The sequence below is a fragment of the Nocardia jinanensis genome (assembly GCF_014645735.1).
Classification (GTDB): Bacteria; Actinomycetota; Actinomycetes; order Mycobacteriales; family Mycobacteriaceae; genus Nocardia; species Nocardia jinanensis.
Genome location: NZ_BMMH01000008.1, coordinates 57,672 through 115,342 on the forward strand (window position 1 = coordinate 57,672; position 57,671 = coordinate 115,342).

The 57,671-nt window shown below is 68.0% G+C and carries 50 protein-coding genes, 4 tRNA genes and 1 pseudogene (2 of these 55 cut by a window edge); 24 read left to right on the forward strand and 31 right to left on the reverse strand.

The genetic code is table 11. From position 1 onward, the window contains the following. The 5 genes from IEY68_RS19625 to IEY68_RS19645 all read right to left on the reverse strand — a co-directional run. A protein-coding gene (locus IEY68_RS19625) for a carboxyl transferase domain-containing protein (RefSeq protein WP_058853844.1) crosses the window boundary here: on the reverse strand, nucleotides 1-177 show its start. The gene continues 1,374 nt to the left of window position 1, outside the view; only the first 177 of its 1,551 coding nucleotides appear in the window; the start codon lies at nucleotides 175-177; its stop codon lies off the left edge, out of view. Between the two features lie 73 nt (nucleotides 178-250). Next, complete coding sequence (locus IEY68_RS19630; RefSeq protein WP_189094391.1) at nucleotides 251-853, reverse strand: GTP-binding protein; 603 nt, start codon at nucleotides 851-853, stop codon at nucleotides 251-253. Continuing rightward, nucleotides 834-1,208: a DUF742 domain-containing protein gene (locus IEY68_RS19635; RefSeq protein WP_058853843.1), complete on the reverse strand. Its 375-nt coding sequence runs from the start codon at nucleotides 1,206-1,208 to the stop codon at nucleotides 834-836. Before IEY68_RS19635 ends, IEY68_RS19630 begins: the two co-directional genes overlap by 20 nt. Nucleotides 1,209-1,215: 7 nt before the next feature. Further along, nucleotides 1,216-1,629 carry a roadblock/LC7 domain-containing protein gene (locus IEY68_RS19640; protein WP_030522784.1) on the reverse strand — a complete coding sequence of 138 codons (414 nt, stop codon included), beginning with the start codon at nucleotides 1,627-1,629 and terminating at the stop codon, nucleotides 1,216-1,218. Continuing rightward, nucleotides 1,626-5,477, reverse strand: a complete 3,852-nt coding sequence (locus tag IEY68_RS19645; RefSeq protein ID WP_229718877.1) for an ATP-binding protein — start codon at nucleotides 5,475-5,477, stop codon at nucleotides 1,626-1,628. The genes IEY68_RS19640 and IEY68_RS19645 overlap by 4 nt, the downstream gene beginning before the upstream one ends. 390 nt (nucleotides 5,478-5,867) lie before the next feature. Between IEY68_RS19645 and IEY68_RS19650 the strand changes: the two genes are divergently transcribed. The 4 genes from IEY68_RS19650 to IEY68_RS19665 all read left to right on the forward strand — a co-directional run bounded on the left by IEY68_RS19650 (nucleotide 5,868) and on the right by IEY68_RS19665 (nucleotide 10,840). Then, entirely contained in the window at nucleotides 5,868-7,808 is a 1,941-nt protein-coding gene (locus IEY68_RS19650; protein WP_058853842.1) for an AMP-binding protein, read from the forward strand. 94 nt (nucleotides 7,809-7,902) lie between these two features. Then, nucleotides 7,903-8,301, forward strand: a complete 399-nt coding sequence (locus tag IEY68_RS19655) for a hemophore-related protein (RefSeq protein WP_058853841.1) — start codon at nucleotides 7,903-7,905, stop codon at nucleotides 8,299-8,301. A gap of 434 nt (nucleotides 8,302-8,735) precedes the next feature. Continuing rightward, a complete protein-coding gene (locus IEY68_RS19660) occupies nucleotides 8,736-9,446 on the forward strand; it encodes a response regulator transcription factor (protein ID WP_058853840.1) in 711 nt (236 codons plus the stop codon). Then, entirely contained in the window at nucleotides 9,443-10,840 is a 1,398-nt protein-coding gene (locus IEY68_RS19665) for a sensor histidine kinase (protein WP_189094393.1), read from the forward strand. Before IEY68_RS19660 ends, IEY68_RS19665 begins: the two co-directional genes overlap by 4 nt. Before the next feature lie 151 nt (nucleotides 10,841-10,991). Here IEY68_RS19665 and IEY68_RS19670 read toward each other — a convergent pair whose 3' ends face one another. From IEY68_RS19670 to pdxH, 3 genes are all read right to left on the reverse strand, one after another. Then, on the reverse strand, nucleotides 10,992-11,351 hold the full coding sequence (locus tag IEY68_RS19670; protein ID WP_058853839.1) for an FKBP-type peptidyl-prolyl cis-trans isomerase: 360 nt from the start codon (nucleotides 11,349-11,351) through the stop codon (nucleotides 10,992-10,994). 29 nt (nucleotides 11,352-11,380) lie between these two features. Further along, nucleotides 11,381-12,679 carry a citrate synthase gene (locus tag IEY68_RS19675; protein WP_082681185.1) on the reverse strand — a complete coding sequence of 433 codons (1,299 nt, stop codon included), beginning with the start codon at nucleotides 12,677-12,679 and terminating at the stop codon, nucleotides 11,381-11,383. 380 nt (nucleotides 12,680-13,059) lie between these two features. Beyond that, on the reverse strand, nucleotides 13,060-13,779 hold the full coding sequence (gene pdxH, locus IEY68_RS19680) for a pyridoxamine 5'-phosphate oxidase (protein ID WP_058853838.1): 720 nt from the start codon (nucleotides 13,777-13,779) through the stop codon (nucleotides 13,060-13,062). Between the two features lie 60 nt (nucleotides 13,780-13,839). Here pdxH and IEY68_RS19685 point away from each other — a divergent pair, with 60 nt between their 5' ends. Further along, nucleotides 13,840-14,985 (forward strand): citrate synthase 2, encoded by a 1,146-nt coding sequence (locus tag IEY68_RS19685; RefSeq protein WP_058853837.1) that lies wholly within the window; start codon nucleotides 13,840-13,842, stop codon nucleotides 14,983-14,985. 59 nt (nucleotides 14,986-15,044) lie between these two features. Here the strand turns inward: IEY68_RS19685 and IEY68_RS19690 are convergent, their stop codons facing one another. Further along, the gene (locus tag IEY68_RS19690) at nucleotides 15,045-15,656 is read right to left on the reverse strand and encodes a hypothetical protein (RefSeq protein ID WP_058853836.1); all 612 of its coding nucleotides are present in this window, start codon (nucleotides 15,654-15,656) and stop codon (nucleotides 15,045-15,047) included. Nucleotides 15,657-15,821: 165 nt separating this feature from the next. Between IEY68_RS19690 and serC the strand changes: the two genes are divergently transcribed. The 3 genes from serC (at nucleotide 15,822) to IEY68_RS19705 (ending at nucleotide 19,649) form a co-directional block, all read left to right on the forward strand. Then, nucleotides 15,822-16,946, forward strand: a complete 1,125-nt coding sequence (gene serC, locus IEY68_RS19695; protein ID WP_058853835.1) for a phosphoserine transaminase — start codon at nucleotides 15,822-15,824, stop codon at nucleotides 16,944-16,946. A 223-nt stretch (nucleotides 16,947-17,169) separates the two neighbouring features. Beyond that, the gene (gene sepH, locus IEY68_RS36820; RefSeq protein ID WP_267886558.1) at nucleotides 17,170-18,687 is read left to right on the forward strand and encodes a septation protein SepH; all 1,518 of its coding nucleotides are present in this window, start codon (nucleotides 17,170-17,172) and stop codon (nucleotides 18,685-18,687) included. Nucleotides 18,688-18,860: 173 nt separating this feature from the next. Further along, complete coding sequence (locus tag IEY68_RS19705) at nucleotides 18,861-19,649, forward strand: DUF6928 family protein (protein ID WP_058853833.1); 789 nt, start codon at nucleotides 18,861-18,863, stop codon at nucleotides 19,647-19,649. A gap of 20 nt (nucleotides 19,650-19,669) precedes the next feature. Here the strand turns inward: IEY68_RS19705 and IEY68_RS19710 are convergent, their stop codons facing one another. Both IEY68_RS19710 and IEY68_RS19715 read right to left on the reverse strand, forming a co-directional pair. Then, nucleotides 19,670-19,978 carry a DUF2537 domain-containing protein gene (locus tag IEY68_RS19710; RefSeq protein WP_058853832.1) on the reverse strand — a complete coding sequence of 103 codons (309 nt, stop codon included), beginning with the start codon at nucleotides 19,976-19,978 and terminating at the stop codon, nucleotides 19,670-19,672. After that, nucleotides 19,975-20,778 (reverse strand): TrmH family RNA methyltransferase, encoded by an 804-nt coding sequence (locus IEY68_RS19715; RefSeq protein WP_156426072.1) that lies wholly within the window; start codon nucleotides 20,776-20,778, stop codon nucleotides 19,975-19,977. Before IEY68_RS19715 ends, IEY68_RS19710 begins: the two co-directional genes overlap by 4 nt. A gap of 77 nt (nucleotides 20,779-20,855) precedes the next feature. Here IEY68_RS19715 and IEY68_RS19720 point away from each other — a divergent pair, with 77 nt between their 5' ends. Beyond that, nucleotides 20,856-21,257, forward strand: a complete 402-nt coding sequence (locus IEY68_RS19720; RefSeq protein ID WP_058853830.1) for a YccF domain-containing protein — start codon at nucleotides 20,856-20,858, stop codon at nucleotides 21,255-21,257. A 24-nt stretch (nucleotides 21,258-21,281) separates the two neighbouring features. Here IEY68_RS19720 and IEY68_RS19725 read toward each other — a convergent pair whose 3' ends face one another. Beyond that, a complete protein-coding gene (locus IEY68_RS19725) occupies nucleotides 21,282-21,731 on the reverse strand; it encodes a MarR family winged helix-turn-helix transcriptional regulator (RefSeq protein WP_058853829.1) in 450 nt (149 codons plus the stop codon). Between the two features lie 48 nt (nucleotides 21,732-21,779). Here IEY68_RS19725 and IEY68_RS19730 point away from each other — a divergent pair, with 48 nt between their 5' ends. After that, complete coding sequence (locus tag IEY68_RS19730) at nucleotides 21,780-22,019, forward strand: DUF2530 domain-containing protein (protein WP_058853828.1); 240 nt, start codon at nucleotides 21,780-21,782, stop codon at nucleotides 22,017-22,019. A gap of 136 nt (nucleotides 22,020-22,155) precedes the next feature. Beyond that, nucleotides 22,156-22,782: a TetR/AcrR family transcriptional regulator gene (locus IEY68_RS19735; protein ID WP_063916298.1), complete on the forward strand. Its 627-nt coding sequence runs from the start codon at nucleotides 22,156-22,158 to the stop codon at nucleotides 22,780-22,782. A 16-nt stretch (nucleotides 22,783-22,798) separates the two neighbouring features. On the opposite strand, the gene IEY68_RS19740 is transcribed toward IEY68_RS19735, so the two are convergent. Both IEY68_RS19740 and IEY68_RS19745 read right to left on the reverse strand, forming a co-directional pair. Continuing rightward, nucleotides 22,799-25,576, reverse strand: coding sequence for a sacsin N-terminal ATP-binding-like domain-containing protein (locus IEY68_RS19740; protein WP_082681190.1), 2,778 nt, complete (start codon nucleotides 25,574-25,576; stop codon nucleotides 22,799-22,801). Nucleotides 25,577-26,030: 454 nt separating this feature from the next. After that, a complete protein-coding gene (locus IEY68_RS19745; RefSeq protein ID WP_082681184.1) occupies nucleotides 26,031-27,101 on the reverse strand; it encodes a DUF3027 domain-containing protein in 1,071 nt (356 codons plus the stop codon). Nucleotides 27,102-27,118: 17 nt separating this feature from the next. On the opposite strand from IEY68_RS19745, the gene IEY68_RS19750 reads away from it, so the two are divergent. From IEY68_RS19750 to IEY68_RS19760, 3 genes and pseudogenes are all read left to right on the forward strand, one after another. Beyond that, nucleotides 27,119-27,892 (forward strand): glutaminyl-peptide cyclotransferase, encoded by a 774-nt coding sequence (locus IEY68_RS19750; RefSeq protein WP_058853827.1) that lies wholly within the window; start codon nucleotides 27,119-27,121, stop codon nucleotides 27,890-27,892. A 998-nt stretch (nucleotides 27,893-28,890) separates the two neighbouring features. Beyond that, nucleotides 28,891-30,315, forward strand: a pseudogene (locus IEY68_RS19755) (MFS transporter); the annotation flags it as partial. Next, a complete protein-coding gene (locus tag IEY68_RS19760; RefSeq protein WP_063916296.1) occupies nucleotides 30,312-30,818 on the forward strand; it encodes a DUF2771 domain-containing protein in 507 nt (168 codons plus the stop codon). The pseudogene IEY68_RS19755 and the gene IEY68_RS19760, both read left to right, overlap by 4 nt. Nucleotides 30,819-30,876: 58 nt before the next feature. Here IEY68_RS19760 and IEY68_RS19765 read toward each other — a convergent pair whose 3' ends face one another. Next, a complete protein-coding gene (locus IEY68_RS19765) occupies nucleotides 30,877-31,296 on the reverse strand; it encodes a cold-shock protein (protein ID WP_058853826.1) in 420 nt (139 codons plus the stop codon). A gap of 187 nt (nucleotides 31,297-31,483) precedes the next feature. On the opposite strand from IEY68_RS19765, the gene IEY68_RS19770 reads away from it, so the two are divergent. Beyond that, nucleotides 31,484-31,729, forward strand: coding sequence for a hypothetical protein (locus IEY68_RS19770; protein WP_058853825.1), 246 nt, complete (start codon nucleotides 31,484-31,486; stop codon nucleotides 31,727-31,729). A 379-nt stretch (nucleotides 31,730-32,108) separates the two neighbouring features. Next, complete coding sequence (locus IEY68_RS19775) at nucleotides 32,109-32,768, forward strand: transglycosylase family protein (protein ID WP_058853824.1); 660 nt, start codon at nucleotides 32,109-32,111, stop codon at nucleotides 32,766-32,768. Between the two features lie 69 nt (nucleotides 32,769-32,837). On the opposite strand, the gene IEY68_RS19780 is transcribed toward IEY68_RS19775, so the two are convergent. After that, entirely contained in the window at nucleotides 32,838-33,026 is a 189-nt protein-coding gene (locus IEY68_RS19780; protein WP_058853823.1) for a hypothetical protein, read from the reverse strand. Nucleotides 33,027-33,178: 152 nt separating this feature from the next. On the opposite strand from IEY68_RS19780, the gene IEY68_RS19785 reads away from it, so the two are divergent. After that, nucleotides 33,179-35,452, forward strand: coding sequence for a helicase-associated domain-containing protein (locus IEY68_RS19785; RefSeq protein ID WP_058853822.1), 2,274 nt, complete (start codon nucleotides 33,179-33,181; stop codon nucleotides 35,450-35,452). A gap of 23 nt (nucleotides 35,453-35,475) precedes the next feature. Here the strand turns inward: IEY68_RS19785 and IEY68_RS19790 are convergent, their stop codons facing one another. The 3 genes from IEY68_RS19790 to IEY68_RS19800 all read right to left on the reverse strand — a co-directional run bounded on the left by IEY68_RS19790 (nucleotide 35,476) and on the right by IEY68_RS19800 (nucleotide 39,417). Then, nucleotides 35,476-36,879 carry a M1 family metallopeptidase gene (locus IEY68_RS19790; RefSeq protein ID WP_058853821.1) on the reverse strand — a complete coding sequence of 468 codons (1,404 nt, stop codon included), beginning with the start codon at nucleotides 36,877-36,879 and terminating at the stop codon, nucleotides 35,476-35,478. A gap of 158 nt (nucleotides 36,880-37,037) precedes the next feature. Continuing rightward, nucleotides 37,038-37,706 carry a DUF3239 domain-containing protein gene (locus IEY68_RS19795; RefSeq protein ID WP_058853820.1) on the reverse strand — a complete coding sequence of 223 codons (669 nt, stop codon included), beginning with the start codon at nucleotides 37,704-37,706 and terminating at the stop codon, nucleotides 37,038-37,040. 40 nt (nucleotides 37,707-37,746) lie between these two features. Continuing rightward, nucleotides 37,747-39,417, reverse strand: a complete 1,671-nt coding sequence (locus IEY68_RS19800) for a DNA repair helicase XPB (RefSeq protein ID WP_058853819.1) — start codon at nucleotides 39,415-39,417, stop codon at nucleotides 37,747-37,749. A 244-nt stretch (nucleotides 39,418-39,661) separates the two neighbouring features. Between IEY68_RS19800 and IEY68_RS19805 the strand changes: the two genes are divergently transcribed. Further along, a complete protein-coding gene (locus IEY68_RS19805) occupies nucleotides 39,662-40,306 on the forward strand; it encodes a LysE family translocator (protein WP_058853870.1) in 645 nt (214 codons plus the stop codon). Between the two features lie 9 nt (nucleotides 40,307-40,315). Here IEY68_RS19805 and sigJ read toward each other — a convergent pair whose 3' ends face one another. After that, nucleotides 40,316-41,245, reverse strand: coding sequence for an RNA polymerase sigma factor SigJ (gene sigJ / locus IEY68_RS19810; RefSeq protein WP_058853818.1), 930 nt, complete (start codon nucleotides 41,243-41,245; stop codon nucleotides 40,316-40,318). 119 nt (nucleotides 41,246-41,364) lie between these two features. Here sigJ and IEY68_RS19815 point away from each other — a divergent pair, with 119 nt between their 5' ends. Next, nucleotides 41,365-41,925 carry a GNAT family N-acetyltransferase gene (locus tag IEY68_RS19815; RefSeq protein WP_308434983.1) on the forward strand — a complete coding sequence of 187 codons (561 nt, stop codon included), beginning with the start codon at nucleotides 41,365-41,367 and terminating at the stop codon, nucleotides 41,923-41,925. 109 nt (nucleotides 41,926-42,034) lie between these two features. On the opposite strand, the gene IEY68_RS19820 is transcribed toward IEY68_RS19815, so the two are convergent. The 3 genes from IEY68_RS19820 to IEY68_RS19830 form a co-directional block, all read right to left on the reverse strand. Continuing rightward, nucleotides 42,035-43,126 (reverse strand): 3-deoxy-7-phosphoheptulonate synthase, encoded by a 1,092-nt coding sequence (locus tag IEY68_RS19820; protein WP_058853816.1) that lies wholly within the window; start codon nucleotides 43,124-43,126, stop codon nucleotides 42,035-42,037. A gap of 257 nt (nucleotides 43,127-43,383) precedes the next feature. After that, nucleotides 43,384-43,851: a carboxymuconolactone decarboxylase family protein gene (locus tag IEY68_RS19825; RefSeq protein ID WP_058853815.1), complete on the reverse strand. Its 468-nt coding sequence runs from the start codon at nucleotides 43,849-43,851 to the stop codon at nucleotides 43,384-43,386. A gap of 99 nt (nucleotides 43,852-43,950) precedes the next feature. Continuing rightward, nucleotides 43,951-44,829 (reverse strand): oxidoreductase, encoded by an 879-nt coding sequence (locus tag IEY68_RS19830; protein ID WP_058853814.1) that lies wholly within the window; start codon nucleotides 44,827-44,829, stop codon nucleotides 43,951-43,953. A 191-nt stretch (nucleotides 44,830-45,020) separates the two neighbouring features. Between IEY68_RS19830 and IEY68_RS19835 the strand changes: the two genes are divergently transcribed. After that, complete coding sequence (locus tag IEY68_RS19835; RefSeq protein ID WP_058853813.1) at nucleotides 45,021-46,643, forward strand: (2,3-dihydroxybenzoyl)adenylate synthase; 1,623 nt, start codon at nucleotides 45,021-45,023, stop codon at nucleotides 46,641-46,643. A 46-nt stretch (nucleotides 46,644-46,689) separates the two neighbouring features. On the opposite strand, the gene IEY68_RS19840 is transcribed toward IEY68_RS19835, so the two are convergent. Further along, complete coding sequence (locus IEY68_RS19840) at nucleotides 46,690-48,003, reverse strand: salicylate synthase (protein WP_058853812.1); 1,314 nt, start codon at nucleotides 48,001-48,003, stop codon at nucleotides 46,690-46,692. Nucleotides 48,004-48,240: 237 nt separating this feature from the next. Here IEY68_RS19840 and IEY68_RS19845 point away from each other — a divergent pair, with 237 nt between their 5' ends. Beyond that, nucleotides 48,241-50,730, forward strand: a complete 2,490-nt coding sequence (locus IEY68_RS19845; protein WP_058853811.1) for a glycerol-3-phosphate 1-O-acyltransferase — start codon at nucleotides 48,241-48,243, stop codon at nucleotides 50,728-50,730. Further along, on the forward strand, nucleotides 50,727-52,175 hold the full coding sequence (locus tag IEY68_RS19850) for a 1-acylglycerol-3-phosphate O-acyltransferase (protein ID WP_063916297.1): 1,449 nt from the start codon (nucleotides 50,727-50,729) through the stop codon (nucleotides 52,173-52,175). The genes IEY68_RS19845 and IEY68_RS19850 overlap by 4 nt, the downstream gene beginning before the upstream one ends. Nucleotides 52,176-52,203: 28 nt before the next feature. Here IEY68_RS19850 and IEY68_RS19855 read toward each other — a convergent pair whose 3' ends face one another. The 6 genes from IEY68_RS19855 to IEY68_RS19880 all read right to left on the reverse strand — a co-directional run bounded on the left by IEY68_RS19855 (nucleotide 52,204) and on the right by IEY68_RS19880 (nucleotide 54,413). Then, nucleotides 52,204-52,923, reverse strand: coding sequence for a polyprenol monophosphomannose synthase (locus IEY68_RS19855; RefSeq protein WP_267886557.1), 720 nt, complete (start codon nucleotides 52,921-52,923; stop codon nucleotides 52,204-52,206). Between the two features lie 164 nt (nucleotides 52,924-53,087). Next, nucleotides 53,088-53,270 (reverse strand): hypothetical protein, encoded by a 183-nt coding sequence (locus tag IEY68_RS19860; protein WP_058853809.1) that lies wholly within the window; start codon nucleotides 53,268-53,270, stop codon nucleotides 53,088-53,090. A 77-nt stretch (nucleotides 53,271-53,347) separates the two neighbouring features. Beyond that, nucleotides 53,348-53,421: transfer RNA gene (locus tag IEY68_RS19865), tRNA-Phe, on the reverse strand. A 55-nt stretch (nucleotides 53,422-53,476) separates the two neighbouring features. After that, nucleotides 53,477-53,553 (reverse strand) — tRNA-Asp (locus tag IEY68_RS19870). A 27-nt stretch (nucleotides 53,554-53,580) separates the two neighbouring features. After that, nucleotides 53,581-53,656 (reverse strand) — tRNA-Glu (locus tag IEY68_RS19875). 94 nt (nucleotides 53,657-53,750) lie between these two features. Next, nucleotides 53,751-54,413, reverse strand: coding sequence for a TetR family transcriptional regulator (locus IEY68_RS19880; RefSeq protein WP_058853808.1), 663 nt, complete (start codon nucleotides 54,411-54,413; stop codon nucleotides 53,751-53,753). An 874-nt stretch (nucleotides 54,414-55,287) separates the two neighbouring features. Between IEY68_RS19880 and IEY68_RS19885 the strand changes: the two genes are divergently transcribed. Beyond that, a tRNA-Lys gene (locus tag IEY68_RS19885) sits at nucleotides 55,288-55,360 on the forward strand. Nucleotides 55,361-55,828: 468 nt separating this feature from the next. Then, nucleotides 55,829-56,797, forward strand: coding sequence for an acyl-ACP desaturase (locus IEY68_RS19890; RefSeq protein ID WP_058853807.1), 969 nt, complete (start codon nucleotides 55,829-55,831; stop codon nucleotides 56,795-56,797). A gap of 378 nt (nucleotides 56,798-57,175) precedes the next feature. Here IEY68_RS19890 and IEY68_RS19895 read toward each other — a convergent pair whose 3' ends face one another. After that, nucleotides 57,176-57,671, reverse strand: partial view of a hypothetical protein gene (locus IEY68_RS19895; protein ID WP_058853806.1) — the 3' portion only. 134 nt of this gene lie beyond the right edge of the window; 496 of the gene's 630 nt are visible here — the last part of the coding sequence; its start codon lies off the right edge, out of view; its stop codon occupies nucleotides 57,176-57,178.

Sequence of the window (57,671 nt, forward strand, 5' to 3'; positions counted from 1 at the left end):
ACCTTCACCGGTGAGCACCGATTCGTCGGTTCCCGCCGCCGCGCTCGCGCGGGTGAGCGCGGACCGATAGATACCGGTCCGCGCCACATCCAGGGGTGGGGAATCCCAGCTCACGAAGGAGCCCGGATCCAGTAGCGTCTCGAGCAGTTGCCGGGAGCCGATCCGCGGCGGCGTCATCGGAGCCGCCCCGGGGCACCCGGCACCGCGTCTGTCCACACCGGCACGCCGACCAGTATGACGGGCAGCCGGATCAGTAGCCCCGGGTGACCTTCTGCAGCGCGTACTCGGTCAGCCGCACCAGCGCTTCCTTGGCCGGTTCCCGGCGTCGCGCGTCGATCGGCATGATCGGCACATCGGCGGGAACGGCCAGCGCCTGGCGGATGTCCTCGATCGGGTACATCGGGGCGTCGTCGAACTGGTTGAGCGCTACGAGGAACGGTAGGTTGCGCGCCTCGAAGTAGTCGACCGCCGCGAAACTGTCCTCGAGCCGCCGGGTGTCGATCAGCACGACCGCGCCGATCGCGCCGCGGATGAGGTCGTCCCACATGAACCAGAAGCGGTACTGGCCGGGGGTGCCGAACAGATACAGCACCAGATCCTCGGCCAGGCTGATCCGGCCGAAGTCCATGGCCACTGTGGTGGTGGATTTGCTCTCGATACCCGCGAGACTGTCGATCCCGGCACTGGCGTTGGTCACCAGAGCCTCGGTTCTCAACGGGACGATTTCCGAAACTGCCCCCACCAGCGTCGTTTTGCCCACGCCGAACCCACCTGCGACCACGATCTTCGCCGAAGTCGGCTTGGTCTGGCGGGTATCGACCTGTGCCGTCGAATCATATACGCCGGAGTCCACTGAGAACCCTTTCGATCAGCTCGCGACGTTCATCGTCGCTGGAATCGTCTTTCAATGTCGCCGAAACGCGGACATGCCCGGCTTCGATCAGGTCCGCTACAAGTACACGCGCCACCCCGATCGGTATACCCAGTCGAGCCGCTAGTTCGGCGACCGATTGCGACTCCCTGCACAATTCGACTATCGAGTTTTCGATATTGCTCAGTTCGTACTGGCGTTCGAGCGAGATGGGATGGGACGCGACGAGAGCCTCGAGCGCCAACTCCACCTTCGGTCGGGTACGACCGGCGGTCAGCGAGTACGGGCGCACGAGACTGGGCTCGGAGCCTCCCACGCGGTGATCCTCTATGTCCATCCCACCATCAGGAACCCATCGTGACGCGTGGAGTGGCCTGAACTGTCTGGCCCACGCGTTCGACCAACAAAGCCATCTCGTAGCCGACCTGTCCGATATCACAGGACGTATTGGTCAGAACCGCGAGATATGACCCGTCGCCCACCGCCATCAGCAGCAGGTAGCCGTGCTCCATTTCGACGACGGACTGCAGTACTGTGCCGCCTTCGAACAGATTGGACACACCCACCGAGAGACTCGCCAGTCCGGCCGTGACCGCCGAGAGCTGCTCGGCCCGATCGACCGGTAGTTGAGCACTCGCCGCCATCAGCAGGCCGTCGGCCGAGACCAGAACAGCATGGGCTACGCCAGGAACCTCGCCTGCGAAGTTCGAAACCAGCCAATCCAACTGACGGTTCGTACCACCTAGTTCGGGGTTCATCGGTCTCCTTTGTCTCCGGTTAGGTTCATTGCTCTCATTGCACGGCCATCCCGAACACCTTGCTGGTGCCGACTCAAACTAGACCGGATCGTGTCGGGATTGCGACTCGGCGTACGCTCCTGGGCCCCGTTGACGGCGCCGGGTACCAACCGGTTACCCGGATTACGCTGCGGCAGACCGGCCGCGGTACGGGTCTCGGGCTCGACTTCACTGGCCCGCCGGGCCGCTGTCCAGCCCTCGTCGCCCGGTGATTCGAAGGACGCGACGGCCTGGGAGCGATCGGTATCGGAATCCGACAGCCACGCCGACATCATCTCCGCGAAGATGGGCGTCCCGCCCAGCACGCTGTCGGTCTCCTCGGCCGGCTGCAACCGGGTCTGGAAGAACGACGCTGTTTTGGCCGGGTTGGATTTGTAGCTGTGCCGACCGGGTTCTCGTGCGGCCGCGGAGCCTTCGGCGGGTTCGGGTTCCCGCGGCAGCGCGACACCGGGCGGGTTGTCGAACCGTTCGGCGGTGTAGCCGCCGGGTTCCCGCCGCGGCAGTGCACCGGGCTCACCGGTCTGCGGGTGTCGGTTCGGCGCCGCGGCGCCCCGCTGCGGCAGGGGGTTCGAACTCTCCCGTCCCGGGCGGCCGTTCTCGGTCGGGGCACCACGCTGCGGCAGACCGCCGCCGGAGGCCGGACGCTGCGGCAGACCGGTACCAGAACGCTGCGGCAGACCATTACCGGACGCCGGACGCTGCGGCAGACCGCTACCCGGCGCTTCCCGCCGCGACGGCAGCCCGCCGGGTGCGGCCGGGCGCTGGCTGGGCAGTTCGCCGGAGGTGTCGCGCTGTGGCAATCCTCCGCCGGTCGCCGGACCCCGCTGGCTGGGCAGTTCGCCGGAGGTGTCCCGCTGCGGCAATCCTCCGCCGGTCGCCGGACCCCGCTGGCTGGGCAGTTCGCCGGAGGTATCGCGCTGCGGTAGACCCGTGGAACCCGGCTCCCGCCGGGTGGGCAGCCCACCGGACGCCGATTCGGTGGCGGGACGCGGTTCCTGTTCACGCCGGACCGGACCACCCGCGGCCGGACCGCGCTGCGGCAAACCGGAGGCTCCGCCGTCGCGAGTCGGAGCCCCGTTGGCACCCGGATCCCGTTGCGGCAGACCGCCCGACCGCTGCTGACGAGTAGGCAGCGATCCGAGGCCGCGCGGCGGCGCGGCGGTCTCGGACGCGGCTTCGGTCGAAGTTTCTTCCGGGCGAGCCGGGGCGGCCTCTCGGCGACTTCCCGGGGCCCCGTTGACGCCGGGCTGACGCTGCGGCAATCCGCCCGTACCCGGCTGCGGCAATCCGCCCGTACCCGGCTGCGGCAATCCGCCCGTACCCGGCTGCGGCAATCCGCCCGTACCCGGCTGCGGCAATCCGCCCGTACCCGGCTGCGGCAATCCGCCCGTACCCGGCTGCGGTGAGCCGGCGGTACCCGGCTGCCGCTGCGGCAGCCCACCCGGACCGATCTTGGTCTCCCGTGGCGGCGGGCCACCCGCGGCCGATCCGCCCGGAGTACGCGGCGGCAAGGTGGGCGTGGCACCTTCGCCGGTCCCACGCGGCGGCAGGGTCGGCGTGGCACCGCCGCCACCCGAACCCAGATTGCGTTTGGGCAAACTGGCCGCGGCCAGTTTGCCGCGCTGCGCGGTACTGCCCGCGCTGGCCTCCCGGAGGCTGGTGGTCCCCTGCTCACCCTCGCGCAGGCCACCGGCCATGGCGTTGCCCGGCTGCCGCTGCGGCAGCCCACCGGCGCCCAGCGGCGCCGGGGTGGCCGGACGCTCCGGCGGCTTGGGCCGTTCGACGGCCGGCAGCGGACCGCTCATACCGGGATCGACGGTGACCATCATGTTGCCGGCCGCCGTGCGGCTGATGCCGCGGGTCTGCATGGAGGGTCCGCCCGGCCCGCCGCGCAGCGCGGCCGCGGCAGCCTCGTCCGGGGATTCCTCGGGCTTCTTCTTCCCGGTGTCGTTCGCGACGAGGGGCTGCGGCCCGGAGCCGGTCGCCAGCGGGAGGATCTGGGTCTCCCCGGCGACGATCAGGCTCATCGGCACGTGCACGGTGACGGTCACACCCGGATCGCGGGCCGTATCGAAGGTCGGGCGCAGCCGCACGTTGAGACCGTGCCGTTCCGCGAGCCGGCCCACGACGAACAGACCCATGTGCCGCGCGGTATCCGGACCGGGTTCGGCGGTGTTCTCCAGTCGGCGGTTGATCTCGGCCATCTCGCTCGGCGGCATACCGATACCGCGGTCGGCGACCTCGATGAGCAGACCCTGATCGTGTGCCTGGGCGAAGGTGAACTTCACATCCGTCTCCGGCGGCGAAGCGCGCAGAGCGTTGTCCAAGAGTTCGGCGAACAGGTGCGCCATATCGGAGGCGGCCGGTTCGATCAGCGCACCGCGCGGGGTGGCACCGAGTTTGACGCGCTCGTAATCCTCGACCTCGGAGATCGCGGCGCGCAGGACGTCGGCGATCTCGACGGGCGCGGACTTGGCGCGACGCTGTTTGGTACCGGCGAGAATCAGCAGGTTGTCGCCGTTACGGCGCATACGCGCGGCGAGATGGTCCAGCCGGAAGAGGTTCTCCAGCAGGCGCGGGTCCTTCTCGTCGTACTCCATCGCCTCGATGAGGCTGAGCTGATGGTCGACGAGGGACTTACTGCGCCGGGCCAGGGTCTCGAACATATCGTTGACCTGGGAACGCATCTGCGCCTGATCACTGGCCAGGCGCAGCGCCTGCCCGTGGATATCGTCGATCGCGCGCGCGAGCTGGCCGATCTCCTCCTCGGACCGGATGGGCATCGGTTCGAGCGGCACTTCTTCCGGCGAGGCACCGGTACGGAGCTGGGCGACCTCGTCGGGCAGATCGCTCTCGGCCACTCGCAGGGCGGCCAGGCGCAGCCGGTGCAGCGGCACGATCATCGACCGGGCCACGAACACCGCGAGCAGCAGCGCCGCCAGAATCGTCAGCAGCACGACGATCGAGTAGACGACCGCGTCGGAGAGGGCCTTGTCGGCCATCGTCCGCACACCGTCGTCGATCGAGGAGGTGGCTTCGGCGATCAGTTTGTCGGTGGTCCCGGTGCTGTCCAGCAGGGACTGCCGGGCCTCGCCCAGCGGCAGCCGACCGGCCTGCGCCTCGGGGGTCTCGAGCATTCCGGCACGATTGTCGATGCCCTGGCGCAGGATCGCGATATCGGGATCCTCGGCGTTGTAGCGCTGGCTCAGAATGTTCAGCAGTGCGCGTTCGGTATTGGTCGCGGTGCGGTAGGCCTGCTCACCGGATTCCTGGTTGCGCAGCAGTTCGGCCGCGGCGGTGATCTCACCGACCATGGTGGAACGCAGGTTCAGCGCGTCGACGAGCCGGAGTTTCGCCGGGTCGATCGATGCGTCACCGACCTCTCCGAGGATGGCCTCCACGGCCCGGACACCGGCGTTACGCGCTTTGTCGAGAACCTGCACGGCCTGAGCCGGGGGCAGATTCGACGGCGCCATGCCGGCGGCACGAACTCCCTTGGCCTGATCGATCATCTCGGTGAGCGCCTGCCGGGCCACCGGTAGATCGTCGAGTTCGCCGAGCGCGGATTCGGCCGCGGCGATCGCTTCGTCCAGGGTGGTCAGGTTTTCCTCGGTGACCATCGAGCGGCCCGGCGCGATGGCGATCACCTGAGAGCCCGCCGTCGCGGACGTGGCCGTACTGAGATCGAGGACGGAAGGAACGATGCTGACGTTCTCCGAAGCGGAACCCAGCCGGTTCGCGTTGCTCCATTCCGCCGAGATCCTGGACACGCCGAGCCCGACCGCGACCGCCAATGGCACAGCCAGCACGGCCGTAACCTTCCAGCGAAGGTCCCAGTTACTCAGCGCCCAGCGCTTCGTGCCGGACCTAGCGGCGTCACGCATTCCCACTCACTTTCCAACCTGGCCCCAGCCATGCACCATCAGCGGAACTCCACACTCGCAATAGTGGCTCGACGGGTGGAGCTGCCCGTGGGTCGCGGCTGGCCGAGAAATTGCGTCTACGACGGACCGAATTTGTGTCATCAGATTCTAACGGATCAATAACTTCTTGGTGTACTCAGCCCGGGTTCACGCACATTGACCAGCCGGTTACAGGCATAAGCCATGGTCGCGACACCCGACGGGGGGTCGCGTGAAGTCTGCCACAATCGTGCTGATCTATCGAGGCGAGGATCGCTGCGAGGCTAGGGAGCACGGGTGAACGCGAGGAACGAGTATCGACCGGTCTATCAGACCAGCTTGGTCGATCCGGCCGAGTTCTGGACCCGCGCAGCCTCGGCTGTCGATTGGGATCTGCCCCCTGAACAGGCTCTCGACACCGACAGACGAACCTCGCGATGGTTCCCGGGCGCCCGTCTCAACACCTGCTACAACGCCCTCGACCGGCATATCGCCGCCGGCCGCGCCGAGCAGGCGGCACTGATCTACGACTCGGCGATGACCGGTGCGAAACGGGTCTTCAGCTACGGCGAACTCCGCGACGAGGTCGCCCTTTTCGCCGGAGCCATGCGCGACCTGGGCGTAACCGCCGGTGACCGGGTCGTTATCTACCTGCCGATGATTCCCGAGGCAGTGATCGCGATGCTGGCCTGTGCCCGCATCGGAGCAGTGCATTCGGTGGTTTTCGGCGGATTCGCCGCTCCCGAGCTCGCCGCCCGTTTCGACGATGCCGAGCCCGTCCTCATCGTGACAGCGTCAGGGGGGCTGGAACCGAACCGCGCCATCGCCTATCCGCCCATCGTGGCCGAAGCGCTCGAACTGGCCGGAACCACCGCCCCGCGAACCGTCCTGGTGAAACGGCGCGCGGACTTCCCCGGCCACGACGGGAACCCCACCGCTGACGGAGCTGTGCGGTGGCGGGACTGGGACGCCGCGGTCCGCGACGCCGAACCGGCCGAACCCGTATCCGTCGCGGCTACCGATCCGCTGTACGTGCTGTACACCTCGGGTACGACCGGTAAGCCGAAGGGCGTGGTCCGTGACAACGGCGGGCATGCCGTCGCCCTGACCTGGTCGATGCGCAATATCTACGACGTCGGCCCGGGACAGGTCATCTGGGCCGCCTCCGACGTGGGCTGGGTCGTCGGCCACTCCTACATCGTCTACGCGCCCCTGCTGGCCGGAGCCACCACGCTGCTCTACGAGGGCAAACCGGTGGGCACACCGGATGCCGGCGCATTCTGGCGTGTGGTGGCCGAACACCGGGTGCATACGCTGTTCACGGCCCCCACCGCATTACGCGCCATCCGCCGCGCCGACCCTGCCGCCGCATTCGCCCGCGAATACGACCTCAGCTCGCTGCGTTCGCTGTTCTGCGCAGGTGAACGGCTCGATCCGGCCACCTACCGATGGGCCGCGGACACCCTGCTGAAGGATTGCGAAGACTGCCCGGTGGTCGATCACTGGTGGCAGACCGAAACCGGCTGGCCCATCTGCGCCAATCCGCTCGGTCTACAACAGCTGCCGATCAAACCGGGCTCGGCGTCGGTACCTGTACCCGGCTATCGGTTGCGGGTACTGGATTCCTCCGGCAACCCCGTGGCCGCCGGCGCCGAGGGCAATATCGTCATCGGCCTGCCGCTGCCGCCCGGCGCGCTCATCAGCCTGTGGCGCGACGAAGAGCGTTACCGGCGGTCCTACCTGTCGGCCTATCCCGGACATTTCCTCACCGGCGACTCGGGCTATTTCGACGAGGACGGTTACCTGTTCGTCCTCGGCCGCAGCGACGATGTGATCAATATGGCCGGGCACCGGCTTTCCGCGGGAAGTATCGAAGCCGCCGTCGCGGGACACGAAGCCGTCGCGGAATGCGCGGTCATCGGGCTGCCCGATGAACTCAAAGGGCAACGCCCCATTGCTTATGTGGTTCTCAAAGCCGACGCCGTCGTAGACCCGGAAAGCCTGCGCGACGAATTGAGCGAACGTGTCCGGAAACAGATCGGGCCGGTCGCCGGGCTCTACGATGCCGTCGTGGTACCGGCCCTGCCCAAAACCCGCTCCGGCAAGATCCTGCGCAAGACACTGCGCCTGATGTCAGCGGGCGAGAGCTACGAAATACCTTCCACCATCGAGGATCCCACGGTCCTGGACGAACTCGCCCGAATCGTGCGGCCCCCGCAAAACTCAAACTTCTCTTAGAAAAACCTCAGAGGCCGGCCATAACCGAGCAATACGGTCTGAAGCAGTCCACGAGCCCCGGCTCGACACGACACGGTAGGAGGCAGTAAACCCCATGGCACACTCCACGACACGGTTCCGCGGCAAGCTCGGCGCGACCACCCTCGCCCTGGGCGCGGCAGCAGCGGTCACCGCGTTCCTGAGCCCCGCGGTCGCCTCCGCGGCACCGGCGGATTTCGCCGAACCACTGATCACCAGTGACTGCTCCTTCGCTCAGGTCGACGCCGCACTCCACGACCAGGCCCCCGAACTGGCGGCGATGCTGGACAACAACCCGGAGATGAAGGCGCAGCTGCAGAGCAAGTTCGACCAGCCGGTCGAACAGCGCCGTGCCGAACTGCAGCAGTACATCGACCAGAACCCCGAACAGGCACAGCAGGCCGAGAACGACCCGCGCACACAGCAACTCCGGGCGACCCTCCAAGGCGTAGCGGACACCTGCCAGAACTACTGAGCTGTGTTTTCGGCGCCGCCTGCGGCGTCGCGGGCTCGAGGCCCCCTCGGTCTCGCCGTTCGGGCCTCGAGACTCGCGCCTTCGGCGCATGCGACATGCGGTCGGCCACCCGAGGAATGCGACCGTTGAGCGCCTCCGGCCAAGGGCGAGACGAGCCTCAACCCATTGAGCTGTCTCGTAAAACTCGACTCATGCGGACTGCGTCGGCATTCGACGGCCTGGTCGGCATGCCGACCTACAGGTGTGGGGCCGGCACCAGCCCCCGACTTGCTCGTCCCTTCACACCTCCGGATGTCGCCATCCATGGCGGGGCCCGCCCCGGTTCTGGAGCGACAGAGCGAAGGAGCGAAGCGACTGAGCGCCGGAGTGAAGAACCGGGGTTGATAGGGCCCCGCCCTGCCCCGCCGCAGGCGGGGCAAATAGATAATAGAGATGTGACGGAGCGGACCAGCAACCCGGCGGTACTCGTGGTCGACGACGACGAGGATGTCCTCGCATCGGTGGAGCGGGGGCTGCGGTTGTCCGGGTTCCGGGTGAGTATCGCCCGGGACGGGGCGGCCGCGCTGCGCTCGGTGTCCGAGGAGGCCCCGGATGCGATCGTGCTCGATATGAACATGCCCGTGCTGGACGGGGCCGGGGTGGTGACGGCTCTGCGGGCGATGGGCAACGAGGTGCCGATCTGCGTACTGAGCGCGCGTAGTTCCGTCGGGGATCGGATCGCCGGTCTGGAATCCGGCGCCGACGACTATCTGGTGAAACCGTTCGTCCTGGCCGAGTTGGTGGCGCGGATCAAGGCGCTGCTGCGACGGCGCACCGATACGGCTACCGCCAACGGGGGCCCGGATGTCATCTCGGTGGGGCCGTTGCAGGTGGATACGGCCGGTTATCGGGCATTGCTGAACGGCCGGGAGATAGAACTGACCAAACGGGAGTTCGAACTGCTGTCCACCCTGGCTCGTAACGCGGGAGTGGTGCTGAGCCGGGAGCGGCTGCTGGAATTGGTCTGGGGCTACGATTTCGCGGCCGATACCAATGTGGTGGATGTCTTCGTCGGCTATCTGCGCCGCAAACTGGAGACCGACTGCACCCCGAGGCTGCTGCACACCATTCGCGGCGTCGGGTTCGTGCTGCGGGCAACGAAGTGAACATCGGCCGTCCCGGGCGAAGACGGCGCCGGCGCTCGTATTCGCTGCGCGCCCGGGTCGCCGGGGCGGCGGCGGCCGGGGCGGTATTGATCGTGGCCGTGGTGAGCGCGATCGCGATTCCCGCCATCGAGCACAACAATCTGCAGCAGACCGATCAGCAGTTGCGGATCGCTTCGCGGCTCGTACTGATCGAGCCGGTCGTCGCGGTCGGTGTGGTGAACCTGCTCGGGCCCGACCGCGATATGGCGCTGACAGTCCGGAACGACGACCAGGTCCTCGCTTCCAGTTCCGTGGAGTTGCCGGAGCTCGAGCCGGGTGAGAAGACCGTTACCGTCGACGAAACCCCCTACCGGGTGCTCACCACGACCGAGAACCAGCCTGCGGGCCGCTCGGTCTCGCTGGGCATCCCCGCGGCGGAGGCGGCCGAGATGACCGCCGAACAACAGCGCTGGGTGCTGTTCGGCGGTCTACTCGCCATCGCGGCCGCGGCCGGTCTCGGCTGGTTGTTCGGCGGGCGCGCGGTCCGGCCCATCGTGGTGCTCACCCGTCAGGTCGGTGCCCGCACCGGTTACGGCGACGGTACGCCGGAACCGGTCGACAGCTCCGGTGTCCTGGAGGCCGAACAGTTGGCGGACGCGGTGAACACCATGTTGGGCCGGGTCGCTCGAGCGCAGACCGATACAGCGGCCGCGCTGGAGACCGCCCGGGATTTCGCCGCGGTGTCCGCGCACGAACTACGCACTCCGCTCACCGCGATGCGCACCGATCTGGAGGTGCTGGCGACCCTCGATCTCGACGAATCGCAGCGCACCGAGATCCTGGCCGATCTGCAACGCAGCCAGGGCCGCGTGGAAACGACGCTGGCCGCGCTGGAACGACTCGCTTCGGGGGATCTGACCTCCGAACACGACCATATCGATACCGATATCGCGGAGCTGTGCGATCAGGCCGCCCACGATGCCAAGCGCCACTATCCGGGCCTGACCGTCCGCATCGACACCGATTTCGAACTGGTGACCCGCGGCCTGCCCGCGGGGCTGCGGCTGGCGGTGGACAACGCCCTGAAGAATTCCGTCAAACACGGCGGGGCGACCGAGGCGCTGCTGTCGGCCCATCGCGCCCCCGACGACACCATCGTCGTCTCGGTCGACGACAACGGCCGGGGACTGCCGCCCGAGGAACGCGAAACCGTCTTCGCCCGCTTCGCTCGTGGCAGCCGGGCCGACAAGGGTGGCTCCGGCCTCGGGCTCGCTCTTGTCGCCCAGCAGGCTCAGCTCCATGGAGGGCGGGCCTATTTCGACGACGGCACCCTCGGTGGGGTCCGTTTGGTGCTGGTTCTCCCCCACCGCTCCATCGGCCGCGCCGGCCCGCAGGTCTCGACACAGGGGCTTTGAAACCTTCGCGCCGAGGGCGTGGATCCCGCGCGCACAGAGCAGCGCAGACGTGAGTGATCGCCCCGGCTGCCCGGCGCCGACGACAGCTCGGCCCCCGAAGCCGGGGCTTCGGGGGCCGAGACGATACCGAGGGGTTATCCCACCTGGGGAATTACTTGGCGTCCAACAGATCGATGACGAATACCAGAGTCTTACCCGACAGATGGTGTCCGCCGCCCGCCGGGCCGTAGGCCAGTTCCGGCGGGATCGTCAGCTGACGACGGCCGCCGACCTTCATCCCCGGGATACCGTCCTGCCAGCCCTGGATGAGGCCGCGCAACGGGAAGGTGATCGATTCACCGCGGTTCCACGACGAGTCGAATTCCTCGCCGGTATCGAATTCCACACCGACGTAGTGCACTTCGACCGTACCGCCGGGCACAGCTTCCGCGCCTTCGCCGACAGTGATGTCCTTGATAGCCAGTTCGGTGGGCGGGGGGCCCGCCTGGAATTCGATCTCCGGTTTGCTCATGCCTTGAATCCCCTTCGATTCAATCGGTTTCAGCGATTGGCGATTTCGTTGTAGTCACGGGCACCATAGCCGGTGTAGATCTGCCGCGGTCGGCCGATCTTGATCGCTTCGCTGTGCATTTCCCGCCAGTGCGCGATCCAGCCCGGCAGCCGGCCCATGGCGAACAGTACCGTGAACATTCGCGTCGGGAAGCCCATGGCCTTGTAGATCACGCCGGTGTAGAAGTCGACGTTCGGGTACAGCTTGCGTTCGACGAAGTATTCGTCGGTGAGCGCCGCTTCTTCCAGCGCCTGAGCGATATCGAACAGCGGGTCGCTACCCAGCTTGCTCAGAATGGTGTCGGCGTGCTTCTTGGCGATGGCGGCGCGCGGGTCGTAGTTGCGGTAGACCCGGTGCCCGAAGCCCATGAGCTTCACGCCGTCTTCTTTGGCCTTGACCTTACGAATGAATTCTTTGACGTCGCCGCCGGCGGCGAGGATGCCGTCCAACATCTCCAGCACCGCCTGGTTGGCGCCACCGTGCAGCGGACCCCACAGCGCGTTGATACCGCCGGATACCGAAGTGAACAGGTTGGCGTCCGAGGAGCCGACCAGCCGGACCGTGGAGGTGGAGCAGTTCTGCTCGTGGTCGGCGTGCAGGATCAGCAGCATGTCCAGGGCGGAAGCGATCTCGGGATCGACCCGGTAGGGCTCGGCCGGGAAACCGAAGGTCATCCGCAGGAAGTTCTCCACCAGCGACAGCGAGTTGTCCGGGTAGAGGAACGGCTGGCCCACCGACTTCTTGTACGAGTACGCGGCGATGGTGGGCAGTTTGGCCAGTAGCCGGATGGTGGACAGTTCGACCTGTTCGGGGTCGCGGGGGTCCAGCGAATCCTGGTAGTAGGCCGACAGCGCGTTGACGGCCGAGGAGAGCACGGGCATCGGATGGGCGTTACGGGGGAAGCCGTCGAAGAAGCGCTTCAGGTCCTCGTGCAGCAGCGTGTGCCGACGGATCTTGTCGGTGAAATCCTCGAGCTGATCCTGAGTGGGTAGTTCGCCGTAGATGAGCAGATAGCTGACCTCGATAAAAGTCGAGTTGTCCGCGAGCTGCTCGATCGGGTAACCCCGGTAGCGCAGAATACCTTCTTCACCGTCGATATAGGTGATGGCCGATTTGGTCGACGCGGTGTTGACGAAACCCGGGTCATAGGTCGTATATCCCGTGCTCGCCAGCAGCTTGCCGAGTTCGATACCGTCGTTTCCTTCGGCGGCCTCGGCGATCGTCATTGGGTATTCGCCACCGGGATAGGTGAGAACCGGTTTGGCGTCATTGATGTGATTCTCGGGCACGGAAGGTTCCCTCTCAGGCTTATGACCGTCGGCATCGCGTGCGGACGACACACGGTGCGTTACCGGTAGACGCTAGTCCTTGCTCCGGCGGGACCGGTGGGGAGGGTACCCGCGCATCGATCTCACAATCGGCCCGCGCGGGCGTGAGATTCGGCGGTTCACCTACCGGCCGGTAGCGCTGTGACCGGCGGATTTGCCCGCGAGAAACGGACCCGGCCGGTTGTCGGTGATGTCCGTGCGAATCGTACGGGAACAGTCGATCACCACCGCTTGCAGAACGTACCCACAACCCCCGCCACGAAACCGTGCCGAACATCACCGACCAGTATGTAACGGGCCTGGACGCGCTGCGCGACCGCGGCCACGAGCGGGTAACGCGCTCACGGCTGGAGCCGCTGCACCGTCATACCGGCGTCGCCGATCCGGACCACGATCCGGTTGTGCAGTCTCCCCCGCTGCCCCTGCCAGAACTCCACCTCGTCGGGTCGCAGCAGATAACCACCCCAGTGCGGCGGTACCGGGATTTCGGCGACCGTGGCGAAACGTCGCGCGGTACGTTCCAGCTGCCGGTCGAGCTCCGTGCGGGAACCGATCGGCTCGGACTGCCGTGAGGCCCATGCGCCGAGCTGGGATTCCCGGGGCCGCGACCGCCAGTACCGTTCGGTCACCTCGGCGGATACCCGCTCCACTCGTCCGCGCACGTGCGCCTGCCGGGCCAGTTGCGGCCACAGGAAAGTCGCCGAAGCGTACGGCGTCGCCGCCAGTTGGGCACCCTTGGCGGATTCGTAGTTCGTGTAGAAGATGACGCCCTCCGGCGACAGGCCCTTGCAGAGCACTGTGCGGGTCACCGGCCGGGCGGTCGCCCCGGCGCCGGTAAGGGTCCCGAGCACCATGGCGTTGGGTTCGGCGATCTCGGCGACGGTCGCCTGTTCTATCCACAGCCGCAGCAGCGGCTCCCAGCCCCCGGCCACCGACACTTCGTCGAGTTCCGTGTCGTGCACACCCAGCAGCGGACCGGCGTCACGCGAACCCGGATGCACCACACCGTATTCGGCGCGCAGCGCGCCGAGATCGGCACCGGTCTCCTCCACATCGGACATGGGCCAGACGTTACTCCCGAGTAGCTCGGCGCTAGCATTCTGTTGAGAGGAGAGTCGCGTATGACCACCAATTCCGCGGTATCGGGGTCCGGCGAGGTGCCGGACGACTTCGTCAGCGGCCTCGAGGGGGTGGTCGCGTTCACCACCGAGATCGCCGAACCCGACAAGGACGGCGGCGCGCTGCGCTATCGCGGCGTGGACATCGAGGATCTGGTCGGCAACCGGGTCACCTTCGGCGATGTCTGGGCCCTCCTGGTCGACGGCGAATTCGGCCACGGCCTCCCCCCGGCCGAACCCTTCCCGCTCCCGGTGCACACCGGCGACGTCCGCGTCGACGTGCAGGCCGGCCTGGCGATGCTCGCCCCCATCTGGGGTTACCAGCCGCTGCTGGATATCGACGACGCGACCGCGCGGGAAAACCTGGCCCGCGCCTCGGTGATGGCCCTGTCCTACGTGGCGCAATCCGCCCGCGGCATCTACCAGCCCGCGATACCGCAACGCCGCATCGACGAATGCGCCACGGTCACCGACCGGTTCATGACCCGTTGGAAGGGCGATCCCGACCCACGGCACACCGAGGCCATCGACGCCTACTGGGTATCGGCGGCCGAACACGGTATGAACGCCTCCACCTTCACCGCCCGCGTCATCGCCTCGACGGGCGCCGACGTCGCCGCCTCGCTCTCCGGGGCCATCGGCGCCATGTCCGGACCCCTGCACGGCGGCGCTCCCGCCCGGGTCCTGCCCATGATCGAAGAAGTGGAACGCACCGGCGACGCGCGCGCTCTGGTCAAGGGCATCCTGGACCGCAAGGAAAAGCTGATGGGCTTCGGCCACCGGGTGTACCGGGCGCAGGACCCACGCGCCCAGGTCCTGCGCGATACCGCCGCCCGCCTCGCCGCACCCCGCTACGAGGTGGCCGCCGCCCTCGAACAGGCGGCTCTGGCCGAACTCCGCGAACGCCGGCCCGACCGCGCCATCGAGACAAATGTCGAATTCTGGGCGGCGGTCATCCTCGATTTCGCCGAGGTACCGGCCCATATGATGCCGGCCATGTTCACCTGCGGCCGGACGGCCGGTTGGTGCGCGCACATCATGGAACAGAAGAAACTGGGCAAACTGGTCCGCCCGGCCGCGATCTATACGGGCCCGGGGCCGCGGAACCCGCAGGATGTCGTGGGCTGGGACGCGGTCCACTCGGCATAACCAGCCGGACATCCGTAGTCGAAGGCCCGGCCACAGGACCGCGGGTTCACTTTCGGGCGTCAGGTGCGTTCGGGTTCGGCTTCCCAGTCGATGGCGACCGATTCTCCGGTGTCCACGGTGAAGAACGCTGCCTTCAGCTTGGCGCCCAGGTCCAACAGGCCGATGGCGGCCAAGGGGACCGACTGGACCACTCGCACTCGCCAGGCGTCGGGTTCGTCCCAGGCGCGTAGTTCCAGGTCCATGCGCAGAACCGGGTCGTCGCAGCCGCAGTAGTCGGCGTCCACCGGGGTCACCGCGAGGACGGTGGCCTCGGCGCGACGGCCCTCGGTGAGGATCTTGGCCAAACCGACGCGGCCGGGGTCGGTATCGCCGGGGAGATACAGCACCATCCGGTCGCGGTCTGCCGGGTCGACCCGGCAGCACACCAGATCGCCCGGCCGCATCCGGTCCAGTTCGGCGCCGGACACCCGCTGCCGGACCTGGGCTTCGTACGGCGGCAGCCCGGGCAGGCGGACGCGGACCCGGAAGGTATAGCCGGGTTCGGTCCGGCGGGTCCGGGCCGCCAGGACGGTCGCCGAACCGGCGGCTCCGGTCGCCAGCAGATCCCGGCGATCGGGGCCCGTGGGCGCCTCACCGCGCCGGCGGAAACGGCGTGGGAGCAGATCTCGCAATCGGGAGAGCGAACCGGGCGAACCCGGCAGTTCGCTCCGGCCCCGCGCACGGCTGTCACCGGATCGACCCCCGGCAGCGCCCCTTGACGACCGCATGCTCATACCCGTTCACGTTAGCCGGAGTGTGGTACGCGGCACAGCAACGGCGCGGTTACGCTGTTCGCCATGACCAGTGCGTTTCCGACCATCCCTGAAGACCTCAAGCCCGCCGACGGTCGTTTCGGCTGCGGTCCGTCCAAGGTTCGCCCGGAGCAGCTGCAGTCCCTGGTGGAGGTGGGTGCCTCGGTATTCGGCACCAGCCACCGGCAGAAACCGGTCAAGGATGTAGTGGCCCGGGTGCGGTCCGGGTTACGGGACCTGTTCGCCCTCCCCGAGGGCTACGAGGTCGTCCTCGGCAACGGCGGCACCACGGCGTTCTGGGACGCCGCCGCGTTCGGCCTGGTCCGCGAGCGTTCCCAGCACCTCACCTACGGCGAGTTCAGTGCCAAGTTCGCCAGTGTCGCCAAGAAGAATCCATTCATCGGCGATCCGATCGTCGTCGCCGCCGATCCGGGCAGCGCGCCCGAGCCCACCGCCGACCCGGCCGCCGACCTGATCGGTTGGGCCCACAACGAGACCTCGACCGGTGTTTCCGTTCCGGTGCAGCGGCCCGCGGGTTCGGAGAACGCGCTCATCGCCATCGACGCCACCTCCGGTGCGGGCGGGCTGCCGGTGAACATCGTCGACGCGGACGTCTACTACTTCGCTCCGCAGAAATGTTTCGCCGCCGACGGTGGCCTGTGGATCGCGCTGATGAGCCCGGCCGCGCTGGCCCGGGTGGAGGAGATCAAGGAATCCGGGCGCTGGACCCCGGACTTCCTGTCGCTGCCGATCGCCGTCGAGAACAGCGTCAAAGACCAGACCTACAACACCCCGGCCCTGGCGACCCTGTTGTTGTTCGCCGATCAGATCGATTGGCTCAACCGCAACGGGGGCTTGGATTGGGCGGTGAAGCGGACCCTCGATTCCTCGTCGCGGTTGTACTCGTGGGCCGAGGCCAGCGAATTCGCCACTCCGTTCGTCACCGACCCGGCGCACCGGTCCCAGGTGGTCGGCACCATCGATTTCGCGGATTCGGTGGATGCCGCCGCGGTGGCCAAGACGCTGCGGGCCAACGGCATCGTCGACACCGAGCCCTACCGCAAACTGGGCCGCAACCAGTTGCGCGTCGGGATGTTCCCCGCGATCGACCCCGAGGATGTATCCCAGCTGACCCGCAGCATCGACTGGGTGGTCGCGAACCTCGGCTGAGGCGAGATCACCTGCGAGTTCGGGCCCGTCGCGCGTGTCGCGCGACGGGCCCGCCGCTGTCTCGGGGAATCGACTTGATACACAAGGGAATAGAGCAGATTAGCGGTAGATTGCGCCCGCAGGGTACATTTCGGTGCCGCGTGTCTTGCCACACGAATCCCAGAAGTGCACTACTGTTCCAGAACGTGGGCGGTATCGCGAGCGACGCGATAAGGAGGTTACGGTGCGTGAACTTCGAGTGATCGGGGTGACGCCCGACTCCGCCCATATTGTGTGCGTCGACACCGAAAGTGGTCAGAAATTCCGGCTTCCCGCCGACGACAAACTGCGTGCCGCCGCCCGCGGCGACCTTGCCCGATTCGGCCAGATCGAGATCGAAATGGAAGCTACTATGCGTCCTCGCGATATCCAGGCTCGAATCCGGGCCGGTGCGTCCGTGGAACAGGTGATGCAGGAATCCGGCATGCCGATGAGCCGGGTGGAGCGTTTCGCCTATCCCGTGCTGCTGGAAAGGGCCCGCGCGGCTGAACTCGCGCAGAAGGCCCATCCGATCCGCCCCGACGGCCCGGCCGTGGAGATCCTGATCGACGTGGTGACCGCCGCTTTCACCGCGCGCGGCCATACGCTCGACAACGCCGAATGGGATGCCTGGAAGGACGAGAAGGGCTTCTGGGTCGCCCAGTTGCAGTGGCAGAACGGCCGTTCGGAGATCGCCGCGCACTGGCGCTATCAGCCGGACGCGCACGGCGGCAGTGTTTCCCCGCTCGACGATCCGGCCACCGATCTCATCGATCCCGATTTCGGCCGCGCGCTGCGTGGTCTCGCCTCTATCCTGCCGGTCGAACCCGAGCCTGCCGCCGCGCCCGAACCGGTGGCCGAGCCGCGGCGTGAACCCGCCCGGCCCGCCGCGGTGGACGGCTACTACGAGCAGCGAGCGGTCGCCGCCGGTGGTACGACACCGCTGCCCACGACGGCGACTCCGCTCTCCCCCGGTTCCACCCGGCCGGGTGGAACCGGTGTGCCCGCAGGAGCTCCCGCGGCGAGCGCACCCGCCGACACCTACCGGCCCCCCACGGAAAGCTATCGGCCGCCGGCCGAGACCCATCCGGTTCCCACGGAACCCGCTCGTCCCACGCCCGCGGCCACGTATATGCCGCCTCCGGCCCCCGCCCCGGCTGCCGAATTGCCGCCTACCCCGGCCGTACCCGCACCCGAGCCTGTTCCGATCGAGCCTGTTCCCGCCGAAACAGCGTCCGAACCTGTTCCGGCCGAACCCGTAGCCACCGCGCCCGAACCGGCTCCCATCGCCACTGTCCCGATCGCGCCTGTCCCGGTCGCGCCTGTCCCGGTCGCGCCTGTCCCGGTCGCGCCTGCCCCGGTCGCGCCTGCGCCTGCGGAGACCGTGCCGGCCACGTCGGTTCGGGCCGACGCTGCCCTCGCCTCGGACGGCGCGGAAGTCACGGCCGAATCCGCCATGCCGGCATCCGCCGAAGCCGCCGGTCCCCCGGCGCCGGTGCAGACCGAAGCGCCGACCGAGCCGACCGAGCCGAGTGCACCGGCCGAGGAACCCGCTTCCCAGCCGGTCGCCGATTCGCCCGAACCCGAGCCCGCCACGGCGAAACCGGTGGTCAAGAAGACTCCCACCAAAGCGGCGAAATCGGCAGCTCGGACCAAGCGCGGCAAGGCGCCCATGCCGTCCTGGGAGGACGTATTGCTCGGAGTCCGCAGTTCGGGCCACTGACCCGGCGCGGACCGGCGTGTTACCCCGCACAACCGCCCGAACCACCCGCTTGCGCGGGTAAGTTCGGCGTATACGGCGACGCCGTCCGATGATTCCGGGGTCGGCCCGGACGACGACAGCAGTTACGCCGGGAAGTTCGCGACCTGGTTTCGTGCGCTATCGGAGGTGGACCGATGCTGTCCAAGGTTTCTTCGGTGTGGTACGTCGATACCCCCGACCCGCCGGCGGTGCTCCGCACCGATCCCGACCCCGATCCGGCCGCGGCCTACGCGCTGGCCAGGCAACTACATCCCGATCTCGAGGTCGAGCCGACCGCGGTGGTCACCCTCGGCGAGACCGACGGTTCCGATGCCGGCGCGGTCTATATCGGCAGCTATCCCGGAATCACCCTGCTCTGCAGTTCCTACGCCGCCCGGGTCCAGCCGACCGCCATCCCCGAACTGCTGGTCCGACCACTCGCCGAGGAGCACACCTACCTGGTGTCGTTCGATCTGGAGTACGGCTGGGGTTCGTTCGCGCACTGGGAACGCGGCGAACTGCGCCGGGCGTTCAGTTCGACCCGGCTCAACATTCTGCAGGACCACGGCCTGCCGCATATCTGGGAGCGGCCGCACTGGGCCGGCGAGCACCCGATCCTGTGGAATCCCGGTGACCTACCCGACCCGCTGGTGCTGCCGTTCGACCCACCCGGTTTCGCCGATTCCGCCAACCACGAATGGCTGGGATTCCGGTATTTCCCGCTCGCCCCCGCGGAAGGCGGCGATGCGGCCGGGACCAGGGACCACACCCGGCCGGTCGACCCCGAGGGCATCCGGGTCTGCGGTTTCCGGTTGCGCCCCCGGGAGGACGGCGCCGACGCACCGGAACCACCGCAGCCGCTGCACAACCGGATCGCGCACGAACGAAAAGGTCTGTTGTCCTGGCTGCGCGGACACGAAGCCGCAGTGAGCGCCGAACAGTAACGTGGCGTCGCCGCCGTGACTCAGGTGGAGAACAGCAACCCGATCCACGCCAGCGCCACGCCCACACTCGCCCCGGCCAGTACCCAGCGGGTCACCGGACGGGTCCGCCAGCGCCATACAGTGGGCGCGATACCGCCGACCGCGACCAGATTGACCGCCAGTGACAGCAGCGGATGCACCTGGGCCAGCGCCGCCCCGAAGGCGTATACCCCGACCGCGGTCAGTGCGGCGACCAGCGCGGCGACCGTGATGCCCGCCGCCCACGGCGTGGGTTCGGTGGGTGGGCCGGGCCTGCGGGCGTAGTCGTGGGCGCCGAGTGCCGAGGTCACGACGCACGCACCCGCTCGTAGAAGGCCATGGCCGCGGCGGTCGCGACGTTCAGCGAATCGGTACCCGCCGACATCGGTATCCGCGCCCCCACGTCCGCCGCTGTCATGGCCTCCTCGGTCAGGCCCGGACCCTCGGCACCCAGCAGCAGTGCCACTCGATCACCGGTGAGCGCGGTGGCCAGCGTAGGGGCCATCGGATCCGGGGTCAGTGCCACCACCTGGAAACCACGGCGACGCAGCAGGCCGAGTCCGCCCGGCCAGTCCGGCACCCGGGCGAACGGCACCCGTAGCGCATGTCCCATCGAAACCCGCACGGATCGACGGTACAGCGGATCGGCGCAGCGGTCGCCGAACAGGATCGCGTCCACACCCAGACCGGCGGCGTTGCGGAACATCGACCCGAGGTTCTCGTGGTCGTTCACGCCTTCGAGTACCGCCACCGTGGTGGCATCCGCGACGACCTCGTCGAAATCGCGTTCCGGCGGGCGGTGCGCCACGGCCAGTACACCCCGGTTGAGATGGAAACCGACCACTTCGGCCATCACTTCGGCCGAGGCACGGTAGAACGGCACCTCCACCGCCGCGAGTTCGGGCGCGAGATCCTGCCACCGCTTGTCCACACCGAGCAGCGCGTGCGGCCGGAACGGGGAATCCAGCATCCGCCGGACGACCACAGTCCCCTCCGCGATGACCAGACCCTTTCCGCCGGGCCGATCAGGCCGGCGGTCGGCGGCTTTCAGATCGCGGAAATCATCGATCCGCGGATCGTCGACACTGTCCACCTCGAGAACCACGGCCACGGCTCCCATCCTGCCAACAGCACGGGCGCCTGTTCGGGGTGGGTGCGCGCGCTGCCGCTTTAGGGCATGCTCGTGATATGAAGCCGATCCAACTCCTGCTCAATATCCTGTGGCTCATCTTCGCGGGATTCTGGATGGCGCTGGGTTATTTCGTGGCCGCCCTGATCTGCTTCGTCCTCATCATCACGATCCCGTTCGGGGTTGCCGCACTGCGCAACGGCGTCTATATGCTGTGGCCGTTCGGCCGCACCACCGTCGAGAAACCGGGCGCCGGCGCGGGCGCGCTACTGGGCAACATCATCTGGTTCGTGGTCGCGGGCTGGTGGCTGGCGCTGGGCCACCTCGGCACCAGTATCGTGCTGGCCTGCACGATCATCGGTATTCCGTTCGCCTGGGCGAACCTCAAATTGATCCCACTCGCGCTGTTCCCGCTGGGCCGCGAAATCGTGGACAGCGACCAGCCCTTCGGGGCGCGCTGAGTTCCATCCGGTGCCGCTGCCGGCTCATTCCGAGTCGGCGACGATCTGATTCATGATCGCCACCGCACGTTCCAGATCCTGGAGCTGGCCCGGGTCCAGGCCCCCGAGCTGCGCGCTCATCCAGGCTTCGCGGGCACTGCGCTCATCGGCGAGCAGTGCGTGCCCGGCCGGGGACAGCGAAACGATGATCTGCCGGCCGTCGGTCGGGTGCGGATTGCGCTCCACCAGACCCAGATCGGTGAGCGAGGCGATCACCCGGGTCATCGACGGGGGCTGGACCCGCTCCTTGCCCGCCAGCGAACCGGGCGTCATCGCGCCTTCGTTACCGAGGGTGGCCAGAACCGAAAGCTGGGTCAGCGATATCTGCGATTCCGCACGCCGCCCTCGCAGATGCCGCGTCAAACGCACCACCGCCAGCGAGAGGTCGCTGGCCAGCGCCCGCACATCCGAGTGGGTAGTCACAAAGTGAACCATACGTGACACACGTCGGATCGGCGTGCGTACAGCGGTTACGCTGATCGAATGGCCCCGCAGCTCCCGCAGTTCCCCTCGTGGCTGACCGACCCCCGGCCGGTCCTCGCCCTCGGCTGCGCTCTGTTCGCCGTCGCCACCGTGGTGGTCTGGATCGGCGGGCAACGCTGGGAATCCGCTCGCCCGGTGTGCCTGATGGGGTTGGCGGTCGGGGTTCTCGGCTACGTCATCTTCGTGATCCAGCGGCGCGGCGCGCGGCGCGGCGACAAAGGCGCCCAGACCGGGCTTTGATCATCGGCGCCACCCGCTCCGGCGTTACAGCGCATCGTTCGAGGCAGAACGGCCGAAAGACCGCCACGGGGGCCGGTACCGGAAGCCGGTGTCCGGGGAATTGACTGAACGGGTCGAGCGGGTCAGACTCGCTCAGGTGTCCTCCCGATTGAGCGTCGAAGAACGACGGGCCCACCTTATCGAGGCCGCGATCGGCCTTGCCGAGAAAAAGGGAGTCGCGGGGGTGACCACCCGCGATGTCGCTCAGGCCGCAGGCGTCTCACTAGGCGTGGTGCACTACTGCTTCGAGAACAAGGACGCGCTGATGACCGAATTGGTCAAGGCGCTGTCGATGGAGCTGCGCGATTCGGTCGACGCCAACGAATCGGTCTGGCAGGAAGCGGGCAGCGGCAACACCGCATTGCGGGATCTGCTGCGCGCCGGACTGGAACTCATGTGGCTCAATATCGAAGCCACACCCCAACGTCAGCTGCTCACCTACGAAACCACCACCTACGCGCTGCGCGAGGGCGAGCAGACTCCCGCCAAGCTGGCGATCGCCCGCGAACAGTACAACTTCAACGATTCGACGGTCGCCGATATCCTCGACCACGCCCGCGATGCCACCGGCAGCACCTGGAGAGTTCCGGTGTCCCAGCTCTCGCGGTTCACCCTCAGCGTGATCGACGGCATCGTGCTGCGCTGGCTGGTCGACAACGACAGCGAAAGCGTTCGCACGCAACTGGATCTGCTCGCCCAGGCACTGGCCGGGCACGCGGACTAGTACAACCGCCCGTCGATCAGCCGGGTCGGCCCGGCCGCAGCACATGGGTAGCGGTGCCGTCGCGCCACCACGGGACGGTCACCGTCCGGTCCACCGCACCCGTCAGCCGGATACGCAGCTCGTCGTGCAGGATCAAGGGACCCTGCTGTGGCGGCAGTGCGAAAAGCCCGCGGAGCACCACGCCCAGCGGCTCCTCCGTCCAATTGGTCTCGTGGCCCGCACCGAGCACTTCGGCCTCGACCTGTTCGGAAACCACCGGGAGATCCAGCAGGACGGCGAGGTCGGCGGCGGTCGCCGGATCCGCGACGACCAGCCGGTCCGCGGGCACCGCGAGACCGAACCAGGGCCGGTCCAGCACCAGCGCGTCACCGGCATCGATCACCGCGCCGGACAGGGCCCGCACCCGGTCGGGCGGATCGAGCGCGGTGAGATCCAGCCGCGGCACAGCCGCGCCCAGCCGGGCATGCACCAGCGACACCACTTCCGCCGCCGGTGACTTCTCGTTATCGGACAACGCCTCCAGCAGCGTCTCGACCAGCGCGAGATCCAGGGCGCCGGGATCAGCGAGACAGCCGCGCAGCGCGTCCAGATCGACAGCGGACAAGCCGGTGATCGGGAGTTCCGGCAGCAGCCCGGCGAATTCGATATCCGCCGGGTGGCGGTAGCCGCCCAGCGCGATTCCGTCGATCCGCGCGTAATGGCGCAACCACCACGCGGTATATCCGTCCGGATCGCCGAGCAGCGGCCGGGTACGTTCGGTGGTCAGCAACCGCCAGAGCGCCTCCGGCCAGGCCGCATCGTCCACCAGATCCAGATCCCGTACGGCGACCAGCTCCGCGGGATCTTCGGAAAGCCCGGCCCACCAGGTTTCCTCGTCATCGAGATGATGGTCGGGACCGGTGGGGTCGGTTTCGGCTACCACGCCGAAATCCCATCCGACCCCGATCGCCCGCAGTGCCTCGGCACCGTACTCGGCGACCACCTCCCCGGCGACGACTGTGAACGGTGAATCCGGGACCAGTAGTTCGATCAATGGGGCATCCGGTAGCAGCAGTTCGTCGGCCGGCCGCGCACCGCCGGAGCTGTCGGACAGTTCGAGCATGCCGAGCCAGTCCGGCAGTTCGGTCGTACCCGCGGCCGCGGCCAGTCGCAACACCGCTTCGATCGTGTCCGGATCAGCGGGGTGCTCGGTCAGTTCCGCCTGTAATGCGGGATCGGACAGCAGATCCGCTATCCCGGCCTGCTGAGCGCCGAGCCGCGCCAGCAACGGGTGCGCCGCTTCCGGATGCACCAGGCGAGCCCAGTGCACCGGCACCGCGGCGGGTAGTGCGGCGAGCTCGTCGTCCAGCACCACCGTCCGCGGACCCGTCACCAGCCGGCCGTCGGCGAGCGGCACCGGCAACGCGCCGAGTTCCTCCACTGTCAGCGGATCGGTGACGAACGGTTCCAACGCGGAGTAGAGAGCGAACCACCAGGAGGCAGACCGTTCCAGTCCGGCGCAGAGTTCCGCCAGCCGGGCCGGACCGAGCCGGTGCACCTCCAGCGCCGCGAGTGCTTCGGCATACCGTGCGCCGGACAGATCCGGGTCCACCAGCGGATCGAGCACCCCGCCCAGCAGTCCGGCCAGTTCGGGAGTGAGGTCGGGGTACACGCTCGCCCGCGCGGGCACCGCTACCCGGTCACCGTCCCCGTCGGCGTCCCCGTCCCGGGGCACCTCATCGCCTTCGGCATCCGACGGCGCGGCGACCACCGGGAGCCATACACCGGTCCGCAGCTCACGCAGGATCGCCTCGCGCAGCAGTCCGTCGGTCTCACTGCGCGCGAAGGCCGGAGCCGGCACCAGCACCAGCCGCGACCGCCGGGGCAGTGCGCGCGCGAAATCGGCGTAACCGGCGGCCAGTTCGGCGAGACGGTTGCCGGGCAGCACCCGGCGGCGGTCCGGTTGCATCGGAATATCGGCGATGAGCACCGCCGGAAGGGACAGTTCCTCGTCCGAACGGGTCGGTGCCCGCAGCACATCGGGACCGGCGGGTACCGGAACGCCGTCACGCAACGGCAGCAGCCAGCGCGCCCGAGCGGTCCGGAACTGCCACCACCCCTGCTCGGTCCCGGGTCCGCTGATCCGCAGCTCGCTCACTCCCGCGAACCCCGAATCTCCCGTTTCGGCGCGCACGACATCGTCACCGATCCTGATCTCCCGCAGGGCCGGCAACTCCAGCAGCAGGTCTACGGCCTCGGCCCGCATGGATTCCAGCAGTGCGACAGGATCGACACCCTCGCGCAGCGACAGCACGATCTCGGTCTCGGAACCCGGGCGGGGAGCGGCAGCCACGGGCCAGGCCAGTCGTAGCACCGGCGGCACGAACCCGTTTCCGGCCTCCGGCACGGCCACTCCGGAGTCGCTCAGCGCGGCGCGGGTGAGTTCCCGGGAAAAGCGCAGCGATCCACTGGTGGAGCGGAATTCGAGTTCCTCACTCGCCGTCAGCACGGCGGTGAATCCGACACCGAATCGCCCGGTCTCCCCACCGCTCCCGGATTTCCCCGACGCCCGCAGGGCGGTCAGTGCGTGTACCCCGGATATATCCAGCGGTGCGCCGGTATTGGCGACCGACAACGTCCGTCCTGTGCACTGCACAGTGATCCGGCCCGGTACCCCCGCTTTCACAGCCGCGTCCGCCGCGTTCTGCGCCAATTCGGTCAGCAGGCGATCGCGGTAACCGGCATGAACCAGATCGGCCTCGGTGGTCGCGTCCTCACGCAACCGGGTCGGCGAATCACGCCAGGCGGCCAGCACCGCGGCGCGCAGGCTCGCGGTGCCGAAGGGATCCGCGCTGCCGGCGTCCGTTTCCACTGGCCCGAACGTATCGCCCACCGCACCGGTCTCGCTCACCCGAGTCAGCGTACGTGCCCTGTTCCGCCGAGCGCGCCGCACGGCACGGTCGCGCCGGACGGGCCACGGCCGCCCGGAATCACTGCGGCGGCCCGGCGGACGCTCCCGGCGCGACCGCGGTGCGGCCGATCACGAGACCAACCGTGCGCCGGCCCACGAAGTCACACGACCGCGGGCGGAGTCGAGTTCGGCTCGGCGACCCGGGCCGTTCCGGCCGGACGGGACACGGGACGCCGACCTCGGATCGGTCCGCAGGGCGATGACGGTTCGGAGGTTCCGGAGGCAGGTTCGCCTTGCCGGTCCGGCGCGGCGATCCACGATTCGGATCGGGTGTCGGCGGCGAGGAGCGCTCCGCCGGCTACCGGTGGGTTTCCGGCCCGGTGGCAGGGTCGGAGTCGGCCGCTTCCGCGGTGGCCGGATCCGGCCGAGGAGTATCGGCGCGACCGGCGTTCCCGGCCGCCGCATCGACAGATTCGTCGGTGGATTCGACGGCGACCGGCTCGGCAACGGTTGCCGCGGGCGGTTCGGCCACCGGGTCGCCGGTTGCCGTTTCCGGATGAGCCCGGCCGGAACCCGGCTCCTCCACCCGCGGGACGGTATTTCCGCCCGGCTCCAGCGCAGCGGTTTCCGGGGCGCCGGTGGATTCCGCGGTCACGCTCGCGGCCTCGGCGGCCGGCGGCTTCGGCGCTACCGCGACCACCTCGATCGCGGCATCGTCATAGGCCTGATAGATCGGTGATCCGGCGCCGGTCGGCAACTGGGTGTCCGAATGGGCCCCGCAGCCGTACCCCATATGCACAACATGGCCGTCGGCGCCCATGACATTCGCGCAGACCCCGAAGCAGGCGCGCAGCGCGCCGGCCAGCGGCAGATAGAAACCGCAGCTCTCGCAGGACCCGGGAGCGGCCTTGGCCATCTCGTTATCGGGGCCGTAGTCGGAGTACCAGCGTTCGGCAGCGTCCTCGCGGCCCTCTCGGCTGAGCACCTGCTTACGGCCCAGACCCACCTGGCCGGCCACTTCGTCGACCTCGGGATCGCCGGTAGCGGAATAGCCGGGTACCAGGCGCGGGTCGTCGGCGGGCGGGGCCAGCAGATCGCCGGGCGCCAGATCGCCGGGACGGATGCGCTGGTCCCACGGTACGAAATCCGGTGCGATCAGCGCGTCGGGGCCGGGCAGCAGCGCCGACTCGCTCACGGTCACCCGGTCGGTGTCCGGTGCGGCGGCCACCACCACCGCCCACTGCCACCCGTGGTAGCCGGGCAGAGTGGCCTCGAATCGGTGCGTGGCCGAACATTCGTCCTCGGCGCGGACTCCCAGATGCACTCCGACCCCGGTGGGCTCCAGGTCCACGAGCGCACGACGAGCCAGGTCGACGGCCCCTGCCAGGATCGTCCGCACCTCGGTGTCCGAAACAGATACTGCGCTCACGGACTACATTTTGCCGTATGAAGCACGCTCGGTGTACCTGGGTCGGCGCCACGCTGGTCTGCCTGCTCGCCGCGGCCGCCTGCCGGAACACCCCCGACACGGTGCCGCGCCTGGATATCGAGGTGCTGGCGACCCATCGACACGATCTGGGCGCGTTCACCCAGGGCCTGGAAATCGACGGTGAAGTGCTGTACGAGAGCACCGGGATGGTGGGGTTCTCCGGTATCCGCACCACCGACCGCGGCACCGGCCGGGAACTCGCCCGCAGCGCCCTCCCGCCACCCTTCTTCGGTGAGGGCATCACCCTGGCCGGCGACACACTGTGGCAGATCACCTGGAAAGAAGGGGTCGCCTTCGCACGCGATCCGCGGACGCTGGCCGAGAGACACCGGGTGAGCTACCCGGGTGAGGGCTGGGGCCTGTGCACCCGCGACGGGCAACTGGTCATGAGCGACGGGTCGGCCCGTCTCACCTTCCGTGACCCGGTGACCTTCGCGCCCACCGGGTCGGTGGCGCTGACCAGCCATACCGGCGCGCGCCTGAACGAGCTCGAATGCGCGCAGGACGGTTCGGTCTACGCCAACTCCTGGCCGACCGACGAGATTCTCCGGATCGATCCCGAGACCGGGCGTGTCCTGGCCGTCGTCGATGCCGCCGGGCTGCTTCCGGCCACCGAACGCGCGCAGACCGACGTGCTCAACGGTATCGCCCAGATCCCGGGCACCGACCGCTTCCTGGTCACCGGAAAGTACTGGCCGACGGTGTTCGAGGTCCGTTTCGTCCCGGCCTGACCCACGTGGCGGCAGAGCGACACATCTCACTTTCCGGCCCTCGTGAGCAGGGCGGCGTTTGCGGGTCGCCGCCGTGGGCCAGAATTGATGATGTGCCCACTTCCCGCGAGCCCTCCGGTTCCGATCGCGGTCAGTGGCCCGCCGGCGAGTCTCCGCCACCACAGCGGCATCCAGGTTTCGACCGCTACCCCCCGCCGAACGTGCCACACCGCGATCACGAACCCGCCCCGAACCCTCGACCCGCCCCACCGCCGACCCGTCCGCTGCCCACCGCCGAATCCGGTACCGCGCGGCCGGGCGGTCCCTCGTCGCGGCCGGGTCCCGGCGATCGTCGGGTCCCGCCGGTGGTGGAGAACCGGGGCCGCCCCGCGGGGCGGGAGGGCCGCTTCGCTCGCATACTGGGGTCCCTGAGCGGGTCGCGTGAATCGGCGGACCCGGTCGACCCGCCGGCCGCGCGGGGAACCGAGCTCCCGCGCTCCGACCGCCGGAGCGGCGAACCGAACGGCACTTCGTACTCCCCCGGGGAGAGACGGCCGTGGTCCGGCACCGAGCGCGGACGGCCCACGCCGGGTAGTTCCGCGGCGGGTGGGTCGGTCTCGAGCGGCTCCGTCCCGAGGTCCGGTAGTTCCGACCAGGCGGCTGGTGGCTCCCTCCCACGGGCCAGTGGTTCCACCCCGGGGGGCGGGGGACCCGCCCCCCGGTACCGGCCGGGACCACCCGCGGGTCACCCTGCCCCCGGCAGCCCGGTTCTCTCCCCCGGCCCCAAAGCGCGGCGCGAACCGGGCGGATTCGGTGCGGGAGATCGTCGCCCCACCGAGGCCGGGCGTGAGTCCTGGGGCCACCCGGCGCCGGCCGCCGATTCGCGGGATCGCACCGAACCGGACAGCGCCGGGACACGACAAGCGGATACGAACGGCGCCGCATACGAAGAACCAGCGGCGACCAAGGAGTACCCGGGCGCCGAAGCCGGTTCGGAATACGACGCCGAGGGCCACCGTGTCCCTCGCAAGCTCACCGTCACACGGGTCGCGGCGATGCGCGGGCGGGAGATCACCGAGAAAGGTATCGCCACCTTCCGGCGGGCGGCCGAAGCCGACGGCGCGCACAAATCCGGTTTGACGGCGCTCACCTACGCCACCATGGCGAACTTCGCGCTGGACGCCGCCATCGCGGTCGCACTGGCCAATACGCTCTTCTTCGCCAGCGCGACCGCGGAGAGCAAAACGAAGGTCGCGCTGTATCTACTGATCACCATCGCCCCGTTCGCGCTCATCGCGCCGCTCATCGGCCCGGCTCTGGACCGGTTGCAACGCGGCCGCCGGTTGGCTCTGGCCAGTTCGTTCGCCGTACGCGCGGTACTGGCGGTGGTGCTGATCTTCAGTTTCGACAGCTGGGTGCTGTACCCGCTGGCGCTGTGCATGATGGTGCTCAGCAAATCGTTCGCAGTGCTCAAGAGCGCGGTGACGCCCAGAGTCCTGCCCCCCGATATCGACCTCGTCCGCACGAACTCACGGCTCACCGTTTTCGGACTGGTCGGCGGCACGCTCGGCGCGGGCGGGATCGCGGCGGCAACCGCCGCGCTCACCGGCTCGACCGGCGCGTTGATCCTGGCCACCGGGATCGCCGTCGGAGGCGCGTATCTGAGCTGGAAGATTCCGCGCTGGGTGGAGATCACCGAGGGTGAGGTTCCGACCACACTCGGCTACCACGCCCGCGACGCGGAAACCGAGGTATTCGACCCCGCCACCGAATCCGCGGTACCACCGCGCAAACGTCGCCAGCCGCTCGGCCGCGCGGTGGTCACCGGACTCTGGGGCAACGGCAGTATCCGGGTGCTCACCGGGTTCCTGACCTTCTATATCGCGTTCGTGGCCAAGGCGACCGAACACCGCCCGGTACAGCAGGCGGCAATGCTGGGTCTGGTCGGCGCGGCGGCCGCTATCGGTAATTTCGCGGGCAACGCCACCGGGGCGCGGCTGCAGCTCGGCCGGCCTTCGCTGATCGTGGTGAACTGCACGATCGGATGCACAGCCGTGGCCGTACTGGCGGTGGTGACGGACAACTTGTTCGGTGCGGCGGTGGCCGCGCTGGTCGCCTCGGGGGCGAGTGCGCTGGCCAAGGTCTCCCTCGATGCCGCGATCCAGGACGACCTTCCACCCGAGTCGATCGCCTCCGGGTTCGGTCGCTCCGAAACCGTGCTGCAGCTCAGCTGGGTGATCGGGGGCGCGGGCGGAGTTCTGCTCCCGACCGACTACTGGAAGGGGTTCGCGGTGGTCAGTGCGGTGCTGGTCGGGGGACTCGTCCAGACTGTGCTGAGCTATCGCGGGTTCAGCCTGCTGCCCGGTCTCGGCGGTCGCCGCCCGCTGCACGCCGAACAGGAAGTTCCGCACTACGACCCCCCACGAGGAGAAGCCGCCCGGTGAGTACGAACAAAGTCCGCACGACTCTCGCGCTGGCCCTGGCCGGGATCCTGGTGCTGGTGACCGCCACCGCCGGTGTGGTCTGGCTGCTGGCGCGAGACGCCGAACCCGGGGACCCGGAACTCACCGCGTACGCGCACGGCACCAGTGTCACAGTGCCGCCGTTCCGCTACTGCACGGTGCGGATGCAGGACTGCCGGCAGGGCGAAACCGTTTTCCTGGAGGTACCGACCGGTAATCCCCTGCAGATCTCATTGCCCGACGCGCTCGTGGACAGCCCGTGGGAACTGTTGCCGCTCTATGTCCGCGAGAACGGCGAACTCGTCGAGCGGCCGAGCTCCTACCGGGACCATCCGGCGGACACCCGCGCGCTGACCGTCCCGTCGCAGCCCGAACCGGGTCTGGAACTGGTCGGGGTGGAGTTGCAGGTGATGATCATCGCGATCGACGAGGCCGGTAACGAGTTCCCCATCCCGCACGCGGTGTGGTCGATCAAGACGGCCTGAAACGACAGCGGGCCGACCGGATCATCCGGCCGGCCCGCGAACGTTCTCGCGTATCGGATCAGCTGTCGAGTTCCCGCGCCACCGCGCGCACGACCTCCGAGATGCGCTGGGCGGTCTTGCGATCCGGGTAACGACCCTTGCGCAGATCCGGCTGCACCTTCGCCTCCAGCAGTGTGATCATGTCCTCGACCATGCCGTGGAGCTCATCGGGGCTGTGCTTACGCGCCACCGGCTCCTTGCGGATGCTGCGCTCCTGGTTCTGCCGCACCGACGGAGGCGCCTCCACCAGTTTCAGGCTCAGCGCCTGCGGCCCGCGCCGCCCGGCCGCCATCCCGAACTCGACCCGCTGACCGGGTTTGAGCGTCTCGACACCCTGGGGCAGCGCGGACGAGCGGACATAGACGTCCTCACCCTCGTCCTGGGAAAGGAAGCCGAAGCCCTTTTCCACGTCGTACCACTTCACCTTGCCGGTCGGCACTGCGCTCACCCGTTCGTCTGTTCGGCGCCCGGCCCACCGGGCCCGGTCACACTCGTCCGCTGAAACCCGCTGATGGCAGGCCTTGCCTCTACTCGAAAAACGCGCCCCACAAGCATGCAGGACGCGAGATCGCTCCGAGTCTACCCCGGTGGGTACAGCACCAGCACATCAGTTTTACGGTCGAACGGTGACGAATTCCGCCGATCCGCGGCCCTCCGGCCCGCCGTCCGGGCGCACCCCCGGCAATTGGTTACTGCAACTCGCGCTCGGGCTCTTCGCCCTGGGACTGTTATCCGTCGTGGCGATCTTCCTGACGCCGATACTCACCGACGGTGAGCCGGGACTCTGGTTGTACCTGGGCGCGATGCTGGCTCCGGTCGGCTTCGTCGCGGCGCTGATCTTCGCGCTGCGCTCGGGTCGCCGATCCAAATGACAACTGTCTAATACCCGGCCGCGTCGCGACCGAAGCGTTATGTGATGATAATCACATAACGGCCCGATAACGGCGCAGCGTGTCCTACCGCCGATCCCCGACGCGGCCCTACTAGCTGCGCAGAGTCCGAAAGCGGCCACCGTGACCGCTCCGCAACCCATCCGCACACGCCGGTTACCAAATAGTGATTTTTCGGCGGGAACGTCGTACCGTCTACCCCAGCCGGGCACTCCGGCCCACCGGCCCGCCGCACCGAACCTCGCCCCGCGGGTACCGGAACCCGACGGAAACCAAGAGGGGTGAGGGCGGGACGGGCACCCTCTCAGCCTGGACCCGAGCGAATACCTCGCAGGTGCGTACGAGAGGAAGACGAACCCGAATGAGTGGACGCCATCGCAAGCCCACGAATACCGGTCGCACTGTGGCCAAGGTCGCCGTCACCGGCGCCATGATCAGCGGTGCAGGTGTAGCCCTCGCCGGTACCGCCAGCGCGGCCCCCGACTCCGACTGGGATCGACTCGCGCAGTGTGAAGCCGGCGGCAACTGGGCCATCAACACCGGCAACGGCTATCACGGCGGCCTGCAGTTCTCGCAGAGCACCTGGCAGGCCAACGGCGGCGGAGATTACGCGCCGACCGCGAACCAGGCCAGCCGCGAACAGCAGATCACTGTCGCCGAAAACGTACTCGCCTCGCAGGGCTGGGGCGCCTGGCCTTCCTGCTCGTCCTCGCTGGGCCTGAGCAGCGGCTCGACCCCGCGCGAAACCCCGGCCGATACTCCGGCCGTGCAGACCGAGACCGAAACCCCGGGTACCCAGGCCGCGCCCGGCACCCAGACCCAGGCTCCGGCCCAGACCCCTACGCAGACCCAAGAGGTCTACACCGCCGTGGATCGCGCGCTCGCCGCCGTCCAGGCACAGGGCGTCCAGGTTCCGCAGTCCGCGCTGGATCTGTTCGAGGCCGTCAAAGCCGGCAATCCCCAGCTCGATTCCGGCCTGCTCAATGTCTTCGAAGCCAACAAGGGCCTGCTGCCTTCCTGAACGGGCACCCCGGCTACGAAAGAACCCCGCCTCACCAACAGGTGATGCGGGGTTCTCTCGTTCGTCCGCTCAGCGGTTGATCACTGTTTGCGGGTGCAGATACGGCAGCTTGTCGGCAGCCACCGGGAACTCGGTGTCCTCGCCGAAGGGCGAGAGATTACCGGAGCGGGACGACGACAACTCGGTGACAGCGTGATCACCATCGGGCACCTCGGGCCAGCCGTTGTCGACGTAGGGTTTCTTCGATTTGTTCACCACATCCTCATTCTGGCACGGCCACGCCGCGGGCCCGCACGTCAACCGCCTCGGGACGCACAGCACATGCCCGGACCGGCACAGCGGGTCGTTCGACGACGGTCACCGGCCCGCCACCCGCACCGAACCCGCGGCCCCCGGCTAGTCTGGACCTGATGACCGGCCAAGACTCGTTCACCGCCTGGCTCGGTACCCGCTCCGACGCACAGCTGGTGGCTCTGCTGGAACGTCGGCCCGATCTCGCGGTACCTCTGCCGGCCTCCATGGCAGTGCTCGCCGCCCGCGCCGAACAACGTGCCTCGGTACTGCGCGCGGCCGACGATCTGGGCACCGTCCCCTTCGCGATCGTGGAAGTCCTGGCCCTGCACACCGCGGCCGGCGGTGAGCCGCTGACCCGGACCGAACTCAAACGCGCACTGCGTCCCCGAGCCAAGGCGCCGACAGTGGACGCGGCCGTCACCGAACTGGCCGATCGAGCGCTGCTCTGGTTCGAGGGCGACCGGATCCGGTTGGTACCGGCCACAGCGGAGGCGTTGCCGTGGCCCCTGGGTAGCGGAGCGGACTCCGCCGGGGCGCTGTCCGAATCGGAGATCACCGCGGCGCTCGCCGGCCTCGTTCTCGCCGAACGCGCGCTGCTGGACAAACTCGCCGAGACCGGCCCGCGCGGGCGCACCCGTGATGCCGCACCGGACGCGCCGGAAGACCGTCCGGTACCACGGCTGCTGGCCGCGCGGCTGCTGCGCCGGATCGACGACGAAACAGTGGAGCTGCCGCCCGCCGTGAGTCAGCTGCTGCGCGGCGAACCGGTCACCGACCCTTACCGGCTGGTAGAGCCCGAACCGCGAGCGACTCCGCACCAGATGGCCGAGGTCGACGGTGTCGGAGCGGGCGAGGTCGGCGAACTGCTCCGGCACTGCGCCGCAATCCTCGAGGTGCTGGGCCAGCTGCCCGCTCCGGCACTGCGGGCGGGCGGACTGGGGGTTCGGGAACTGCGCCGGTTGGCCAAGACCGCCGGGATCGATGAAACCCGGGCGGGCCTGCTGGTGGAACTGCTGGCGGCGGCGAAGTTGATCGAGAAAGGTTTTCCCGATCCGGCACCCGAGGCCGACGCCGATGATTTCTGGGCGCCGACCCCCGCCGCGGACTCCTGGCTGGAAGCGCCGGCGGCACGCCGCTGGATCCCGCTCGCACATGCCTGGCTGGAACTGGACCGGAATCCGTGGATGATCGGCTTCCGCGACGCCGCGGACAAACCGCTGGCGGCGCTCGCCCACGAATTACGGGTGCCCTACGCCGTGCGAGACCGGCGAATCGTGCTCGAGACACTGGCCGAGCAACCTTCCGGCACCGAACTCGATCCCACCGAGCTGTCCCGTCTGCTGGCGTGGCGCACCCCCCGGCGCCGCCGGCACTTCCGCCGCCAAGTGGTCGACAACACTCTGTACGAGGCCGCCGGGCTCGGTCTGGTGGGCCGCGGCGCGCTCACCACCGCCGCCCGGGCGCTGCTTACCGGTACCCTCGCGGCCGCCGAGGCCGCACTGGAGGCTTCTCTCCCCGACCCCGTCGACCATGTACTGGTCCAGGCCGACCTGACCGTGGTGGCGCCGGGGCCGCTCACCGCCGACCTACAGCGCCGCATCGAGCTGGTCGCCGATGTGGAATCGGCCGGGGCGGCCACCGTCTACCGGATCGGGGAGCCCACGCTGCGCCGCGCGCTCGACGCCGGCCTCACCGCGGCGGAACTGCACAGCCTGTTCGACCGGCACTCCCGAACGCCCGTCCCGCAGACACTCACCTATCTGATCGACGATGTGGCGCGGCGGCACGGCCGGTTGCGGGCCGGGATGGCGCAATCGTTCGTGCGCAGTGAGGATCCCGCACTGCTGGCCCAAGTGCTGGCCTCCCCGGTGGCCGATACCCTGGCCCTGCGGGGTATCGCACCGACAGTGGCGATATCGCAGGCGCCGCTGGGCGAGCTGTTCGAACAGTTGCGCGCGGCGGGTTTCGCGCCCGCCGGTGAGGATGCCTCCGGTGCGATCGTGGACCTGCGGCAGCGCGGTGCACGGATCAGCGTGCGGCCCCTGGCCCGGCAACCGTACCGGCCGTCCCCACCGACGACCGATCAACTGGAACTGCTGGTCACCGAACTACGTGCGGGAGAGCGGGCAGCCACCGCCACCTCCGGGCAGACGGTGCGCAGTGATGGCACCCGCACCAGCACGGCCGCCGCCCTCGCGCTGCTCCAACTGGCGGCCCGAGTACGGCGGCAGGTGCACATCGGCTATGTCGACGCGAAGGGCACCGCGATCCAGCGGGTCGTCGAGCCGGTGCGCGTCGGCAACGGACAACTCGACGCGCTGGACCCGGTCACCGGAACGGTCCGGCAGTTCACCCTGCACCGGATCTCGTCGGTCGCGCTGCTCGAATAGCCATCCCACCCTCGCCGGATCACTCAGCCGCGCAGTGAACCCGGATAGAGGTACCGGTCCGGCGGCGGGGTGGTACCGCGCAACCAGGCGTCGAGGAAACCGGTGAGATCGGTCGGCGATTTGGACTGGATGAATGCGCGGAACTCCGGCATCGAGGCATTACCGTAGGCATGGATCGTGGCGAATTCCCGCAGCGCGTCGAAGAACACGCTGTCCCCCAGCTGTTTACGCAATGCGTGCATGAACAGCGGACCCCGGTAGTAGACCGAGGTGAACATCTTCTCCCGTCCGGGATCCTGCAGCGGCACTTCCCAGAATTTCGGCTTCGCGAGCATTTCCCTGATCGTGTCGCGATATTCGGCATCCACATCGACACCTCCGGTCCGCTCCGGCCAGAGATAGTCGGCGGTATAGCTGGCGACACATTCGTTGAGGCAGATATCGGACCAGTTCTGCACCGAGACCGAATCACCCCACCACTGGTGGGCCGTCTCGTGCACCACGGTGTTCAGATCGGCCCAGGACGCGTAGATGGGCCGGGTCTGGGTTTCCAGGGAGAACGGGATCTCGGCGGACAGGAATATTCCACCACCGGACTCGAACGGATACGGGCCGTAGAGGCCTTCGGTGAAATCGAGGACCTGCGGAAGCTTTTCCTCGTACTGACGCAATTTCTCGGCACCCGGCGCGAAGGCACTCAGCAGCGGGGTGCCGTTCGCGCGGCGCTGTTCCAGGTATTCGAAGCGGTCGATGGCGACAGTGGTGAGATAGCCGATCACCGGATGGCGCTGCTCCCAGCTCACCGTCCGGAAACCGTCGCGCACATCGTCACGCACCCGGGTACCACCCGACATCACCTGCCATTCCTGCGGAACGGTCGCGTGGAGGGTGAAGGTGGCCTTGTCCCGCGGGGAATCATTGAGCGGATACCAGGTGGACGCCGAATGCGGTTGTCCCGTAGCGAATGCCCCGCCGGTCGGGGCGTAGGTCCAGCCCTCGCCGCGGGTATCGGGGGCAGTACCCGCGTAGTCGACGGTGACGGTGAACGGCAGGCCGGGCAGCAGCGGTAGCGCCGGGTGCACGACCAGTTCGTGCGGTTTCTGCCATTCGAAACCGGCGGGCGTATTGTTCACCCGCACCGTTCGCACCGGGGGCCCGCTGTAATCGAGATTGAAAGCCGTCAGCGGCTGGGTGGCGGCGGCATCGATCCGGGTGGACCCGGTGAGCTGGTGATCGGCCGGATCATAGCCGAGGGTTACGTCGTAGTGCGCGACGTCGTATCCGCCGTTGCCGTCCTTCGGGAAGTAGGAATCGCCCAGTCCCGGCGAACCCGCCAGCGACGCGGACGGCGCTTGCGCGGCGGCCGGAACCAGGGCCGGGCCCGACAGCACGACTACCGCGGCTACTAGCCAGCGGGTGAGCCTCATGGGATTCCACCTTCCGTGCTCGACGCGTGTTCTGCCGGTAGCCCCGCTCGACGAGGTTAGCCGCAATCACCTCGGGATTCCGGTACCCCGGAAAACGCGGCGCGCGAGCGCTTCCCGGAGCGCTGAGACCCACGGTATGCGGCACTGCGTGCCGCGACTCAGGCGCCGAGCCCCTCCGGCAGCTGGCCCGGATCGAGCAGCAGCCGTTTGGCCGCGCTGCGGTGGATTTGTTCGGCGAGGGCGAGATTGTCCGCGAGCAAACGCCATTCGATCTCGGCGATGGCCGCGCGGGCCCGCTCGATCACGGCCGTATCGGTGGTCCCCCAGGCGATCGGCATCGCCTCGACCGGCAGCCAGCGCTCCCCGATCGAACGGGTGGTCCGGTCACCGCGGACCGTGATCGCGGGCACCCGCTCCCCTTCGGTCACCCGATGTCCGGGCAACCGCCGCACTCTCCTGGTGACCAGCGCGTATCGCGATTCCCCGGTATCGCGACGGTCGACGTTCACCAGGGCGAGCAGCACCGCGCCACGCGACCGGATCGGCGAGACCACCGCCGGCACCAGCTCGCCTTCGGCGTAGAGCTGATCGATACCGGCCCGGCGCGGCGCCCATAGCGCCACCCACAGCGCCGTCGCCGCGCCCAGCGCACAGGCCAGCGCCAACGGGTAGGACCAAGGATGCCCCAGCCACACCAGATAGGCGGTGGCGACAGCGGCGCCGACGGCGGCGGGTACCGCGGCCAGACGCACCCGGCGGCGTCCGGCGACTACTTCGTTGACCGCGTGGGCGTGCCTGCGGTCCACCGCGAAATCGAAGCGTCGCACGTCGCCATTCCTAACACAATTCGTCGAGTTGGGAACGCCCTTATTGTTCACCGGGCCCGATGGCGGGGCCCAGCAGATCGTCGGCATCCGTTATCCGATAGGCATAACCCTGTTCGGCGAGGAAACGTTGCCGATGCGCCGCATAATCCGCGTCCAGAGTGTCGCGTGCCACCACGGAATAGAAATGCGCCTGACCGCCGTCCTGTTTCGGACGCAGTAACCGGCCCAGCCGTTGAGCTTCCTCCTGACGCGAACCAAAGGTACCGGAAACCTGCACCGCCACCGACGCCTCGGGCAGGTCGATGGAGAAATTCGCGACCTTGCTGACCACCAGCACCGGGATCTCGCCGCGGCGGAAAGCGTCGAAAAGGGCCTCGCGTTCCTTGTTCTTCGTCGACCCCTGGATCACCGGGGCGTCCAGGGCAGTGCCCAATTCCTCCAGCTGATCCAGATAGGCGCCGATGACCAGGGTGGGCGCCCCGCGGTGGCGGTCCAGGATGGATTTCACCACCGCGATCTTGGTGTGCGCGGTGGAACAGAGTTTGTAGCGTTCCTCGGGTTCGGCGGTCGCGTAGGCCATCCGCTCGGCATCGGTCAGCGTGACCCGGACCTCGATACATTCGGCCGGGGCGATCCAGCCCTGGGCCTCGATATCCTTCCACGGCGCGTCGTAGCGCTTGGGGCCGATCAGCGAGAACACATCCCCCTCGCGGCCGTCCTCGCGAACCAGGGTCGCGGTGAGACCGAGCCGGCGCCGCGACTGCAGATCGGCCGTCATCCGGAACACCGGGGCAGGCAGCAGATGCACCTCGTCATAGATCACCAGGCCCCAGTCCCGGCTGTCGAAGAGTTCCAGATGCTTGTACTCACCCTTCGATTTGCGAGTGATGACCTGGTAGGTGGCGATGGTGACCGGGCGGATCTCCTTGCGCTCGCCGGAATACTCGCCGATCTCCTCATCGGTGAGCGAGGTGCGGGCGATCAGTTCACGGCGCCACTGCCGGCCCGCGACCGTGTTGGTCACCAGGATGAGGGTGGTGGCCTTGGCGCGGGCCATCGCGGCCGCACCCACCATCGTCTTCCCCGCACCGCACGGGAGCACCACCACCCCGGACCCGCCCGCCCAGAACGAGTCGGCGGCCATCTCCTGGTAGTCGCGCAGCTGCCAGCTCGCGCCCTGGAAGTCCAGGTCGATCGGGTGGGCTTCGCCGTCGACATACCCGGCCAGGTCCTCCGCGGGCCAGCCGATCTTGAGCAGCTGCTGTTTGATGTGCCCCCGCTCGGACGCGTGCACCACCACCGTGTCGTCGTCGATATGTTCGCCGAGCATGGGCGCGATCTTCTTGTGCCGCAGCACCTCGGCGAGCACCGCGCGGTCCAGGCTGACCAGGGTCAGTCCGTGGGCCGGATGTTTGACCAGCTGCAGCCGCCCGTAGCGGGCCATCGTCTCGACGATATCGACGAGCAGCGGCTGCGGGACCGGGAAGCGGGAGTGCCCGACCAGCGCGTCCACGACCTGCTCCGCGTCGTGGCCCGCGGCCCGGGCATTCCACAGGGCCAGCGGCGTCACCCGGTAGGTGTGCACATGTTCGGGTGCCCGCTCCAGCTCCGCGAACGGGGCGATCGCCTGGCGCGCCACACCCGCGAGTTCGTGATCGACCTCCAACAGGACTGTTTTATCACTCTGCACGATCAGTGGCCCGTCCGCCACGGGGCACCTCCTCACCTCGGCTGCCGACCATTGTCCCCGAAGCCACCGACAGCGCATCGGGCGGTGATCACGACCGTGTCGTGAACCCGGTCGGCCGGGTGTCCGCGATCCGGACGCCCCGCCGAGGCGACAGAGAAACCTACCGCCGTTCGCAGCGCGACCGACGTACCGATAAATACAGCCCGTCCAGTAGATGCGAACTGGCTCGCGACAGTACCCGCCCGGCATGGCCAGTATGGGAATCATGATCGAAATCGCGGCGGCAGCCGGGGTGGCGGTGGCCGCTCTCGGGCTGGTCCTCACCCCCGGCCCCAACATGATGTATCTGGTTTCCCGCACGATCTCGCAGGGCAGGCGCGCCGGAATGATCTCGCTGACCGGTGTGGCCGCGGGTTTCGGCGTGTACCTGACCGCCGCCGCGACCGGGATCACAGCCGTGTTCACCCTGGTTCCGGCGCTGTACACGGCGCTGAAGGTAGCCGGCGCCACCTATCTGCTCTGGCTGGCCTGGCAGGCGATCAGGCCGGGTGCGGTCTCGGTGTTCACCCCGGAGCCACTCCCCAGCGACCCGGCCCGGCGACTGTTCGCCATGGGGCTGGTGACCAATCTGCTGAACCCGAAGATCGCCGTGATGTATCTGGCGCTGATCCCGCAGTTCGTCGCGCCCGGCGCGGGCCCGGTGTGGGCGCAGAGCCTATGCCTCGGGGCGGTCCAGATCACTGTCGCGCTGGTGGTCAACGCCCTGATCGTGTGCACGGCGGGAACCGTCGCCGGGTTCCTGAGCGGGCGGCGGCTCTGGTTGCGCGTGCAGCGGCTGCTGATGGGCTCGGTGCTGGGGACGATGGCAGCACTGCTACTCACCGATCGAACCCGTCCGGCTCCCGCCTGAGCGGTCCGGTCAGCTCAACCGGACCCCGCGCAATTTGGCCGGATTGGCATGGTCGTAGGCACCCTGGATCACGCCGTCCACCACGGTGAACCCCATGACCCGCGCGGGGAATCCAGGGTAGTCACCATCGGCCGGGCGGGCGTGGATGAGTACGCCCAGCTGCCCGTTGACACGTACGAACTCGATATCCTCGGCGACGAAATCGACACCGGGCCGATCCAGGCCGTAGCGGCGGAGGAGACCGAGGAACAGCCGGGCGACCTTGTCCGGGCCGAAGATCATATTGCGCGCGGTCTGCGTGGTACCGCCGGAATCGCCGATCATCACCGCGTCGGGGTGCAGTACCGCCGCCACCGCCTGCGCATCACCGGCGCCCAGCGCGACGAGTAGTTTCTGTACTGCTGCCTCGTGTTCGTCGTCGGCGGCGACCGGCGGGGTCTGTTCGCGGACGACCTTGCGTGCGCGGGCGGCCAGCTGCCGGGCGGCCTCCGGAGTGATATCGAGAATCCCGGCGATCTCACCGTAGGGAACCGCCAGGCCCTCGTGCAGTACGAAGGCCACACGTTGCGGTGGGGTGAGCTGGTCCAAGACCACCAGCGCGGCCATCCGGAACTCTTGGCGCAGCACCACCGAGGCGAGCGGGTCCGAACCCGGGGCACCGGACAGTGGCGTCACCACCGGTTCCGGAAGCCACTGGCCCACATAGCTTTCCCGGCGCACCGCGGCGCTGCGCAACCGATCCAGGCAGAGCCGGGAGACCACGGTGGTCAACCAGGCGCGCAGATCCTCGATCTCCGATTGCGAGGTTCCGGCCAGTCGCAGCCAGCTCTCCTGGACAGCGTCCTCGGCATCGGCCACACTGCCGGTCAGCCGGTAGGCCACCGCCAGCAGATGCCCGCGATGGGACTCGAAAAGGTCGGCGAGAAGGGCGGCTACCACCGCCGGAATTCTACGGAGCCTCGCTGTCCGGCCCGGCGGCGCCCCGGTGCGGGGGCACCGGAATTCGGGTGCCGGAAAGCATGTCGGACTGCCACCATCATGGGATGGAGGAGTGCATATTGTCCGATGGGACCATCTGGCTGAGCCGCCCGGCGGATTCCGATATCGAGGCGATCATCGAATGCTGTCAGGATCCGGCGATCGCTCGATGGGTGACGATCCCGGTTCCCTACGGCCGCGCCGACGCCGAATACTTCGTCCGCACCAGATCGGCCGAGGGCTGGGCCGGCAGCAGCCCCACCTGGGCTATCCGGCTCGGTGAGCACGGCCGGCTCGTCGGCACCGTGGGCCTGGGGGTCCGCCCGCAGGACGAGGGCTCCGCCGAAATCGGTTACTGGGTCGCCGCCGGGCACCGGCGGCAGGGACTGATGTCCCGAGCCATCGCACTGGCGTGTGATTTCGGTTTCGACCCGCAGGGTATGGGCTTGACCCGCATCCAGTGGCGCGCCCTCGTCGGCAACCACCCCTCTGCCGCCGCGGTCCGCAAACACGGATTCCGGTACGAGGGCCTCTCCCGGCTCGGCAGTGTGCTGCGCGGAAGTCGCCGCGACCATTGGATGGCCGCCCGCCTGCGCACCGATCCGCCCGGTCCGGCGGACGGCTGGCCGGCCGGGGTCTGATCCGCGGAATTCGTCGTATCGGGCGATATCGCCGCCGGACTGCACGATTGTCACCGTCCGGCCGGCCGCGCCGCGGACCCGTGATCCGTACGGCGCAGCGACCGGATCGTCAGCGCCGGCGGCGCTGGGCGACGGCGTCGGCCAGCCGGTCCAGCTGGGCGGCGGTGGTGTCCCAGTCCATGCAGGCGTCGGTGATGGACTGGCCGTAGGTGAGGTCGGCCGACCGTCCCAGAGTGAGGTCCTGGCGGCCCTCGACCAGGAAGCTCTCCAGCATCACACCGACCACACCGGGTTCCCCGGCGGCCAGCCGTTCGGCGATATCGGCGACGACAACGGGCTGGCGCCGGTGGTCCTTGTTGCTGTTGCCGTGGCTGGCGTCGACGACGATGCGCTGCGGCAGTTTCGACTTCTCCAGCCGCGCGCACGCGTCGGCCACCGAGGCGGCGTCGTAATTGGTGCCGTTGGACCCGCCGCGCAGGATCACATGGCAGTCCTCGTTGCCCGCGGTGCGGATGAGCGCGGAACGGCCGTCGAGATCGGTACCCGGGAACACATGGCTGGCCGCGGCCGCCCGGACCCCGTCCACGGCGACCTGCACATCACCGTCGGTCCCGTTCTTGATCCCGACCGGCATGGACAGCGCGCTGCTCAGCTGCCGGTGCACCTGGCTGGCCGCGGTACGGGCGCCGATCGCGCCGTAGGAGACCAGATCCGAGATGTACTGCGGGGTGATGGGGTCGAGGAACTCACAGGCCACCGGCAGACCCAGCGCGGTGATGTCGAGCAGCAGCTGACGGCCGATACCCAGACCGGTGTTGACGTCGAAGCTGCCGTTGAGATGCGGATCGTTGATCAGACCCTTCCACCCCAGCGTGGTGCGCGGCTTCTCGAAGTAGACCCGCATCACCAGATGCAGCCGGTCGGACAGGTCCGCCGACGCGGCGGCCAGACGCCGGGCGTAGTCGAGGGCGGCGGCGGGGTCGTGTACCGAGCAGGGACCGACCACCACCATGAGGCGGTCGTCGAGTCCGTTGAGGACCTCGACGGTGGATTTGCGTCCGGCCCGGACGATGGCGGCGTGATCGTCGGTGATCGCGTGGACCCGGCGTACCTCGGCAGGCGAGCGTAACGGGCTCACGCTGAGGGTGCGCTGATCGTCCAGATCGGAATGGTGGGCGTCGATATCGACTGCGGTTGTCATCGTGGGTGGTGTCCTTCTCGTTCGGGCCGACCCACGGAAACGTTTGCCCGTCGAGCCGGTCTTATCCGGCTCGGGGGTGAAACTGGTCAGCGCGCGGGGTAGCGGCAGACCGACCCGCCCCGGGCCGGCTTGCTAAACCAGAAATACACGCGCTGCACGATTGGTCACGGTACCAGGCGGTTGACCGCAGATGTCGATCCGGGGCGGAATAGCCCGAAAGAAAGTGATACTCAACACAATTCCGCCCCGCTATCGTTTCAGAACATACCGGGCTCGTAGTTCCCGGCCGGGGTGTGGGCGATGGCGTTGAGCCGGTTCCACGCGTTGATCGTGGCGATGGCGACGAGCAAACCGCCGATCTGGTCTTCGTCGTAGTGTTTGCGGACGCGCTGCCAGGTGTCCTCGCTCACCCCGCCGCCGTCGGCCAGCCGGGTGCCCGCCTCGGTGAGTTCGAGCGCGGCGCGTTCGGCCTCGGTGAACACCGTCGCCTCCCGCCACGCGGCGATCAGGTTGATCCGCAGCGAGGTCTCCCCGGCGTGCAGGGCGTCCTTGGTGTGCATATCCAGGCACATCGCGCAGCCGTTGATCTGGCTGGCGCGGATCTTCACCAGCTCATAGGTGGCGGCGGGCAGGCCCGAGCCCTCGGCGACCTTGCCGGCGGTGGTCAATCGCTTGACGTAGCTCGCGGTGACCTTGTTCTCGAAGAGATTCACGCGGGGTTCCATGTCGGATTCCTTTCGTTCCTGCCTTGTCACAGAGAAAGACGAGATACCGAACGCAGGTGTGACATCCCGCCGGAATCACCGTGCGCGGGCCGGTACGGATCAGGCCGAGAAATCGAACTTCACATCGGTCGACCGCTCCGAGAGCTCCCATAGCGAACGGGCGGTGAGCTGGTCTTTCGCCCGTTTCGAACAACCGGAGGGGCCCGGGTGGCCACGCATTCCGCCCAGGCCGGTGGGCCCGTAGTACGCACCCGGCTCCACGGGGGCGGTCGCGGCGAAGAGTTCGGGCAGCGCCCCCATCTCCGCGCTCTGCGCGAACACCTTGTTGCCGATGTTCATCACTGAGTCGAATACGGTCTCGGTATGCGACTGGAGGCCGGTTGCCGCATAACCCGGATGGGCCGCCAGCGATAGTTTCGCCGATCCGGCCGCGGTGAGCCGGCGCTGCAACTCGAAGGCGAAGAGTAGATTCGCCAGCTTCGACTGCCCATAGGCAGACCAGCGCTTATATGGCCGCCGCTCCCAGTTGAGATCGTCGAGATCAATGGCTCCCGCGGCGTGGGCGCCGCTGGACAGGGTGACGATCCGCTCGCCGATCTTGCCCACCAGCAACCCGGTCAGCGCGAAATGGCCGAGATGATTGGTACCGATCTGCATCTCGAAGCCGTCGGCGGTGCGCCGCAGCGGTACCGCCATCACGCCGGCATTGTTGATCAGCACATCCGCGCTCGCCACCCCGGCGGCGAATTCGCGGACCGAGGACAGATCGGCCAGATCCAGGTGCCGGACCTGCGCCCGCTCCCCGATCTCGTCGGCGACGGCCTGCCCCTTGCTCACATTCCGGCAGGCCAGGATCACCTGCGCCCCGGCACCGGCGAGGGCGCGCGCGGCAACCGCGCCCAGCCCGCTGTTGGCACCGGTGATGATGACGGTTCGACCCTGCTGATCGGGGATGTCCCCGACGCCCCAACCACTCATGTGGCGAGTCTAATGCGCGCCGGCGACGTGTACCGGGCATGACGGACCGGGTATCGCACAGGGATCCGCATCGCCCGGTCAGCGCCGGGACCTGCGTGAAAGCGATCCGACCTTCCCAAATGAGATAGGTTTGCCTAACCTATTACCGGACCGGAAACGCGCCGCACACGCTTTCGAGTCCCTGTTTCCCTATGAGGCATATCGTGACTTCCACCGCCGCCGGCACCCACCGTGACGGCTATGTTCCCTTTCCCGCGGATCTGGCCGATACCTACCGTGCCGCCGGCTACTGGACCGGCAGAACCGTGGACGATCTGCTCCGCGATACCGCCCGCCGCGGCCCGGAGCGTCCGGCACTGCTCGGCGACCGGCCGCTGACCTATGCCGAACTGGACACCGAGGCAGACCGGATGGCCTACGGATTCCTGGCCCTCGGTATCGCCCCGGGCGATCGGGTGATCGTGCAGCTGCTCAATACTCCCGAGTTCGCGATCACGCTGTTCGGGTTGCTGCGCGCCGGCATCATTCCGGTACTCACCTTGCCCGCGCACCGCCGGGCCGAGATCGAGCACCTGGCCGGCCTCTCCGGTGCGGTCGCGTACCTGGTCGCGGACCGCCAGGGCGATTTCGACTACCGGGAACTGGCCGCCGGCCTCCTGTCTGCCGTCGGATCGTTGCGCCATGTCCTGGTCTCGGGCGAGCCCGGCGAATTCACCGAGCTGATGTCCATCGCTCGCGACAGCGGATCGCTGCCCACGATCGATCCTGCCGATATCGCCCTCATGCTGGTATCCGGCGGTACCACCGGGCTCCCGAAACTCATCGCCCGCACCCACGACGACTACGTCTACAACGCCACCGCCAGCGCGGCCGTATGCGAACTCGGCGACCGGGACATCTACCTGGCCACGCTGCCCGCAGCGCATAATTTCCCGCTGGCCTGCCCGGGCATTCTCGGCACCGTGGCGACCGGGGGCGCGGTGGCCTTCACCACCGATCCCAGCCCGGAGAGCGCTTTCGCGGTGATCGAACGCTTTCGCGTGACCGTCACCGCGGTGGTGCCGCCGCTGGCACAACTGTGGTCGGCCGCCGTCGAATGGGAGGACGCCGATATCTCCTCCCTGCGGCTGTTGCAGGTCGGCGGCGCGAAACTGGCCGAGGTCAACGCGCGCGAAGTAGCGCCCGCGCTGAACGTGACCCTGCAGCAGGTGTTCGGCATGGCCGAGGGACTACTGAACTTCACCAGGCTCGACGACGACCCCGATATCATCTGCACCACCCAGGGCCGGCCGCTGTGCCCGGCCGACGAGATCAGAGTGGTCGACGAGGACGGCGCCGATATCGCGCCGGGCGTGGAGGGCGAACTGCTCACCCGCGGCCCGTACACCCTGCGCGGCTACTATCGCGCGCCCGAGCACAATGCGCGCGCCTTCACCCCCGAAGGTTATTACCGCAGCGGCGATCTGGTGCGGCAGCTGCCCAGCGGCCACCTGGTGGTGTCGGGACGGATCAAGGATGTGATCAACCGGGGCGGGGAGAACATCTCCTGCGACGAACTCGAGGAGCATCTGCTCGCTCACCCGGCCGTCCGGCACGCGGCCGCTGTCGGCCTGCCCGACCCCGCTCTCGGCGAAAAGGTCTGCGCGGTACTGGTCGTCACCGGCGATACACCGACCCTGGCCGAGATCAAGGAGTTCCTCACCGGTCGCGGCCTGGCCACCTACAAACTCCCGGATGTATTGCGCCGAGCGGACACCCTGCCGCTGACCGCTGTGGGCAAGATCGACAAGAAAGCCCTGCGCACCCAGGGATAGATCGGGTCGCCGGACCCGACCGTCTCCCCCGGGGCAGCGTGGCGCCCTACGCCTTCACCACGTAGGGCGCCACGCTGCCCAGCTTTTCGCAGGTCTCCTCGAATTCGCGATCGGGCCGGGACTGCGCGACGACTCCGGCGCCCGCGCGCAACCACGCGCCCTCCCCGGTCTGGTACACGGCGCGCAGGACCAAAGCGGCCTCCAGCGCGCCGGTCGGTGAGACCATCAGCACCGCGCCGGAGTACAGGCCACGCGGACGGTCGTGGCGGAACACCGAATCCACTCCGGGTCTCTTGGGAATACCGGAGGCGGTCACCGACGGGAAGATAGCGTCCAGCGCGTCCCACGCCGTGCGTCCGGCCGCGAGGCGCCCCCGCACCGTCGAGGCGAGATGCTGCACACTGCCGCGTTCGCGCACCGCCATGAAATCCGATACCGAGGTGGTGCCCGGTTCGGCGACCGTATTCATCTCGGCGAAGCAGGTCTGCACGGAGAGGGCGTGTTCGACGATCTCCTTCGGATCGGTGACCAGTTCCGCCCGGGCCGCGCTGTCCATCTCGGCGCCGAGGCCGAAAGCGCGGGTGCCCGCGAGCGGTTCGGTACTGACCATTCGTTCGTCGTCCACCGACAACACCAGCTCCGGGCTGAACCCGGCCGCCTCCAGACCGCCCAGCTTCAGCAGGAACGATCGAGCGGGCGTGTTGTGCGCCCGGCCGAGCCGATAGGTGGCGGGGATATCCACTCTGAACGGCAGTTCGACCTTCCGCGACAGGATGACCTTCTGGTACCGCCCGGAATTGATCTCCTCGACGACCTCGGCGACGCGCTCCCGGTACCCGGAGTTGTCGATCCGCACATCCACCGGATAGGGCTGTGGCAGCGCGCTGTCCTGTGCACGGGCGATAATGTCGGCCAGAGTGGCAGCCTCCTCGGGGCCGGCACCGGTGATCCATACCGCGCCGGAGGTATCGATGCGCACCTCCACACGTGGAATCACGAGATGGACCAGTGGGGTGCCGGGGCGCAGATACCCAGTGGCCCCCAGCGACCACGCGCAGAATTCGAATCCGATCCAGCCGTATGCGTTTCGCCCGGTCATCGGTAGTGCGGCGAGGACACTGTTCATCACCCCGGCCGGGCTCCCGGCCCAGGGCCTGGCGGTGGTCTCGGCCGCCCAGGTGATCCGTAGTTCGTCGGCGTCGAGTTCGACCGTGCCGATCGGGTCCGCGGCGAAGACCCATTCACCACCGCGCTCGTAGACCACGTAGTCGCCGAAGTGGTCCTCGGCGGCCAGGCGGGACATCGCTGCCGCCGGGTCGGTCACATACTCGGCGCGTAAACGTTCGTCCGTAGTCGACAACGATCCTCCAAGGCTAACCGGCCAAACCAGAAAGTAAGGTTAGCATTACCTCTCTTTATCGGGTGGTGTGGAAACACCGGAAACGTGCCAAACAACCCCAATGGCGCGAGAGCCGTCCATAGTGGTTGGCAACGAGTAGTTTCAACCGCCGACAACGATCGGGCTCTGCCGTAGGAGTCGCGCGGAGTTCGCCCAGACGCGGGGCCTGTCGCCCCATCCGAGCAGAGGATCCACACCATGATCGAGCACCGCGGTGGAGCCCCGGCCACCTCCGAGCTGCCCCTTGAATCGGTGGTCGCGCTGGTGGATTCGACCTCGGCGACCGAACGCGAACTGATCGGGCGGTGGATCGCCGAGGGCGGGCTCGCGGCCGAGTTGGGGGTGGATGCCCCGGTGACCCAGCTCGACCTGGACGCCGGTGCCATCGCCGACCGGCTCACCGGCCGCGCGGACGATCCACTGGTGGTCCCGGTCCGGGTGCTGTGGCTCCCGCCCGAACGCGACGGCGTCCGGCGGGTGACCTTCGGTGACCTCGCGCTGCTCACCAATCCCCGCCGCCCGAACCGGCTCGCCCAGCGGCGCCTGGTCGAGCATTCCCCGGACCGGCACCTGGTGCTCACCGGCAGCCCGGCCCGGCTCGGCGAACTGCGAGCCAACAATCCCGAGGCGGCGGCCCTGCACCGAACCGGCACCGCCGAACCATTCGCCCGCGCGGTGGTGCGGGCCGCGGTGGTCGCCCTCGAACGCGCCGAACGCGGCGTGATCGGCGACCGGTACAAGGTGCCCCGTCTGGTCGCCGAGGAGATTTTGGACTCGCCGGAGTTCCTGCGGCGGCTCGAGGTGATCGCCGACGAGTCCGGGTCCGATCCACAGGACGTGCACCGGCGCGCCGAAAAAGCACTCAACGAACTCGTCGCCGCGCAGAGCCGCACGGTCTCGGATCTTTTCACCCAGGCGATGCGGCCGGTCCACGCGTCGACCTGGAAGGTCGATTGCGACGAATCCGGGCTGGCCGCGCTACGTGCGCTCAACCGGCGCTATCCGCTGGTCTTCCTGCCCTCGCATCGGTCCTATGTGGACGCGTTCGTACTGGGCGATGTGCTGGCCCGCAACGATTTCCCGCCCAACCATGTGGTCGGTGGCGCGAATCTGCGGTTCTGGCCGATGGGTCCGATCGCCCGGCGCACCGGAACGATCTTCATCCGGCGCAGTTTCGGCGGGGATACGGTGTACCAGGCGGTGGTCGAGGAGTACTTCGGCTATCTGATGGCGCGGCGGTTCAACTTGGAGTGGTACTTCGAGGGCGGCCGCACCCGCACCGGCAAACTCCGCCCACCCCGCTACGGACTGCTCAACTACCTGGCCGCGGCGGTCCGGCAGGAACGGATCAGCGACGCGCTCCTGGTACCCGTGTCGATCACCTACGAACGACTCAACGAACTCGGCGCCATCGCCGACGAACAAATGGGCGGCCGCAAGAAATCCGAGGGTCTGGCCTGGCTGGCCCGCTACGTCCGCAACCAGCAGCATTCGGCCGGACACGTCTACGTCCGGTTCGGCGATCCGCTCTCGACGCGGGAACGTCTCGCCGCGCACGGCGATCCGCTCGTTTCGCGACCGGTCATCATCCCCCTGCACCGGACCGACCCGGCCGATCGCAACGTCGCACAACCGGTCGACCCGCACGACTCGGTCGGGGAAAGCGAACGCCTGGCGGTACAGCGGCTCGCGTTCGACGTGGCGGTGGGCATCAACTCGGTCACCCCGATCACGGTCAACGCCCTGGTCGCCCTGGCCCTGCTGGGCGTACACCAGCGGGCGCTGACCCGAGCCGAGGTCTGTGAGGTCCTCGCACCCGTACTGGACTACATCGAACAACGCGATCTGCCACGCGGCGAGATCGCGAAACTGCGGGACGAGCAGAGCCTGGCCGTGGTCCTGGAGCAGTTATCGCTCGCGAATGTGGTCACGGTCTATCGCAGCGGGGTGGAACCGGTGTACTCGATCGAGGCGGGTGCCCACCTGGAAGCCGCGTTCTACCGCAACAGCGCGGTGCACTGGTTCGTCGACCGCGCCATTGTGGAGCTGGCGATCCTGGCCGCGGTGGAAGCCGCGCCCGAGGATCCGGCCGGCGGCGCCGTCGGACCGGACGCCGACGCCCTGGACTTCGGCTGGGAAGAGGCCTACCGATTGCGGGATCTGCTGAAATTCGAGTTCTTCTTCCCGGACCGGGCCGAATTCGCCGAGCGGATCACCGCGGAGATGCTGCTGGTGGACCCCGGCTGGCGGTCCCGCTCCCGGGACACCCTCGGCAGCGAGATCCTGGGCGCGCTCACCGGTACGGGTTTCATGATGGCCCACCGGGTGCTGCGCTCGTTCTTCGACGCACAGCTGGTGGTGGCCGAACGGCTGGCCGCCCGGGAATCGACCGCGCAGATCGACCGCAAGGAGTTCATCGACGAATGCGTCTCGGTCGGCCGGCAGATGCTGCTACAGCAGCGGCTGCACAGTACGGAGTCGGTATCCACCGAACTGTTCGCCAGCGCCCTGAAACTCGCCGCCAACCAGGGGCTGCTCGAACCCGCCGACCCGGAATCGGCGGAATCGGTGACCGGACTCGCCGAGCGCCGCCGCGAGTTCGCCGAACGGCTGCGCACGATCGGTATCCGTATCTCACGCGCCGCCGCCCTGGACCCCTCCAATCTCCCGGCGGGACGGATCCGATGAGCGCACCGGAAACCGGAACCGGCGGCGGCCCTGCCCCGGCCGCCTCGGCAACGACGATCGACACGCTGGTCGCGGCCATCCGCTCCGGGCCCCACGGCGGCGAGATCGGAGCGGTATTCGACCTGACGGCCCTCGCGGAGCTGAAATCGGCGCCGGCAGCACGGTGGCGCGGCCCCGATCGCGACCTGACCGGCACCCTGTTTGACCAGTTGCGCCACAGCGGTGAGAGTTCGGCGGCCGATATCCTCGAGCGCGCCGTGCGCAACGCTGCCGGCCGGACCCCGGAAGACCTGACCGCGGTCGGCGAGCGCCTGTTCGAACGTGGCTGGTACGACCGGCTGCGCCCCGAGTTGCTGCGACTGGTCCAGGAACATATCGCCGCCGGGCACACAGTGGTGCTGACCGGGGATTCGGGCGAATTCCAGTTACGCCCCGCGGCTGCCGCCCTGGGTATCCCCTATGTGCTCGGCACCCGGCCGGCGGTGGCCGCCGACGAGCTGACCGGTCTGATCGAGGGCGAGGTGTTCTACGGCCCCGAGAAGGCCGAGGCGGTCTCGGAATTCGCGGCGACCCACGGGATCGACCTCGCGCTCTCCTACGTCTACAGCGGTAGCGCGGGCGACCTTCCGCTGTTGTCCCGTGCCGGGACACAGGTGCCGATCGCACCCGACCCTGTCCTCGCGGCGACCGCCGCCGAGTACGGCTGGGCCGCACCCGCCGTCGCCCCGCGGACCGCACCGCGCCCGGCCGACTATCTCCGGACGCTCCTGGGGCTTCTGGCGCTGCTCGGCGGGGCGCTGTACGGAGTGTTGCGCAAGTCCTACACCCGCGACCGCCGGGCCATGGCCGATGCCCTCATGAAGTACGGCACGGCCTGGCCGCTGTGGCTCTGTGGGATCCGGCTCCGGGTCACGGGTACGGAGAACGCCCGGGGGCCGCGCCCGGCGGTGTTCCTGTTCAACCATCAGAGCCAGTTCGACGTGCTCATCGTTCCCGCCGTACTCGGCGGCAACGTCACCGGAATCGGTAAGAAGGAACTCATCCGGCATCCGATCTTCGGGCCGCTGATGAGGTTCGTCGGCGTCACCTTCATCGACCGTTCGAACACCGACCTCGCCAAAGCCTCCCTGGCCCCCGTGGTGGACACCCTGCGCGGCGGGCTCTCCGTCGCGATCGCCCCGGAGGGCACCCGCTCCTACACAGCGCAGCCGGGAAGATTCAAGAAAGGCGCCTTCCATATGGCCGAGCAGGCGGGCGTGCCGGTGATCCCCGTGGTGATCCGCAATGCCGCCGATATCGGCAGACGGGATTCGATGATCGCGCGACCGGGCGTGGTCGATGTGGCGATCCTGCCGCCGATCGAAATCGGCGCGGGCGAGCTGGACGAGAAGGTCGCCGAGGTCCGGCAACGCTATCTGGACACCCTGCGCGACTGGCCGCGGTAACCGCCGCGATCGGCCGGCACGACCAGTGTCAGAGCGCGCGGCCCAGCAGCAGCTTCCACGGCATGAGCGCCGATTCCAGCTGCACCTTGAAACTCATCTTGGAGTCTCCGAGAGTCCGCTCCTCGAAGCGAATGGGGACCTCGGCGATCTCGACGCCCTGTTTCTTGGCCCGGTAGTTCATCTCGACTTGGAACGAATAGCCGTTGCTGCGGATGGAGCCGATATCGATGGCGCGCAGCGTATCGGCCTGCCAGGCCTTGAAACCGGCGGTGGCGTCCTTGATCCCGAGCCGCAGGATGGCGTTGACATAGAAGTTGGCCCACGCGGACAGCGCCTTGCGGTACCACTTCCATTCCGCCGCGGTCGAACCACCGGGCACATAGCGGGACCCGAGCACCACTCCCGTACCCGGCCGCTTCAGCTCCTCCAGCATGGCTGGGATCACCTCGGCGGGATGGGACAGGTCGGCGTCCATCTGGATCACCACATCCGCGCCCTCCTCGAGCGCGCGAGTGATCCCGGCGATGTAGGCCCGGCCCAGCCCGTCCTTCTCGGTGCGGTGCAGCACCGAGACCGCGTCCGGAAACTCGGCGGCCAGCTTCTCCGCGGCCTCACCGGTGCCATCCGGGGAGTTATCGTCGACTACCAGTACGTGCAGGTCCGGCACGGGTAGCGCGGTCAGCCTCTCCACCGCAACCGGCAGATTGTCCCGCTCGTTGTAGGTCGGCACAACAACGGTAACCCTCAAGGGTCGCCCTCCCTGCTCACCTGGTCTCGCCCGGCAGCCGGTACATCAGGCCGCGGGCGTCGCTACGAATTACCCGTGAACGGTAGCCCAACCGCCCGCCCGGGCATGCAGCGCACCGGTCATAGCCTCGCTGAGCGCGGGCGTCGGTAGACTCCGGCGGGGGTTCAGTCGCCCTCGCGCCACGTCCGGTCCGCCGCGTCCTGCGTGGCGTTGCGCTGGTGCGCGATCTCGATCGCTCGTTCGGCCGTGGCCTGATCCGGGTAGGGGCCCATACGGTCCCGGAACCAGCACTGACGCCCACGCTCGGCGCGCTGATGCTTCAAGCAGTAGTACCACCGTTCGGCCATACTCTCAGCATTCCACCGGACCGGCGTCCGAAACAGCAGAAACCCCCCGACCGTGACGATCAGGGGGTTGATGATTGTGGCCAGGGCCGGGATCGAACCGGCGACCTTTCGCTTTTCAGGCGAACGCTCGTACCAACTGAGCTACCTGGCCGCAGGCACCCGGAACGAATGCCATCCGATGGAAGCCGGATTGCTCCGGCATCCATTGGCGACCCTGACGGGACTCGAACCCGCGACCTCCGCCGTGACAGGGCGGCGCGCTAACCAACTGCGCCACAGGGCCTTGCTGTGTGCCACCTACTCACGTAAGTGGTACCCCCTACGGGATTCGAACCCGCGCTACCGCCTTGAAAGGGCGGCGTCCTAGGCCGCTAGACGAAGGGGGCTCGTCCCGGATTTCTCCGGACCGGCTTTCAACGGCTGTCCGTTGGGAGCTCGCATAGCTTATGACAGGGTGAACACAATTCCCAAATCTGCTGGTCAAGCGGGCGAACCCAGCTCTTCGAGCCGTGCGCTCGCCCGCCATCCCGACCGGCCGAACTCCTCGTTCCACGCCGGGGTACAGGTGGCCTGCACCAGCACCTCCAGCGACTCCCGGAACCGGGTCCGCAGATCGGGCTCACCGCCGTGGGCTTCGACCATATAGCGCTGACCGATCAGCGCGCCGGTGAGCGTACGGGTGAAACGGCCGGGGTCGGTATCCGGACGCAACTGCCCCCGCTCGATCGCCCCGACTGTCAGGTCACGGATGGCCACGGAGAGCATCGGGCAGCCACCGTGGCCCTGCCGATGGAAGCCGGGATCGATGACGAGCCGGAATTCGGCCTGCACGATGATGTCGTGTTCGAGCCGCAGCGCCAGCTCGTCCAAGACACCGTGCAGAATGTCGAGCGACCCGAGGTCCGTACGAACGAGCCAGCGATCGATTGTGATGCGGTACCGCTCGATCGCCGAATCGAGTACGGCCCGTGCCAGATCTTCCTTCGAATCGAAATGGAAGTACATGGCACCCTTGGTCGCCCGCGATCCCTCCAAAATACGGTTGAGCGAAGCCGCGGCATAGCCGCTCTTCCCGAACTCAACGGCGGCGGACCGGATAATTGCCGCCCGTGTCCGACGGGCCCGCTCTTGCTGCCGTGCCATGCTCGAAACGCCTCCGAAGCTTTGTGCAATCCCCGGGGTTTCCACCCGCGGAATGCTCGCGACCGTTCATCCGCCTTTGACAAGCGGGCCGGCGTCGCGAACTTATCCTGTTGAATGCCGACCTTCGGTCGGTTTATTGACCTGTACCGAACCTTTGGTACGAAACCCAGCCCGTCGTGGAAACACACCGGCTGGTATAATTCGATAGCCCGGGTGCGCCGCAGGGGGTGCGCATCCGGGCATTCCGTCGCGCTGTTCCTGGTCCCCCATCCGCCTCCCGCAGCGTCGAACCGAGTGACACTCCGAATTCGCTGATTCGTAACGGTACTCGGAATCTCGTACCGGCATGCGGTAAACCGATGCAGCGGGCTACCATTTCGGCACGCGGATTTCGTGAACGCGACACGATCGGCGGAAACCGAATGGCCGAGCGAATCCTCCGGTAACGCAGGATCTTCCATCGCCCGGCCGGGCCCTGGACCAGTACTCAGCCGGCCACTCCGACCTCTCGGTGCATACCGTCTCGCTCATGCGTGCCGAGGGGCCCGCAACACCCCCGGAGACGAGCTCCCGGACCCCACAGCTGCGAGAAATCTGCCTTTACCGATCCAAAGGCATTGGTATCCAACATATTTGGATCGTATCGTGCTACCCGTTGTATCAACAATGCCACAGGTACCGTGATACAGGACCCATGGGTATGGTTTCCGGCCCGTGGGAGCCGCCCCGACGGGCCGACCTCCCCCTACCCACACGGCCGCACCGGCGAGCCCCGACCCGGAAGCGGACGGAGAGCCCCGCCGGGTGACGGAAAGCACCAGCATAGCCACCCGATTACGAGAAATCCGGACTCTCCCATTACACTTGCGCCCGCGCCCCTATAGCTCAGTTGGTAGAGCTACGGACTTTTAATCCGCAGGTCCCAGGTTCGAGCCCTGGTGGGGGCACTTCGGGCCGCCCGGTCACCGACCGGGCGCCCATCTCCGGTCGACGGCTCCCGGCCGTTCCTTTCCTCATGTGAGTTCGACCAGCCTCGACCCGGCCACACTGTGAACCGGACCGACCCGTGCGATCTCGACCGAGAACGCCCTGGATCGACCTTCCCACCCATGGGAGGCCGACAGAGCGGGTTGATCAGCGCGGAAACCCCCGGCCGGGTGCACTCCACCCACGACCGATGTGCCATTTCCCACGGCCGCTAACGCTATCGGGACACCCTGCGATAGGCCCATGACAGCGGATCCGGCCATACACTCGGGTGTGACCGCCCGTGCCTGGGACACCTGCGCCAACGTGCGCCTTTCTCGGTCTGATGCGTTTCGCATCACACCTACGGTGCCGTAAGGTAGGGCCGCATCGGCAACGGTTTACATCAGGTGACCCGCACGAACGCAACATATGAAGGGCTTGATTACATGGCAAGGGATCTGACTCAACTCGAGCTGCTCACGGAGTTGGAGACGGTTGCCGAGCAAAACGTCGACCGGCACCTCTCCATGGCAAAAGAGTGGCATCCGCACGACTACGTCCCGTGGGACGAAGGTCGCAACTTCGCCGCACTCGGCGGACAGGACTGGGACCCCGACCAATCCAAGCTCAACGAGGTCGCCAAGGCGGCTATGGTCACCAACCTGCTGACGGAGGACAATCTGCCCTCCTACCATCGCGAAATCGCCGAGAACTTCTCTCAGGACGGTGCCTGGGGAACCTGGGTCGGTCGCTGGACCGCCGAGGAGAACCGCCACGGCATCGCGATCCGTGATTACCTCGTGGTGACCCGCGGCGTAGATCCCGTCGCGCTGGAGCAGGCACGCATGATTCATATGACCAATGGTTTCGCCTCGCCCACCGAAGCCGACGCCGGCTTTCTGCATTCGGTCGCCTATGTGACGTTCCAGGAACTTGCCACCCGGGTCTCGCACCGTAATACCGGCAAGGTGTGCGACGACGCCATCGCCGACCGGATGCTGCAGCGCATCGCGGCCGACGAGAACCTGCACATGATCTTCTATCGCAATATGTGCGGAGCGGCCCTGGACCTCTGCCCGGACCAGGCGCTGGATGCCATCACCCTCATTGTGGAGAATTTCCAGATGCCCGGCGCCGGTATGCCGAATTTCCGGCGCAACGGTGTGCTGATGGCCAAACACGGCATCTACGATCTACGTCAGCATCTCGAAGAGGTCGTTCAGCCGGTCCTGAAGAAGTGGGATGTGTTCGGCCGTAACGACTTCACCCCGCGCGGCGAGGCCACCCGGGAACGCCTCGGCAATTTCCTGGAGAAACTGTCCAAGGACGTCGTGAAGTTCGAGGAGCAGCGCGACCGGATGCTCGCCCGCGAAGCCGCCAAACGCGAGAAGGCATTCGCCACGGTCAACGGCTGAGCCTTCCCGACTGTTGAGAACACGATGAGACCGCCGGCATCACCGGCGGTCTCGTCCTGTCCGGATGGGTATTCGTAGGCCGGTCTGGTCCCGATTCCGACGCGACAGAGCGACCGAGCGCAGCAACCTCGCGTGCAGCCGACCATCCCTGGATCGGCAACCACCGGACACTGACAGTGCCATGACCCACCCAGCCCGGCCGAGACGCACCGCAGTACTCACCTTCCGTCTACTCCGGATGGTCCACCTCAGTAGGCGGGGCCCGCCCCGGTTCTGGAGCGACGAAGCGAAGGAGCGCAGCGACTGAGCGAAGGAGTGAAGAACCGGGGTTAACAGGGCCCCGCCCGCCCCGCCGAAGGCGGGGCAAATAGATACAGCTCACTTCATCGGCAGGGCGCCGTCCACACCACCCACATCCGTGATCTGCCAGCCGGAGTTCTCGTCGAGCGTCACCGTGTAGGTGACCGTGGTCTGCGCCCCATCCGGATTCTGGGCGTTGGTCGAAGTCACGTTCACGAAAACGTTCACCTTGTAGACCCCGTCCTGTTCGGACATGACCTTCGCCGTGATGGGGGTCGCCGTAGAAGTCCACTGCAGCGGCACCAGGATCTGCTCCAGTTTCGGCGCGGTGCCGTCGAACTTGCCGGACAGTTGCGGGCTGGTGTTCTCCTTCAGCGCCGCGATCCAGACGTCGAGATCCTTGAAGTTCACCGTGGCCGCACCGACGGCGTAGTCGGTGGCCAGTTGTTCGGCTCGATTGTCCGCGGCCGCGCGCTCGTCACGATCGGTCAGCTCACCGCGCGCCGTGAAATACAGTACGGCGAATACGATCGCCGCCACCGCGAGCACCGCCACGACCGCGCCCCGGACGAGG

Coding starts and splice junctions, on each gene's coding strand:
- IEY68_RS19635 (WP_058853843.1), bottom strand. CDS start 1,208: ATGGACATAGAGGATCACCGCGTGGGAGGCTCCGAGCCCAGTCTCGTG.
- IEY68_RS19640 (WP_030522784.1), bottom strand. CDS start 1,629: ATGAACCCCGAACTAGGTGGTACGAACCGTCAGTTGGATTGGCTGGTT.
- IEY68_RS19655 (WP_058853841.1), top strand. CDS start 7,903: ATGGCACACTCCACGACACGGTTCCGCGGCAAGCTCGGCGCGACCACC.
- IEY68_RS19670 (WP_058853839.1), bottom strand. CDS start 11,351: ATGAGCAAACCGGAGATCGAATTCCAGGCGGGCCCCCCGCCCACCGAA.
- pdxH (WP_058853838.1), bottom strand. CDS start 13,779: ATGTCCGATGTGGAGGAGACCGGTGCCGATCTCGGCGCGCTGCGCGCC.
- IEY68_RS19685 (WP_058853837.1), top strand. CDS start 13,840: ATGACCACCAATTCCGCGGTATCGGGGTCCGGCGAGGTGCCGGACGAC.
- serC (WP_058853835.1), top strand. CDS start 15,822: ATGACCAGTGCGTTTCCGACCATCCCTGAAGACCTCAAGCCCGCCGAC.
- IEY68_RS19705 (WP_058853833.1), top strand. CDS start 18,861: ATGCTGTCCAAGGTTTCTTCGGTGTGGTACGTCGATACCCCCGACCCG.
- IEY68_RS19720 (WP_058853830.1), top strand. CDS start 20,856: ATGAAGCCGATCCAACTCCTGCTCAATATCCTGTGGCTCATCTTCGCG.
- IEY68_RS19725 (WP_058853829.1), bottom strand. CDS start 21,731: ATGGTTCACTTTGTGACTACCCACTCGGATGTGCGGGCGCTGGCCAGC.
- IEY68_RS19730 (WP_058853828.1), top strand. CDS start 21,780: ATGGCCCCGCAGCTCCCGCAGTTCCCCTCGTGGCTGACCGACCCCCGG.
- IEY68_RS19750 (WP_058853827.1), top strand. CDS start 27,119: ATGAAGCACGCTCGGTGTACCTGGGTCGGCGCCACGCTGGTCTGCCTG.
- IEY68_RS19775 (WP_058853824.1), top strand. CDS start 32,109: ATGAGTGGACGCCATCGCAAGCCCACGAATACCGGTCGCACTGTGGCC.
- IEY68_RS19785 (WP_058853822.1), top strand. CDS start 33,179: ATGACCGGCCAAGACTCGTTCACCGCCTGGCTCGGTACCCGCTCCGAC.
- IEY68_RS19790 (WP_058853821.1), bottom strand. CDS start 36,879: ATGAGGCTCACCCGCTGGCTAGTAGCCGCGGTAGTCGTGCTGTCGGGC.
- IEY68_RS19805 (WP_058853870.1), top strand. CDS start 39,662: ATGATCGAAATCGCGGCGGCAGCCGGGGTGGCGGTGGCCGCTCTCGGG.
- IEY68_RS19820 (WP_058853816.1), bottom strand. CDS start 43,126: ATGACAACCGCAGTCGATATCGACGCCCACCATTCCGATCTGGACGAT.
- IEY68_RS19825 (WP_058853815.1), bottom strand. CDS start 43,851: ATGGAACCCCGCGTGAATCTCTTCGAGAACAAGGTCACCGCGAGCTAC.
- IEY68_RS19830 (WP_058853814.1), bottom strand. CDS start 44,829: ATGAGTGGTTGGGGCGTCGGGGACATCCCCGATCAGCAGGGTCGAACC.
- IEY68_RS19835 (WP_058853813.1), top strand. CDS start 45,021: ATGAGGCATATCGTGACTTCCACCGCCGCCGGCACCCACCGTGACGGC.
- IEY68_RS19845 (WP_058853811.1), top strand. CDS start 48,241: ATGATCGAGCACCGCGGTGGAGCCCCGGCCACCTCCGAGCTGCCCCTT.
- IEY68_RS19850 (WP_063916297.1), top strand. CDS start 50,727: ATGAGCGCACCGGAAACCGGAACCGGCGGCGGCCCTGCCCCGGCCGCC.
- IEY68_RS19860 (WP_058853809.1), bottom strand. CDS start 53,270: ATGGCCGAACGGTGGTACTACTGCTTGAAGCATCAGCGCGCCGAGCGT.
- IEY68_RS19880 (WP_058853808.1), bottom strand. CDS start 54,413: ATGGCACGGCAGCAAGAGCGGGCCCGTCGGACACGGGCGGCAATTATC.
- IEY68_RS19890 (WP_058853807.1), top strand. CDS start 55,829: ATGGCAAGGGATCTGACTCAACTCGAGCTGCTCACGGAGTTGGAGACG.